The sequence below is a fragment of the Methylobacterium ajmalii genome, from assembly GCF_036448855.1.
GTDB lineage: Bacteria > Pseudomonadota > Alphaproteobacteria > Rhizobiales > Beijerinckiaceae > Methylobacterium > Methylobacterium ajmalii.
This window is the reverse complement of the sequence record NZ_JAZFXT010000033.1, coordinates 1-56,685: the sequence shown is the minus strand read 5'-3', so window position 1 is coordinate 56,685 and position 56,685 is coordinate 1. Positions and strand designations below refer to the sequence as shown.

The window sequence follows — 56,685 nt, the reverse complement described above, 5'->3', positions numbered from 1 at the left end:
CGTACTCGGCCGAGACCTCGATGCCCTGGCGCTGGGTCGCCGGCACGTTGACGAAGTAGCCGCGCGCCGCGTTGCCCGGCACTGCCACCTGCAGGATGTCGTTGGTCAGGTCGGTGCGGAAGGCGCCGAGCTTGTAGTTGAGGAGGCCGTCCTCGTAGAAGTTCGGCACCGAGCCGCGGATGCCGACCTCGTAGGTGCGGGCCTCGACTTGGCGCAGCGGCGGATCGGCGACGAGCGAGTTCGGCAGCAGGCACGGCCGGTCGGGGTTGGCGCAGGCGAGCTCGAGCGGCGTCGGCGCCCGGTTCGACTCCGAGTAGCCGCCGTAGAGGCTCATCCAGGGCGCGATCCGGTAGGTCAGGCCGGCGACCGGATTGATGCGGCTGAAGTAGTGGGTCCCTGTGACGTCGGGCGAGAAGCCGGTCTGGTCCTGGGTGCTGATCCGGGCGAAGTTCAGCCGCGCGCCGGCGGTGAGCGAGAGCCGGTCGGTGACGTCGAACGTGTCGAGGGCGTAGAGGCCCATGTAGAGGTTCGAGCCGATGACCTGGCTCGGCGCGATGCCGAGGGCCGCCGCGGTGCGGATCGGGCCGGTGCCGAGCCCCGGGATGTTGCCGTAGGTCGGGTTGTTCGGGTCGGTGGTGACGCTGAGGTCGGGGTTGATGACGCCGAGCGCGCTCGCCGACTTGAAGCTGTAGGTCGCCGCATCGATGCTGCCGCCGACGATGAAGGTGTTCGGGCGGTCGAAGACGCGGTCGCGGTTGGTGGCCTGCAGCGTGCCGCCGTAGCCGGTCGCCTCGGTCCGCACGGTGTCCAGGGTGCCGTAGGGCACGTCCCGATACGGGATCCGCTGGTTCTGCGGCCCGAGGATCAGGAACTGGTTGCGGAACTGCGCCTGGGTCTGGCCGGGAGCGGCGGAGAAGCCGTCATCCTCGAAGCACAGGAAGCCGCGGAAGTTCGAGCGCGTGCTGCAATTCTCGAAGTTGCCGTCGTTGCCGTCGATCACGAACTGGCTCAGGCGGCGGACATAGGCGTTGCCCGACAGGTCCCAGGTCGGCGAGACGTTGACCTTGCCGGTGATCTGGACCTGGCCGACCGTGGTGTCGATCGATTGCGGATAGGTGAAGATCGCCCGCTCGTTGTTGCGGGTGAAGTCGACCGGCGAGGCGGCGGCGGCGCCGAAATAGGTCTTGGCGCCGGACGCGATGATGTGGAACTCGGAATCGAGCGTGCGGTGGCCGATATCGGCGTAGACCCGGCCGATCTCGGACGGCGACTTGTAGCGCCAGCCGGCATCGCGCAGGCCCTCTCCGGCGAAGTAGAAGCTCCAGGGGCCGATCACCTCGCCGTATTGCAGGGTGCCCAGGATGCGGCCGTCGGAGCCGCCGATCACCGAGACTTCCTTGCCCTGCCAAGTGAAGCCGTTCTTCATCTCGATGTTGACCGCGCCGCCGAGCGCGTTGAGGCCGAAGACCGGGTTGCCGGTGACGATGTCGATGCGGTTGATCGCGACCTGGGGGATCAGGTCCCAGTTCACCACGTCGCCGAAGGCCTCGTTGATGCGGGTGCCGTTCTGGTAGACGGCGAGGCCCTGCGGCGCGCCGAGGAGCGGCGAGGCGTCGAAGCCGCGATAGGTCAGGGTCTGGCGGAAGCTGTTGCCCTGGCCGTCCGACAGGTTCACGCCGGGCGTGGTGCGGGCGAGCGTGAAGGTGGGATCGAGGGTGGCGCGGTCCTGCTCGAGCTTCCGGGCCGTCACGGTCTCGACGGTGAACGGCACCTTGGCGAGCGACAGGTTGCCGCCGCCCTCGATCCGCTCGCCCGTGGCCGAGCGGGCGGTGCCGCCCGCGCCGGCGACCGGGGTGACCGGCACGACATCGATGGTCTCGAGGGCGATGGTGCCCTGCGCCGCGGCCGGCGCGGCGAGCGCGGCCGAGACAAGGGCGGTCGTGACCAGAAGTCCCCAGCGCGACGCAACCATGCCCGACATACTCCCCCCGCCGGTATCCGACTCGTGCGGTGCCGCACGGCGCCGCGAATTGGAGGAGAGATAACGAGCTTCACCGTTTCGCCGCAATCCCGGCAAAGGTCATACGGCATTCTTAGGAAGTACCGGGCCAGGATCGGCGCGCGAACCCCGGACACAGTGACGGTCCTGCAACAATCCGTCGGGCCGAAAACGTCGCGTCAGGGAAAGACCGGCAGTGAAAATTGCCGAATCTTCCTGTTCGATCGTCTACGGTCGAGCGGATCCAGATCGGGCGAATCATGTCACGGATGGCCGAGGGCCGCCACCGCCTCGGGCCCGGTGAGCGGCGCGCCGTCCCATTGCGCCGGCCGCTCGATGGCGGCGCGCAGCATCGCCTTGTAGGCTTGGCGCGGCACCTCCTCGGCGCCGAACTGGGCGAGGTGGCTGGTGACGAACTGCGCGTCGAGCAGGGTGTAGCCGCCGCGCTTCAGCCGCGCGGCGAGGTGGACGAGGGCCACCTTCGAGGCGTCCCGGACGGTGTGGAACATGCTCTCGCCGAAGAACGCCGAGCCCAGCGAGACGCCGTAGAGGCCGCCCACCAGAGTCCGGGGCTCGCCGGCATAGACCTCGACGGTGTGGCAATGGCCGAGATCGAACAGCTCGCCGTAGAGGGCGCGGATGCGGGCGTTGATCCAGGTGCGGTCGCTGTCGCGCCGCGGGGCGGCGCAGCCCTCGATCACCGCGTCGAAGTCGCGGTCGGTCACCACCTCGAAGTCGCCGTTGCGCACCGTGCGGGCGAGGCGAGCCCCGAGATGGAAGCGGTCGAGGGGCAGGATGCCCCGCTCCTTCGGCTCGACCCAGTACAACGTCGGGTCGTCGGCATCCTCCGCCATCGGGAAGATGCCGGCGGCGTAGGCCTTGAGCAGGATCTCCGCGGTGATCTCGACGTTCAGGCTGCCGTGCATCGACGGGGGTTCCGGGCACAGGGTGCGGGGGCGGCATTCTCACCCCGGACCGGCTCCCGGAAAAGGGGCGGCGGGGAGACCCGGTCGAACGGGAGCATTTTCCGACGAAGGGGGCACCGGGTCGTCGATGGAAAATGCGGCAAAACCGACGACCTCGAGAAGCGCCGGATTGCAAAGCGATCGGGCGCTGCTCAAGGCGGGGAGATGCCCAAACGAGGAAAGACCCGCGGCGGCTGGCCGCGGACCTTTCCTCGCGTATCGGCGTGCTCGTCGCGGCTCAGTTCGACGGGCCGCCCGAGGTGTTGCCGAGGTTCGGGTTCAGGCGGCTCGGCATCGCGGCGTTGCCGCCCTTGGCCGAATCGATCTCGGTCTCGATGGTGTTGCGGCCGACGCCGCCGACGGGAGCCGGACGATCGGGGTTCACCACGGTGCCGGTCGAGAGCGGATCGACCACCGGGGCGGCCGGGCCCGCGTAGACGGGAGCCTGGGCGAGGGCGGGGGTGGCCAACAGGGCGGCCAGGGTGGCAAGCGTGATCATGCGCATGGGGACAGTCTCTCTCGGTTCTCGACTGCGACCGTTACAGTCCGGAACGCCCTGTTCACCATCTGACGCAGAGGTGATCCAAGTGTTCCGGCCATTGTCGCCGGGAGAACCGTCGAGGCGCCGTCCCGTTCCGGCGCGCGCGCAAAAATCTCGCGCACCATCGATTGCTGCGATGCCGCATCCGGGCCGGGTCCGCACGGCCCGAAACGCGAAGGGGCGCCCGCGAGGACGCCCCTTGCCGAAGATTCGCCGTGCCGGCTCGCCTACTCGACCTCGAGCCCGCCGGTCTTGAGGAATTCCTCGAGCCAGTGGATGTCGTAGAGGCCGTTCTGGATGTCGGCGTTGCGCACCAGGGTGCGGAACAGCGGCAGGGTCGTGTCGATGCCCGCGACCACGAACTCGTCCAGCGCCCGGCGCAGCCGCATCAGGCACTCGTTGCGGGTGCGGCCGTGGACGATGAGCTTGCCCATCAGCGAGTCGTAGTGCGGCGGGATGCGGTAGCCCTGGTAGGCTGCCGAATCGACCCTTACCCCGAGGCCGCCGGGGGGGTGGAAGTAGGTGATCGTGCCCGGCGAGGGCCGGAAGGTCGCCGCGTGCTCGGCGTTGATCCGGCACTCGATGGCGTGGCCCTCGACCCGCACGTCCTCCTGGCGCACCGAGAGCGGCGCGCCGGCCGCCACCCGGATCTGCTCGTTGACGAGGTCGATCCCGGTGATCATCTCCGTGACGGGATGCTCGACCTGGATCCGGGTGTTCATCTCGATGAAATAGAACTGCCCGTCCTCGTAGAGGAACTCGATCGTGCCGGCGCCGGTATAGCCCAGCTCCTGCATCGCCCGGGCGACCGTGCCGCCGATCTGCTCGCGCATCTCGGCGTTGAGCGCCGGGGAGGGGCCTTCCTCCCAGACCTTCTGGTGCCGGCGCTGGAGCGAGCAGTCGCGCTCGGCGAGGTGGATGGCGTTGCCGCGGCCGTCGCCGAGCACCTGCACCTCGATGTGGCGCGGCTTCTCGAGGTACTTCTCGATGTAGACCGCGTCGTCGCCGAAGGCGGCTTTCGCCTCGGTGCGGGCGGTCATCAGGGCGTTCTCGAGGTCGGCCTCGCTGCGGGCGACCTTCATGCCGCGGCCGCCGCCGCCCGAGGCCGCCTTGATCAGCACCGGGTAGCCGATGTCGGCGGCGACGCGCTTGGCCTCGTCGGTATCGGTGACGCCGCCCTCGGAGCCGGGGACGCACGGGATGCCGAGGCGCTTGGCGGTGCGCTTGGCCTCGATCTTGTCGCCCATCACCCGGATGTGCTCGGCCTTCGGGCCGATGAAGCCGATGCCGTGGTGGTTGAGCACCTCGGCGAAACGGGCGTTCTCGGACAGGAAGCCGTAGCCCGGATGCACCGCGTCGGCGCCGGTGATCTCGCAGGCGGCGATGATCGACGGGATGTTGAGGTAGCTGTCGCGGGCCGGCGGCGGTCCGATGCACACGCTCTCGTCGGCGAGCCGGACGTGCATGGCGTCGGCGTCGGCGGTGGAGTGCACCGCCACGGTCGCGATGCCGAGCTCCTTGGCAGCCCGCAGGATGCGGAGCGCGATCTCGCCCCGGTTCGCGATCAGGATCTTGTCGAACATGGGTTCCTTGAGATCACTCGATCAGCAGCAGGGGCTCGCCGAACTCGACCGGCTGCCCGTCCTCGATGAAGATCGCCGTCACGGTGCCGGAGCGCGGCGCCACGATGTCGTTGAAGGTCTTCATCGCCTCGACGAGCAGGACCCGGGCGCCGCTCTCGATCCGCGAGCCGACCTCGACGAAGTTCTTCGCCTCGGGCGAGGGCTTGCGGTAGGCGGTGCCGACCATCGGCGAGAGCACCGCGCCCGGATGGGCGGCGAGCGCCTTCGGGTCGGACTCGGCGGTGAGGACCGGCGCGGCGGCGGGGATCGCGGCGGCGGGAAGGGGCGGGGCGACGGCGGCCACCGGGACCTGCACCTGCTGCACGGCGCGCTCGCGGGCGACGCGGATGCGCAGGTCGCCCTTCTCGACCTCGATCTCGCTCAGATCGGTCTCGGCGATCAGGGTCGCGAGCTCGCGCACGAGCTCGGGGTCGAAGGGATCATGCTTGCTGTTGGAGGGCACGGCGGTCTTCGGCACTCGTGAAGGAGGGGCGGGGGTTGGCCCGCCGGGACCCGGTGTCGGACGACGCGGGGGGCGTCGGGCGTCCGTCGGGCGATCGGCGGGCCTCATAGACCATGCGACCGGCGCGCGATAGTGGCGCCGGCGCGACGGGCAAGCGGGAACCTCAGCAGGTGGCGTGGCCGCACTGGCGCACGCCCGCCACCGTCTTGCGGATCGGCTCGACACCGACGGCGCCCGGGATGATCTCGTCGCCGATGATGAAGGCCGGAGTGCCCGACAGGCCGAGCTTGTCGCCCAGGCCCACGTTCTCCTGCAGCGCCGCCTGGATGTCGGGGGCCTGCATGTCCTTCTGCAGCTTGGCGATGTCGAGGCCCATCTCCTTGGCGACCGCGATCGCCCGCTCGCCGTTCACCCGGCCGCGGCTCTCGAGCAGGCGGATGTGGTAGTCGAACAGCTTGTCGCCCTTGATCTGCTGCTTGGCGGCGAGCGCCACCTTGCTGGCCTCGAGCGAATCGGGTCCGAGCACGGGGAAGTCGCGCAGGACCACCTTCAGCTTCGGGTCGCCCTTGATCAGGGTCTGCAGGTCGGTGAGCGCCCGCTTGCAGTAGCCGCAATTGTAATCGAAGAACTCGACCAGGGTGACGTCGCCGTTCGGGTTGCCGGCGACGAAGCCGTGCGGCGAGTTGTGCAGGGTGTCGCGGGTCTCCTTCAGGGCGCTGGCCTGGGCGACCTTCTGGGCGTCCTGCTGGCGCTTCTCCAGCTCGGCCATCGCCTCCTGCAGCACCTCGGGGTTCTTCAGCAGGTAGTCGCGCACCACGCTCTCGATCGCCTGGCGCTGGGCGTCCGGCATCGCGGCCGGGGCGGGAGCTTGGGTGGTGGGCGCCGCCGGCGTGGTCGTCGGCGACTGGGCCTGCGTCGGGGCAACCGCGGCGACGAGGCCCGCGAGGGCGAGGGCGGGCAGAAGGCGGGGCAGGGGCAGCATCGTCGTCCTCATCGGGGTCGTCCACCGTCGGTGGCGCACAATCGTGGCGCGCTCCTTGACCCCCCGGTTAGGCGGTTTCGCGGCGGCCTTGTCAAATCACGCCTGGTCACATCGGGCTCGGCGCCGGCCGCGGGGCGCAATCGCCGGCAAATCCCGCTATGTGCGGGGACGCACCCGCGCCCTCCCATCAAGGCCCGTCATGTCCGAACCCGCCTCTCTCGTCTCCCGCCGCGCCGCCCGCGTCGCGCCCTTCCTGGCGATGGACGTGCTCGCCGCCGCGGCGCGGCGCGAGCGGGCGGGCGACAGCGTGGTGCACATGGAGGTCGGCCAGCCCTCCGCACCCGCGCCGAAACCCGCCATCGCGGCGGCGCAGGCGGCGCTGGCCTCGGGCCGCATCCCCTATACCGAGGCGCTCGGCCTCGCGCCGTTGCGCGAGCGGATCGCCCGCCACTACGCCGAGGCCTACGGCGTTGCCGTCGCGCCCGAGCGGGTCGTCGTCACCACCGGCTCCTCGGCCGGCTTCGTGCTGGCCTTCCTCAGCCTGTTCGATGCCGGCGGGCGCGTCGCGATCTCGGCGCCCGGCTATCCGGCCTACCGCTCGGTCCTCCAGGCGGTCGATCTCGAGCCGGTCGGCCTGCCGCTGCGGGCCGAGGACGGCTTCGTGCCGACCGCCGCGGGAGTGCGGGCCGCCCATGCCGCGAGCCCGCTCGCGGGCCTCCTGGTGATGAGCCCGGCCAACCCGTCCGGCACGATGATCGACGAGGCGGGCCTCGCCGCCCTCGCCGGGACCTGCCGCGACCTGGGGCTGCGGTTCATCTCCGACGAGATCTATCACGGCCTGACCTACGGCCGGCCCGCCGCCACCGCGCTCGCGGTCGATCCCGACGCGGTCGTGATCAACTCGTTCTCGAAGTACTATTGCATGACCGGCTGGCGCATCGGCTGGATGGTGGTGCCGGAATCCCTGGTGCGGCCGATCGAGCGGCTGGCGCAGAACCTCTACATCTCGGCGCCCTACCTGTCGCAGGTGGCCGCGCTCGCCGCCTTCGAGGCGACCGAGGAGCTGGAAGGCGTGAAGGCCGACTATGCCCGCGCCCGCGCGCTGCTGCTGAACGAATTGCCGTCGATCGGCCTCGGCGAGGTGCACCCGGCCGACGGCGCCTTCTACCTCTACGCCGACGTCGCGCGGCTCACCAACGACTCGATCGGCTTCTGCCGCCGCATGCTCGACGAGGCCGGGGTGGCGGCGACGCCCGGCCTCGACTTCGACCCGGAGGCCGGGGCCCACCACCTGCGCCTTTCGTTCGCCGGCGGCGAGGCCGAGGCGCACGAGGCGGTGCGGCGGCTGAAGGGCTGGCTGGCCTGACGCGCCCGCGGCAGGCCCCGGGGCCGGTGCTTAACCGGCCATCAGGCCGACGCCGAAGCTGACCAGCAGGCCGGAGAAGATCCAGCGTTGCGCCCGCTGGGCCGCGGGGCGCCGGTCGAGCCAGCGGCCGAGCTTCGTTCCCGCCTCGGCGTAGACGAGGTCGAAGGCGAGCCCGGCCGCGACGAGGACGGCGCCGAGCACGACGAAGCGGGCGGACGCGTTCGCCTGGTCCGAGCGCACGAATTGCGGCAGCAGCACGGAGCAGAACAGCAGCGCCTTCGGGTTGAGGATGTTGGTCACGAGGCCGCGCAGGAAGGCCGCCGCCGGCGAGAGGACGGGAGCGCCCCCCAGCTCGGGCAGTGCGACCCCGGCGCGCCACACCCGCCATCCGAGCCAGACGAGATAGGCGGCCCCGGCGAGGCGCAGCCACCCGAAGACGACGGGCGACGCCACCAGGAGCGCGGCGAGCCCGACGGCCGACAGGCTGACATGGACCGTGCGGGCCACGGCGAGGCCGAGGGCCACCGCCCGGGCCGCCCCCCGCCCGTGGGCCGCGCCGGTGCGCAGGATCAGCACCATGTCGGGGCCGGGCACCAGGAAGGCGACGGCCAGGAAGGCGAGGAAGACGACGAGATCGGTCATGGTGGGATCGGTCATGGCGGGCCCTTGGGCGAACGGCCGGACCCTAGCGCTCCCGGACTGGCCGATCCGGCCGAATGCGGCTTCGCGCGCGGCGATCTTTGGCATACCGTGCCAAGAAATCCGTTTCGGAAGCCGCACAGATGCCAAAAATGGTTCTCGATGCCATCGATCGGCGCATCCTGGCGGCGCTGCAGCGGGACGGGCGGCTGACCAACGTGCAACTCGCCGAGGAGGTCGGCCTGTCGCCCTCGCCCTGCCTGCGCCGCGTCCGCCTGCTGGAGGAGGCCGGGGTCATCGGCGGCTACCGGGCGACGCTCGACCGGGCCGAGCTCGGCCTCGGCCTCACCGTCTTCGTCGGGGTCAAGGTCGTCCGCCACGACGAGAGCGGGGCGGCGGCGTTCCGGGGCGCGGTGCGCCTCCTCCCGAGCGTGGTGGCCTGCCACCTCGTCTCCGGCGAATCCGATTTCCTGCTCCAGGTCGTCGTGCCGGACCTCGCCGCCTACGAGCGCCTGCTCCTCGACACGCTGATGCGCCTGCCGGGGGTCAGCGACATCCGCAGCAACTTCGCGATCCAGACGGTCAAGGCCGAGGGCCCGCTACCCCTCGACCATCTCTGATCGCGGCGTCGCCGACCGGGCTTGCCCCGGCCCCTCTCCACCCGGATACCGGGCGTGCCGGGCGTGCCGGGCGTGCGACGCCGAACCCGGCCGGCCTGTTCCGCCAGGGGAGGACACCGATGACCGATCTGCATCCCGCCGCCGCGACCGGTTTCGCCTCCGGCGCCGAGACCTATGCGCGGGGCCGGCCCGACTATCCGGCGGCGCTCGGCGCCTGGCTGCGCGACGCCCTGCGTCTCGGGCCCGGCCGCAGGGCCGCCGATCTCGGCGCCGGGACCGGCAAGTTCACCCGCCTCATCGCCGCGACCGGCGCCGACGTGACGGCGGTGGAGCCCGTCGCAGCCATGCGGGACGCGCTCGCCGGCTCCCTGCCGGGCGTGACCGCGCTCGCCGGCTCCGCCGAGGCGATGCCGCTCGCCGATGCCAGCCTCGACGCGCTCGTCTGCGCCCAGGCCTTCCACTGGTTCTCGACGAAGGCGGCGCTCGCCGAGATCCGCCGGGTGCTCAAGGTCGGCGGCCGCTTCGGCCTCGTCTGGAACGTCCGCGACGAGGGCACGCCCTGGGTGGCGAATCTGACCGCGATCATGAACGCCCACGAGGGCGACGCGCCGCGCTACCACACCGGCGCGTGGCGGGCGCCGTTTCCGGCCGAGGGATTCGGGCCCCTGCACGAGGAGGTTTTTCCTCACGGCCATGCCGGCGCTCCCGAGCGGGTGATCCTCGACCGTGCCCTGTCGGTGAGCTTCATCGCGGCCTTGCCGGAGGCGGAGCGGGCGAGGGTGGCGGCGAGCGTGCGGGCGCTGATCGATCGCACGCCGGAGCTCGCGGGGCGGCCGGAGGTGGCCTTCCCGTACCGGACGCACGCGTACTGGTGCGAGCGGTTTCACTGACCCGCCGCGTGTCCCGACGATCGGCGTCGTTCATCCCGGGGGCCGCGCGGCGGCCCCGCAATGCCGGGGAGCGGGTGCGCTCGCACGCCCGGACGTCATTTCCCCGCCGGCGCCGCCACCCCGAAATGGTCGGCGAGCTGCGCGCCTGTGTAGCTCTCGGTGAAGCTGTCCGACCGCTCCGGCAGCATGCCGGCGCTCCAGGCGGTCCAGGCCGTCTGAAGTCGCGAAAAGTCCTCTGGACGGCGGTTCTTCAGGTTCGCCCGTTCCAGCGGATCGGCGACCACGTCGAACAGGAACGTGTTGTCCCGGATCTTGAGGTACTTGAGGTCGCCGTCGCGCATCGCCGCCTGGGCGTTGGCGCGGTAGCGCCAGAAGAACGTGCGGAGCCGCTCCGAGGCCTGGCCGGTCAGGATCGGCAGGAGGTCGATGCCGTCGGACGGATAGGCCGGATCGGGAGCGGAGCCGGCGGCGGCGAGCAGCGTCGGCAGCCAGTCCATGGTGATCATCGGCTGGGTCGAGACCGCGCCCGCCTTCAGCCGCCGCGGCCACGACACGATCGCCGGGATGCGCAGGCCGCCCTCCAGCAGCTCGGTCTTGCGGCCGGTGAACGGCCAGGTGTCCGAGAAGCGCTCGCCCCCGTTGTCGCTCGTGAACACCACGATCGTGTCCTCGGCGATGCCGTTGGCCTCGAGGGCGTCGAGGACGCGGCCGATCTGGGCGTCCATCTCGCCGACGATCCGGCGGTAGGTGGCTTGGGTGCCGCCGTCGAAGTGGCGCAGGTTGCTGCCGGCGATCCGGCGCGATTCGGCCTCGTCGTCGGGCGTCTCCCACGGCCAGTGCGGCGCGTTGAAGTGCAGGCTGAGGAAGAGCGGCCGTCCGGCCTTCGCCGAGGCCGCGATCGTCTCGACGGCGCGCTGCCCCAGGAGGTGGGTGGCGTAGCCGGCCTCCTCGATCCGCACGTCGCCGTCCCACAGATCCGGCTTGTCGTCGGTGCCGCGGTGGCTGAAGTAATCGATCGTGCCGCCGCGAAAGCCCCAGAACGCGTCGTAGCCGCGCTGCAGCGGCCCGTATTCCTGCACGCTGCCGAGATGCCACTTGCCGATGAGCGCGGTGCGATACCCGGCCTGCCGCAGCAGGCCGGGCAGGGTCGGATGCCCCGCCGGGATGCCGCCCGCGAACCGGGTCGTCACCGGCTCCTCGAGCCCGACGGCCAGGCGGTACTGGTAGCGTCCGGTGATCAAGGCCGTGCGGGTGGCCGAGCACACCGCCGAGTTGGCGTAGGCCTGCGTGAACCGCACGCCGCGGGTGGCGATCCGGTCGATGTGCGGGGTGGCGAGGTCGGGCCGGCCGTAACAGGCGACGTGGGCGTAGCCGAGGTCGTCGGCCATGATGAACACGATGTTCGGGGCGTGCGCCGCCCGTGCCGCCCGTGGCCCGGCGAGCGCCGCCGCCCCGGCGGCCGCGCTGCCCAGCACGCGCCTGCGCGTCACTCCCGCCATGGTCGATCCTCCCGCGCCGTTGCAGGTACGCTACGGGGCGAGGCACCGACGGGCAACCGGTCCGGGCATCGGCCCGCGGTTCAGCCCGCGGCCGCCCGCTCCAGCGCCGCCCCGTCGATCCGCACCATGCCCTGCATCGCGGAAAACACCCGGGCGGCGACGGCGGGGTCCGGATGCGAGAGCAGGCGCGGCAGCACTTCCGGAAAGATCTGCCAGGGCACGCCCCAGCGGTCGCGCAGCCAGCCGCACTGGATCTCGGTGCCGCCCCCGGCGAGGAGCGCGTCCCATAGGCGGTCGACCTCCCTCTGGTTCGGGCAGGCGACGGCGATCGAGGCGGCGGTGCCGTAGTCGGCCCTCGTGCCGCCGTTGAGCGCCTGGAAGCTCTGCCCGCCGAGGGTGAAGCTCACCAGGATCGCGGCGCCGGGCTCGCCCCCGGGCCAGGGACCCGGCGCACGCAGGATCGGCCCGAGCTGCGAATCCGGGACGAGGGCGACGTAGGTGCGCACCGCCTCCTCGGCGTCGCGCGCGAACCACAAGCAGGTGCTGACGGAAGTCATCATGCGTCTCCTCGACGGTCAGAGGCGGGCGGCGAGATCGGCGAGCTGATCTGCGCAGCGGCCCCAGCCGTCGTGGAACCCCATCGCCTCGTGGGCGGCGCGATCCTCCGCCGTCCAGTGCCGGGCGAGCGCGGTGTAGCGGGTGCCGCCGTCCTCGGGCGTGAAGGTGATGATGCCGGTGAAGAACAGCTTCGCCGCCGGCTCCCAGGCGCATCCATAGGCGTCGGTGAAGACGATGCGGGCATTCTCGACCAGCTCGAGATAGACGCCGCGGCTGGTAAACTCGCTCCCGTCCGGCCCCCGCATGACGATGCGGGTCGCGCCGCCGGGGCGGGGATCGGTCTCGGCCTGCGCGACCGTGAAGGGATGCGGGGCGAACCACCGCTTGATCAGCTCCGGCTCGGTCCAGGCGCGGTAGAGCGCGGCGGCCGGGGCGGGGATCAGGCGGGTGAGGACGAGGTCGCGTCCGGTCGGATCGGTCATCGGAGGGCTCGACGGGTGGGCGTGGGAGATCGGCGGTGTCCGGTTCCGGCGGCGGCTTCAGCGCTTCGGCTGGTTCATCGCCCAGACCACTCCGAAGGGATCGCGCAACTGGCCGTAGCGGTCGCCCCAGAACATCTCGGCCGGCTGCATGATCGCGGTGGCGCCGGCCTCGACGGCGCGGGCATAGCGGGCGTCGATGTCCTCGACCATCAGCGTCAGGGCGAAGCTCTGGGGCGGCAGAAGCGGATGGCCGTGCTCCGGATAGGCGTCGCACAGCATCAGCGACGAGCCGTTGACGTGGAGATGGACGTGGCAGGTCCGTCCCTGCTCGTCCGCCGGCAGGGCGGCGACGGTCTCGGCCCCGAAGGCACGGGCGTAGAATTCCGCCGCCTTCAGGGCGCCGTCCACCGTCACGTAGGTGACGAGGCCGCCCTTCACCGGAGGGATCGTGTCGGACGGGGTTTCGGACGTTTCGTCTCTCATGGTCCTCTCCGGGGTCGGGCCGGTCGTCGGTGCGGCCTCGTTGCAAGGACGGGCGGCGGGGGCCGTCCCCGACAGCCCCGCTTCAGATTCTTTCGCGGTCCTTCGACCCGTCCCCGGCCAGCCGGTCGAGCTGGAGGCGGATATGCGCGGCCTCGGCCGGGGTGCCGGCGAGCGCGATCGCCCGGCCCATCGCCTCCCGGGCCTCGGCGGTGCGGCCGAGCTGCTGCAGCAGGGCGCCGCGCAGGCCATGGAAGTGGAAGTAGCCCTGCAGCGGCCCGGCCAGGGGCTCGACGAGGGCGAGCCCGGCCGCCGGGCCGGCGACCTTGGCGGCCGCGACGGCGCGGTTGAGCGTCACCACCGGCGAGGGCTGCATCCGTTCGAGCGTCGCGTAGAGCGCGTCGATGCCGGCCCAGTCGGTGTCCCGCGGCCGCGCGGCCCGGGCGTGCAGGCCGGCGATGGCCGCCTGGACCTGGTAGGGGCCGGGCGCGCGGTGGCGCATCGCCTTGTCGACGAGGGCCAGCCCCTCGGCGATCGGGGCCTTGCGCCAGAGCCCGCGATCCTGCTCCTCCAGCAAAACGATCCCGCCGTCGGCGTCGAAGCGCGCCGGGGAGCGGGCGTGCTGGAGCAGCATCAGGGCGAGGAGCCCCATCGTCTCCGGGTCGGTCGCGAACAGCCGCAGCAGCAGGCGGCCGAGGCGGATCGCCTCGTCGCACAGCTCCGCCCGCTCCGTGCCGGTCGCGGCCGAGTAGCCGGCGTTGAAGACGAGGTAGAGCATCGCCGAGACGGCGGCGCGCCGCTCCGCCCGCTCGGCCGGGCCCGGCGCGCCGTAGGGTACCGGGCTCTTGGCGATGCGGGCCTTGGCGCGGGTGATCCGCTGCTCCATCGCCGCCTCCGAGACCAGGAAGGCGCGGGCGATGCGCGGCACGGAGAGCCCCGAGACGATGCGGAGCGCCAGTGCGATCTGCTGCGTCGCCGGCAGGTCCGGATGGCAGCAGACGAACAGGAGCCGCAGGATGTCGTCGCGATAGGCCCCGGCATCGATCGTCTCGGCGAGCGGCGTCTCGGCGTCGCCGAGATCGGACAGCGCCTCGTCCGACGGCAGGGGAGCGAGGCGGGCGAGGTGGCGCCTGCCGTCGAGGGCGGCGTTGCGGCCGACGAGGATCAGCCAGGCCGCCACGTCCCGTGGCGGTCCGGTGCGGGGCCAGGTCCGCAGCGCCCGCAGGCTCGCCTCCTGGAAGGCCTCCTCGGCGGTGTCGAGGTCGCGAAACACCCGCGACAGCGCGGCGACCACCCGGGGCCTCGCCGCCGCCAGGGAGGCGGCGAGCCAGGCGGCATCGGGCGAGTCCCCGCTCACCGGGGCCCGCCCTCACGGTGCCCGTCCCGGGCCGGGCGCGGGTCGGGATTGTAGAGCAGGACCGGCCGCAGCTCGTAGGCGCCGCCCGGATTGGCCGCGGCGAGGTCGCGGGCGATCTCCAGGGCCTCGTCGAGGTCGGCGACCTCGACGACGTAGAAGCCCAGCAGCTGCTCCTTGGTCTCGGCGAACGGGCCGTCGATCACCAGTGGCGGCTCGCTCGCCTTGCGCAGGGTGGTGGCGGTGCTCGTCGGCAGGAGCCGCAGCGACGGGCCGAGCTTGCCGTCCCGCTCCAGCCGCGCGTGCACGTGCCCGAGCCGGTCCATCACGGCAGCGTCGTCCGCCGCGCTCCAGGCGGCGACGACGTCCTCGTCCTTGTAGCAGAGGATGGCGTAGAGCATGGCGGCGATCCCTCTCCGTCCCAGGACGCGCGAGGCGGCCCGGATCCGACGAGGATCGCCGAAATTTCGCCCGGTGGCGAACCCGCTCCGGGGCCCCGTGCTTCAGTGGCGCGTCGCGCCCTCGGCGGCGGTCACCAGCGTCTTGGCGGCGGCCTCGAAGGCCTGGAAGGCCGGGATCGCCTTGTCCCAGGCCCCGGCGCCCAGCGCCTCGACCATGGCGGCGGCGTGGCGGCGCGCCTCGGTGCAGGCCGCGACGATCTGGGGCGCGGCCGGGTGCGAGGCGTCCAGCCCGAGCTCGGCGGCGTCGCCCGTGGCGAAGGCCGGCACCGCCGCGGAGGCCTGGCCGAGCCCGACCAGGGCCGCCGCGAGGCGGCGCTTCCACATCCCCATGTCGGCGGGCAGGCGCAGCAGGCGGTAGCCCGGCAGGTCGCGCGTGGCGCCGGCGTCGAGGACCTCCTGGGCCTTGGTCTCGGCCCGCACCAGGATCGCCATCAGGCCCTTGATCTCGTCGCTCGTCTTCTGGGCCTTGCCGGCGACCTGCTGCACGCCCGACGAGATCTCGGCCGTGGCGGCCTCCTGCTGGCCCAGCACCTCGGCCAGCGCCCGGATCCCCTCGGCCGAGCGGGCGACCGCGTCGCCCTCCTGCACCACCCGGGCCTCGACCCGGGCCACCGCGGCGGTGCCGCTCGCCACGGCGTGGCGGCTCTCGGCCACCGCGGCCTGGATCGCCGCCAGTTCCTGCAGCAGCACCGCCAGGCGGCCGCGGATCTGCTCGGTCGCCCGGGCGGTCTGGCCGGAGAGCTGCTTGACCTCCGCCGCCACCACGGCGAAGCCGCGGCCCGCCTCGCCGGCCCGGGCCGCCTCGATCGTGGCATTGAGCGCCAGCAGGTTGGTCTGGCTCGAGATCGCCTCGATCGTGCCGGCCATCTCCTGGATCTGAAGCGCCGCGCTCTCGAACCCGGTCAGGCGCTGCTCGATCTGCCCGGCATGGGTCTCGATCGCCGCCATCGTGCTGCTGGCCTCGCGCATGTCCGCCGCGCAGGACGCGATGCCGCCGCTCGCCCGCTCGGCGACCTCCGCGCTCGCCTGCGAGCGGCCCGCGAGCTCTCGGGTGGAGGCCGCGACCTCCTCGACCGCCGCCGCCATCGCTCGGGTCTGGCCGGCGATCTCGCTGGCGTCGTGCGTCATCCAGCCCAGCACCGTCGCGGCCTCGGAGGCCTCGGCGGCGACGCGGGCGGTGCTGCCGAGATCCGCGGCGGCGGCCACTTGCAGGCGCCCGACGAGCTGACCGAGGGAGCGGGCGAGGCGGCCGGAGCCCAGGTCGGACCCGCTGGCGCCGGCCCGCTCGACGAGACCGGCGAGGCGCTCCTCCACCATCTCCGGGGTCTCGACGGGAACGGGCGCAGGGGCGTGACGGGAGCGGAACATGGCGAGGATCCAGGGTGAGATGGCTCGATTTCCCCCGATCCCCGTATCGTTTCCGTTAACAGCCGGCCCGAACCCTGGTCTAGCGTGTGAGATGACGCATCGTCGTCTTAGGTTCCCCTCACGGTTCTGGCCCGCGCCGAGCTCCGCGACATTACTCGTTCGCTCCGCGACAGAAGACCGGCAATCACTCCGTCATGTATAAAATGCCGCGCTGTTCGGTCATCCGTCCTAGGCCGTACGCCCTATGGTGCACCGCCGCAACGGAAAGGGCCGCGCTCCTCTCGGAGCGCGGCCCGCATGCCTCGTCGTCACGCCCCGGCGGGGGCGGGGCTCCGCGCCCGCCCCGCGGCGGTCACTCGCCGCCGATCGCCGCCTTGGTGCGGGACCACCAGCCGGCCCGCTTCGGGCGGTCCGGATCCGACGGGGGGGTGAGCACGACGGCCACCGGCTCGGGCTCCGGCTCGGGGGCGGGCGCCGGCTCGGCCGGTGCCGGCTCCGCCGCGCGGGCGGGCTCGGCCTCGCCGAGCGGGGCCTCGATCGCCTCGGCGGCCAGGGCCTCGCGCTCGACGGCCGGGAGGTCCGGCGTCGCGACCGGATGGCCGATCGCCTCGGGCGCCGAGCCGGAGATCTCGTCGAGGGCGACGATCTCCTCCGCCAGGGCGTCCTGCACCAGGCTGCCCCCGGCCTCGCCGGGCTCGGTGCCGGCGACGACCTCGTCGCCGATCGTGCCGCCGGTCTCCTCGAAGCGGTCGCGGCCGCGACCGCCGCGGCGCCCGCGCCGGCGCCGCCGGCTCAGGGCGTCCTCGCGGCTCTCGCGCTCGTCGCGGGGAGCCGCCGCACCGTCCTGGGTGATCGGGATCGACACCGCCTCGCCCTCGACGGCCTGCTCGCGCGGCGCCTCGCCGGACTCGTCGCCCTCGTCCTCGTGACCCTCGGCCTCGCCGTCCTCGGACCCGGAGCGCTCGCCCCGGCCCCGCCGGCGGCGACGGCGGCGACGGCGCTTGCCCCCGCCCTCGTCCTCGCCCCGCGGCGCGCCGTCGCCGGCCTCCTCGTCGGTCTCCGCCTCGGCGTCGCCCTCGGCCTCGGCGGTCTCCTCGACCTCCTCGGCCTCCTCGACGATCTCCTCGTCCTCGTCATCCTCCTCCAGCGGCGGCGGCAGCACCGCCTCGGCCCGGATGCTGGTCACGGTCCGGGGCTCGACCCGCTGGGCCGGGTCGCCGCGATCGAGGTGGAAGGCCGAGGTCGCGGCCAGCCGGTCGTCGGCCGCGATGATGATCGCGACGCCGAAGCGCATCTCGAGCTCGTGCAGGTGCGCGCGCTTCTGGTTGAGGATGTAGAGCGCCACCTCGCTGCGGGTGCGCAGCACGAGGTTGTGGGTGCTCGACTTGATCAGCGCCTCCTCGATCGCCCGCAGGATCAGGAGGGCCACCGAGGCGGTCGCCCGCACGAAGCCCGAGCCGCCGCAATGCGCGCAGGGCACCGACGAGGATTCGAGCACGCCGGTGCGGATGCGCTGGCGCGACATCTCGAGCAGGCCGAAGGGCGAGATCCGGCCGACCTGGATGCGGGCGCGGTCGTTCTTCAGGCACTCGTTCAGCTTCTTCTCGACGGCGCGGTTGTTCCGCTTCTCCTCCATGTCGATGAAGTCGATGACGATGAGGCCGGCGAGGTCGCGCAGGCGCAGCTGGCGCGCCACCTCCTCGGCGGCCTCCAGGTTCGTCTTGTAGGCGGTGTCCTCGATGTCGTGCTCGCGGGTGGCGCGCCCCGAGTTCACGTCGATCGAGACCAGGGCCTCGGTCGGGTTGATGACGAGGTAGCCGCCCGAGCGCAGGGAGACGTGGTTGGAGAACATCGCGTCGAGCTGCTGCTCGACCCCGAAGCGGGCGAAGACCGGCGTCGGGTCGCGGTAGGGCTTCACCACCTTCGACTGCGTCGGCATCAGCATCCGCATGAAGTCCTTGGCCTCGCGGTAGGCGTCCTCGCCCGCGACCAGAACCTCGTCGATGTCCTTGTTGTAGAGGTCGCGGATGGCGCGCTTGATCAGCGAGCCCTCCTCGTAGACCAGCGCCGGCGCGGCCGAGGACAGGGTGAGCTCGCGCACGCTCTCCCACAGCCGCATCAGGTACTCGAAGTCGCGCTTGATCTCCGGCTTGGTGCGCGAGGCGCCCGCCGTGCGCAGGATGACGCCCATCCCCTCGGGCACCTCGAGGTCGGTGGCGATCTCCTTCAGGCGCTTGCGGTCGGCCGCGCTGGTGATCTTGCGCGAGATGCCGCCGCCCCGGCCGGTGTTCGGCATCAGCACCGAGTAGCGGCCGGCCAGCGACAGGTAGGTGGTGAGCGCCGCGCCCTTGGTGCCGCGCTCCTCCTTGACGACCTGGACCAGGATGACCTGCCGGCGCTTGATCACCTCCTGGATCTTGTAGTGCCGGCGCGGGGTGCGGGGACGCTCCGGGATCTCGGCCAGCGCGTCGCCGCGGCCGCCGACCTGCTCGACGATCGCCTCCTCGTGGTCGTCGTCCTCGTCGTCCCCGTCCTGATCGTCGTCCTCGTCGTCCTCGGACTCGTCGTCGGACTCCTCGTCGTCCTCGTCGTCCTCTTCCTCGTCCTCGTCCTCGTCGGACTCCGTGGCGTCGACCGGCTGCGAGGCGGCGACGGGCTGGGGCAGGACGCCCGCGTCGTCGCTCTCGCCGGCGGTGTCGGCCTGAACCGTGGTCTCGACGGGCTCGGACGCGACGGCAGCGGCCTCGGTCGCGTCCGCGACGGGGGCGGGCTCCGCCGACACGGCGGCGGCGATCGCCGCCGGGGTCTCGGCGCCGGCCTCGCCCTGCAGCGGGGCGGCCTCGACGGGGTGATGCTCGGCAGAGGTCTCCTGAGCGTGGGTCTCCTGGGCCTGGATCTCCTGGGCAGAGTTCTCCTGGGCCGGGCTCTCGTGAGCCTGGGTCTCCGGGATCAGGTTGTCCTGCGCGACGGCGTCGCCGGCCTGGGCCTCGGCCGGAGCCTCGTGGGCGGCCTGCGCCGGATGCTCGCCGCTCTCGGGCTGGCCGGGCGTTCCTTCGCTGAACGTCCCTTCGCTAAAGGTCTCCTGGGCGAGCGTCTCGCGCGGGTGCGTGTCCTGCCAGCCGGTCGTCTCGACAGCGCTCGTCTCGACACCTGTCTCCTGACCGGTCTCCTGGCCGGCCTCGTGCAGATCCTCCGCCGGGGCGCTCACCACGGCGTCGGACGGGCGCGACGAGGCCTCGGCCCGGCGGCCGCGGCGGCGGCGGCGGCGGGGCTGGTCGCCGCGCTCCTGGCGCTCGCCACGCTCCGAGCGCTCGCTGCGCTCACCGCGCTCCTGGCGTTCGGGGCGCTCCTCGTGCTCGCGCTCGGCCCGCGCCTCCTCCTCGAGGAGCGCCATCCGGTCGGCGATCGGAATCTGGTAGTAGTCGGGGTGGATCTCGCTGAAGGCGAGGAAGCCGTGGCGGTTGCCCCCGTACTCGACGAAGGCGGCCTGCAGCGACGGCTCGACCCGCGTGACCTTGGCGAGATAGATGTTGCCGCGCAGCTGGCGGCGGCTAGCGGACTCGAAGTCGAATTCCTCGACCTTGGAACCCTTGACCGTCACCACCCGGGTCTCTTCCGGGTGGGCGGCATCGATGAGCATCTTGTTGGCCATGACGAACTTTCGGCATGGCGACCGACGGCAGCGCCGCTGGACGGGGGCATCCGGGAACGGACCCTGAGGCGGGTGACCTCAGGGATCCTGGCCGTGCGCGGGAGGACGAGCCTCCGTAGTCCGGTGCCGCCCCGGGCGCGGAAACCTGCGCCGGGAGGGCTCTCCCGTGCCGTGCCCTTCCGGGCCCGGCGGATGATGTCGTGCGGGGGATGCCGTCAATCGCCGCTGCGCGCATCCACGCGCGCGAGGGGTTGACGATGGCCGGGGGCAGGGGGCGCGGACGGGCGCGACGCGGAGCGCGTGCGCCGGGGACGGCAGCTTCGAAATCCGAGGCTGTGCGTCCACGCATACTCCCACCGACCTTTCGAATCAGGGCGCGCGGGCCTGGAAGGCCCCGCGGCCGTTGGAAAACGGGCGACGACGTTCGGGAACGCCGCCGCGGATCACGCGACTCCTGCCCGGCACGCTGATCGTCGGACGATCTGCCGGCGGCCGGCCAACGCCGAAGCCGCTGCGAGAGCGTCCGGGCGGGCCCGCGGGCCGCGGCGGAAGAGCCGGCGGCATCGGGCAAGGGTCCATACCATTACAGAGTGTCGCGGCGAATTTGCAAGCATGTTCGCTCGCTTGTCCTGCCCGCGCGTCGCCGGTCCCCCGCCGGCCTCTTGCTGATCCCCCGCCGGCCCGGGCGTCCCTCCCTGTACCCGCCCGGCCACAGGCGCCGGGCGGACGATCCGATCGGCTTTGCGAAGCGTTAACCATGGCTCGGTTATCGCGTAACCGGGATGCCGCCAGAAGTCGCCGCGAGACCATGCCGACACGCGCACGTCCGATCCGCCTGCCGCTCCGCGCCGCCCTCGTGGCGCTGGGCCTCCTCGCGCCGCTGCCCGGCCTCGCCGCGCCGGAGCGTCCGGCCGTCGAGCGCCAGATGCCCGAGCGTCAGGCCGCCGAGCGCGCCGCCGCCGACCGGCCCGCGGTGGCGATCGGCGCCGAGATCTCGGCGGTCCCGGAGGGCACCCGCCTGACCGTGGTTTTGTCCCGGCCGGTCGAGGCCCGGGCTTTCGTGATGGAACGGCCCGACCGGGCGATCGTCGACCTGCCGGAGGTCAACTTCCAGTTGCCCTCCGAGGCGGGCCGCAAGCGCGACGGCCTCGTCGCCTCCTACCGCTACGGCCTGTTCGCCCCCGGGCGCTCGCGCATCGTCATCGACCTCGCCCAGGCCGCGACCGTGGCGCGGGTCGCGACCACGACCCGGCCGAGGGACGGGGCGACGCTGCTCACCATCGATCTCGCCCGCAGCGACCGCGAGGCGTTCCGGCGCGCCGCCCAGCCGGCCGCGCCCGCCCGCGCCGAGGGCCCGCCGGCCCGCGATCCGGTCGATTCGCGGCCCCTCGTCATCGTCGACGCCGGCCATGGCGGCATCGATCCGGGCGCCATCGCGGGCAACGGCGTCTACGAGAAGGACATCGTGTTCGGGGTCGCCCAGGGGCTGGTCCAGCGCCTCGAGGCCACCGGCCGCATCCGGGTCCAGATGACCCGCGACCGCGACGTGTTCGTGCCGCTCGCCGAGCGGGTGCGCATCGCCCGCGACGCCCGCGCCGACCTGTTCGTGTCGATCCACGCCGATTCGATCTCGGCCGCCCCGCAGGTGCGCGGCGCCACGATCTACACCGGCTCCGAGAAGGCGACCGACGCCGAATCGGCGCGGCTGGCCGACCGCGAGAACAAGGCCGACGCGGCCGCCGGCGCCGACCAGGGCGAGGGACCGGGCGACGTCGCGACGATCCTGCAGGAGCTCACCCTGCGCGAGACCCGCGGGTTCTCGGCGCGGTTCGCGCAAGGGTTGCTCACCAACCTCTCCGGCGTGATGGAGATGAGCGTGAAGCCCCACCGCGAGGCGGGGTTCCGGGTGCTGCGTTCGCCCGACGTGCCCTCGGTGCTGGTCGAGCTCGGCTACCTGTCGAGCAAGCGCGACCTCGACCTGCTGCTCTCCGACGAGTGGCGCATCAAGGTCACGGCGCAGATGGCCGGGGCGATCGAGCGGTTCTTCGCCGGCCGCCTCCCGCCCGCCGGCCAGGCGATGACCGCGCTGAACGCCGACGGCTTGCGCCTCAGCCGGGCCGCCGAGCACGCACCCGCCCCAGTTTCACCATAGATCCCGTGTCGATAGGGCTCCGTCGGCCCCTCGCTGTCCTGGCTTTCGCGCCCGTCCTCCGCTAATCGCGGGAGCGGCTGCGCGTCGTCATGGCGGGTAGCGTTCCGGTGGGGAGCCGCGCCGAGGCGTGGCCGTCCGCTGCGGGCCTCGGGCTTTCGATCGGCCAGAGGGCCGCCGCGGCATCATCGACGGATCGGGTTTCGATGCGCTTCATCCTCCGCTTCTTCGGCTTCCTGTTCAGCATCGCGGCGATGCTCTTCGTCGTCGGCGCGGCCGCGGGCGGCTACTTCTACTGGAAGTACTCGCGCGACCTGCCCGACCACGCGGCGCTCGCCAATTACGAGCCGCCGGTGATGACCCGCGTCCACGCGGCCGATGGCAGCCTGCTCGCCGAGTATGCCCGCGAGCGCCGGCTCTACCTGCCGATCCAGGCGATGCCGAAGATCGTCGTCGCGGCCTTCCTGTCGGCCGAGGACAAGAACTTCTACAAGCACGGCGGCATCGACCCCGAGGGCATCGTCCGGGCGATAGTCACCAACGCGTCCAGCGGCAAGAAGCAGGGCGCCTCGACCATCACCCAGCAGGTCGCCAAGAACTTCCTGCTCTCCTCCGAGCAGACCCTCGACCGCAAGGTCCGCGAGGCGCTGATCGCGCTGCGCATCGAATCGACCTACTCGAAGGACAAGATCCTCGAGCTCTACCTCAACGAGATCTTCCTCGGCACGATCGTGCCGGGCCGCAACCTGCACGGCATCGCGGCCGCCGCCCTCGACTACTTCGGCAAGTCGGTGCACGAGCTGACGATCCACGAGGCGGCCTATCTCGCGGCGCTGCCCAAGGGCCCGAACAACTACCACCCCTACCGCCGCACCCAGCAGGCGCTGGCGCGCCGCAACGAGATCATCGGCCTGATGGCCCAGAACGGGTACATCACCAAGGAGGAGGCCGAGTCCGAGCGCAAGCAGCCGCTCGGCGTCAACCCGCGCACCATCTCGCCCAACACCGCCAACGCGAACTACTTCGCCGAGGAGGTCCGCCGCGAGATCTCCGAGCGCTACGGCGAGAAGAAGCTCTACGAGGGCGGCCTGTCGGTGCGCACCACCCTCGACCCGAAGATGCAGGCGATGGCCCGCAAGGCGCTGGTCGACGGCCTGGTGCGCTACGACCAGGCGCGCGGCTGGCGCGGCCCGAAGAGCCGCGTCGAGCTCGCCGGCCGCGACTGGGGCATGGCGGTGGCCGAGGTGCCGGCGCTCGGCGACGTGCAGCCCTGGCGCCTGGCCGTGGTGCTCGACACCTCCGGCGGCCGCGCCACGATCGGCCTGCAGCCCAAGCGCGAGAGCTCCGGCCAGGTCTCGAAGGACCGCGAGACCGGGATCATCTCGGCCGAGGGCGTGCGCTGGACCGGCCGCAGCGTCGCGGCGGCGCTCAATTCCGGCGACGTCGTCTACGTCGAGCGCATGGAGGGGGCCGGCAACACCTATCGCCTGCGCCAGATCCCGGAGGTCTCCGGCGCGATCGTGGCGATGGACCCCTACACGGGCCGCGTCCACGCGATGGTCGGCGGCTTCTCCTACGACGAGAGCGAGTTCAACCGCGCCACCCAGGCGATGCGCCAGCCCGGCTCGTCGTTCAAGCCGATCGTCTACTCGGCGGCCCTCGACAACGGCTACACCCCGTCCTCGATGGTCCTCGACACGCCGATCACCATCGAGGCGGGCCCCGGCCAGGAGGCGTGGACCCCGACCAACTACGGCGGCAAGGCCGGCGGCGGCCCCCACACCCTGCGCTACGGCATCGAGCACTCGAAGAACCTGATGACGGTGCGGCTCGCCAAGGATGTCGGCATGCCGCTGATCGCCGAGTACGCCCGCCGCTTCGGCGTCTACGACGACATGCTGCCCGTCCTGCCGATGTCGCTGGGTGCCGGCGAGACCACCGTGATGCGGATGGTCACCGCCTACTCGATGCTCGACAACGGCGGCCGGCGCATCCGCCCGACCCTGATCGACCGCATCCAGGACCGCAACGGCGAGACCATCTACCGCCACGACACCCGCAAGTGCATCGGCTGCGACGCCGACAAGTGGTCGGGCCAGGACGAGCCGAAGCTGGTCGACGAGTCCGAGCAGGTCCTCGACCCGCTCACCGCCTACCAGATCGTCTCGATCATGGAGGGCGTGGTCCAGCGCGGCACCGCCACGATCCTGAAGGAGATCGGCAAGCCGCTCGCCGGCAAGACCGGCACCACCAACGACTCCAAGGACGCCTGGTTCGTCGGCTTCTCACCGGATCTCGCGGTCGGCATCTACATCGGCTACGACAAGCCCCGCTCGCTCGGCGACAGCGCCACCGGCGGCGGGCTCGCCGCCCCGATCGCCCGCGACTTCCTGAAGGCCGCCCTCAAGGACAAGCCGCCGACGCCGTTCCGCGTGCCCCCGGGCATCAAGCTGATCCGCGTCAACGCCGCCAGCGGCACCCGTGCCGGCGGCTCGGAGGGCGGGCTGCTCGAGGCCTTCAAGCCCGGCACCGCCCCGCCCGACAGCTACTCGGCCCCGCCGAGCGCCCAGCCGGCGGCGCCGGCGGCGGTACCCCCGGACGCGGACCGGGCGGCCCAGGCGGGCGGGCTGTACTGACAGCGACAGGGAGGGCGGGGCGCCGGCGGGTGCCTCGCCCTTCGCGTAAGAGCGCTTCGGCATGTCGCGACGAGCCCTGTCCGGGAAAGAAGAGGCTCGGGTTTTCCTCGGACCGTCCAGCATCCCTCTGCGAGGCTCGCTGATGACCGAACAGATCTCGGACTTCGATCCCGCCGCCTCGCTGAGTTCGACCGAGGCCATCGCGGTGTTCCTGTCCGATGCCTTCGAGGCCGGAGCCGCATCCCACGTTGCGTCGGCTCTCCGCGTGGCGGTTCGTGCCGCACACCAGAACCGAACCGTCGAAGCGGCCAGCTTGCCGCTCTGCGACCTCGACGATCTGCCTCTCGCGACTGCGCTCTCGGTGCTGAAAGCTCTCGGCTTGCGTCTCACCGTCGATCTCGCCGACCCGGCTCCAGACAAGCCGCGCCGCATCCCGATCGCCGAGCTTCTCGTCGGTGCCGAGCACCTGCCCGAGATCTGCCCGGATATCGCCGGCACGCTCGACGGTCCTCCCGTCGGGCGCGAACTCGGCTGACCGAGGCGCTGCCCCGCCGTTTACACCCGCGCCCCCCGGCGCTATCACCCAGCACCCCAACCTCACGCGAGTGAACCCACACCAGATGCGCGCCGAGATCGAGCAACTCTCGGATGCCGCCAAGCAGTCGATCGGACTGCTGAGGAGGCATCTTTGACTGGGATACCGTTGACAAGCGCCTCGCGGAGCTGAACGCCCGCTCGGAGGACCCCTCGCTCTGGAACGATCCGGAGGAGGCCCAGAAGGTCATGCGCGAGCGCACGCAGCTCGACGACGCCGCGACCGCGATCCGCCGCCTCGAGCAGGGGCTGGAGGACGGCGCCACGCTGATCGAGCTCGGCGAGATGGAGGCGGACGCCGCCACCATCCGCGAGGGCGAGGAGCAGATCCGCGCCGTGCAGGTCGAGGCGGCCCGCCGCCAGATCGAGACCCTGCTCTCCGGCGAGGCCGACGGCAACGACACCTATGTCGAGGTCCATGCCGGCGCCGGCGGCACCGAGAGCCAGGACTGGGCCAACATGCTCCAGCGCATGTATTCCCGCTGGGCCGAGCGCCGGAAGTACAAGGTCGAGATCGTCGAGTGGTCCGACGGCGAGGAAGCCGGGATCAAGGGCGCCACGCTCCTGATCAAGGGCCACAACGCCTATGGCTGGCTGAAGACCGAATCGGGCGTCCACCGCCTGGTGCGGATCTCGCCCTACGATTCCAACGCCCGGCGGCACACCAGCTTCGCCAGCGTCTGGGTCTACCCGGTCATCGACGACCGGATCACGATCGAGATCAAGGAATCGGACTGCCGGATCGACACCTACCGGTCGTCGGGCGCGGGCGGCCAGCACGTCAACACCACCGACTCGGCGGTGCGCATCACCCACAACCCGACCGGGATCGTGGTGGCGTGCCAGCAGGAGCGCTCGCAGCACAAGAACCGGGCCACCGCCTGGAACATGCTGCGCGCCCGCCTCTACGAGCTCGAGCTGAAGAAGCGCGAGGAGAAGGCCAACGCCGAGGCCGCCTCGAAGACCGATATCGGCTGGGGCCACCAGATCCGCTCCTACGTGCTCCAGCCCTACCAGCTGGTGAAGGACCTGCGCACCGGCGCCCAGTCGACCAGCCCCGACGATGTCCTCGACGGCGACATCGACGACCTGATCGAGGCCTCGCTCGCCCACCGGGTCTACGGCGGCGCCGAGGCGGTCGCGGATATCGACTGAGGACCCGCACGTCTCTTCGGACTGAGATCAGGGCGCGGCGCTTCCCCCGGACCGGGGGAGGGGCCGCGCCCTTTTTATGGCCCGGTGCCGGGCCTGTTACGGCTTGACCCCGCCGCGCCGCCGGTTGTCAGATGCCCGCCGGGCAGGCGGGATGACGCGCATGGCGAAAGAGATCTTCGTGTCCTACGGCGTCGACGTCGACGCGGTGGCGGGCTGGCTCGGATCGTATGGCGGCGAGGACAGCCCCTGCGACATCTCCCGCGGGGTCTTTGCCGGCAGGGTCGGGTCGCCGCGGCTGCTGCGGATGTTCGCGCGCTGGGGCATCCAGACGACCTGGTTCATCCCCGGCCACTCGATCGAGACCTTTCCCGAGGAGATGAAGGCCGTGGCGGCGGCGGGCCACGAGATCGGGATGCACGGCTACAGCCACGAGAACCCGATCGCGATGACCCCCGAGCAGGAGGAGGCGATCTTCGACAAGTGCGTCGGGCTGATCAGCGATCTCGCCGGCAAGCCGCCCCGCGGCTACGTCGCTCCCTGGTGGGAGTTCGGCCCCAAGACCAACGAGCTCCTGCAGAAGAAGGGCATCCGCTACGACCACTCGCTGATGCACAACGACCACCATCCCTACTACGTGCGGGTGGACGAGAGCTGGACCAAGATCGATTACTCGCAGCATCCCTCGACCTGGATGCGCCCGTTCGAGCACGGCACCGAGACCAAGCTGATCGAGATCCCGGCCTCCTGGACCCTCGACGACCTGCCGCCGATGATGTTCGTCAAGGCGGCGCCCAACAGCCACGGCTTCGTCAACCCGCGCGACATCGAACAGATGTGGCGCGACCAGTTCGACTGGGTCTATGCCAACTACGACTATGCCGTCTTCCCGATCACCATCCACCCGGACGTCTCGGGCAAGCCGCACGTGCTGCAGATGCACGAGCGCCTGTTCCAGCACTTCAAGGCCCATGACGGCGTGCGGTTCGTGACGATGGAGACCATCGCCGAGGACTTCGCGAAGCGCTTCCCGTTCGAGGGCACGGCGCGGCCGGAATCCTGATTCGATGTGCGGCCTGTGCGGCGCCTTCGGGGCGCCCGACCACTGGAGCGACGGGGTGGCCCGCCCGGGCCCGGCCCAGGCCGGGCGGCGGGCCCGGGCGGAGGCCGCCAACCGGGTGCTCGGCCTCTACGGCCTGCGCCTCGCGGCCTGGGCCGATCGCTACACCCTGTCGGGCCGAACCGGGCGGACCGCGATGGTCGACCATCTCGGCACCCTGTGGCCGGCCGCCGAGCGCCTCGCCGGTCGTCCCTGCGATCCCCTCGATCTCGCGATCATCGTCGCCCTGGAGGCGCGGTGACCCGTCCTCCGGCGACGCCCGTCACCCTGCTCACCGGCTTCCTCGGCGCCGGCAAGACCGCCCTGCTCGCCCGCCTGCTGCGCTGGCCGGCGCTACGCGACACCGCGGTCCTGATCAACGAGTTCGGCGAGGTCGGCCTCGACCACTTGCTGGTCGAGCCGCTCGCGGGCGAGGTGGCGCTCCTGCGCGGCGGCTGCGTCTGCTGCAGCATCCGCGGCGACCTGAAGGCGGCGCTGATCGACCTGCACGACCGGCGCCGGCGCGGCCTGGTGCCGGATTTCCGCCGGGTGGTGGTCGAGACGACGGGCCTCGCCGATCCGGGCCCGGCCGTCGCCACCCTGGTGGCCGATCCGGTCCTGCGCCACGCCTTCACGACGGCTTCCATCGTCACGGTGGTGGACGCGGTGAACGGCACCCGCACCCTCGACACGCACGAGGAGGCGGTGCGGCAGGCGGCCTGCGCCGACCGCCTGATCCTGTCGAAGACCGACCTCGCCCCGCCCGCGGTCGCCGCCGCCCTGCGGGCGCGGCTCGCCGCCCTCAACCCCCTCGCGCCGGTCACCGACCTCACCCTCGACGACGCGCCGGAAGCGGCCCTCCTCACCGACGACCCGACCGGAACCGCGAGCGCCCGGCGCTGGCTCTGCGCCGAGATCCCGTCGCACCCCCACGGCGCAGCCGGGGCGGTGACGATCGAGAGCGGGCCGGTGGACTGGACCCGGTTCGGCCTCTGGCTCGGCATGCTGCTCAACCGTCACGGCGCCCGGATCCTGCGGCTCAAGGGGCTGGTGGCGGTCGAGGGCGTCGCGACGCCGGTGGTGATCCAGGGCGTGCAGCACCTCGTCCATCCCCCCCGGCACCTGGCCGAATGGCCCGAGGGCGGGGCCCGCACCCGCCTCGTGCTGATCGGGCACGACCTCGACGGTGCCCTGCTGCGCCGCTCCTACGCCGCCTTTACCGGCGCGCAGCCTCCCGCCGCCTCGCCGGGCGTCCCGGAGGCGCACGCCGCCGCCGCACCGGCGGCAGCCGATCGTTAACCCTGCGGGTCCTACACCTCCGCTCTGTCCGGCCGTCGGGAGGGTGAGGCGTGAACGCACTGGTGCCGAAGGAACTCGCCGCGAAGCTGAGCGCCCTGCCGCGCCGCCCCTGCGCGCTGGGCGAGGCCGGGCACGAGCCGCACAAGCCGGTCTTCGCCGAGATCCTCGACCGGTCCGGCCACGGCACCGGCCACTTCGTCCGCCTGCCCCAGAGCATGGTGGAGATGATCACCCGCGAGGCCAAGGCGCCCGAGGCGGTGCAGGGCCTGGAGAAGGAGCCGGCCAAGGAGCCGGCAAGCGAGCCGGAGCGCGAGCCGGAGGCCGCCGCACCGGCGGCAAGGCCCCGCCGCAAGCCCGCTGGCAAGCGCGCGCCCGCCAAGGCGGAGTGATCGGGAGCGGGCTCGCGCCGGTGCGTCCCCGCCCGCGGTCCCCCCGCATCGGTGCGGGGTTGCAAACTTGCCGGTCCTCAGCCCTGCTCCGGGACGGTATGACCCCTCTCAACGCGCGCCACGCGCGAGGGGAGGACGGCCGGTGCGGACCATCGAACGGGAGCCGGACATCGCTGCCGCGCGGCCGGGGAGGGCGGGGTTCCACCCGGTCCTGATCGGCCTCGGGCTGATGCTGGTGGCCTTCAACCTGCGGCCCGCCCTGTCGAGCGTCGGCCCGCTCCTGCCGGGCATCCGCGCCGAGACCGGCCTCTCGGGTGCGCTCGCCGGGGCCCTCGTCACCGTGCCGGTCCTGTGCCTGGGGGTGTTCGGCCGCCTCGCGCCCGTGCTGGTGCGGCGCGTCGGGCCGGATGCCGGCGTGCTGGCGGCGCTCCTCGTCCTGGCGCTCGGCCTCGGCGTGCGCGGCCTCGGCGGCCTGCCGTCTCTCTTCCTCGGTTCGGTGATCGCCGCGGCGGCGATCGGGATCGTCGGCGTCATCCTGCCGGGCATCGTCAAACGCGACTTTCCCGATCGGGCCGGCCTGATGACCGGGCTCTACACCGCGCTGCTCTGCCTCGGCGCCGCTGCCGGAGCGGGCTTCACCGTGCCGGCGCGCCATGCCCTCGGCCTCGGCTGGGAGGGGGCCCTGATGCTCTGGGCCGCCCCCGCCCTCGTCGCCGCGGCGGCCTGGCTGCCCTTCGCGCGCGGGCGCGACAAACCCGCCGGGGGCGCGGCGCGGCCGAGCGGGGCGCTGTGGCGCGATCCCCTGGCCTGGCAGGTCACCGCCTTCATGGGCCTGCAATCCTCGCTCGCCTACATCGTGTTCGGCTGGCTGCCCGCGGCCCTGGTCGACCGGGGCCTCGACATCGTGGCGGCCGGCCTCGTCGCCTCGGTCTCGGCGCTGGCGCAGGGCGTGCTCGCCCTCGTGGTGCCGACGCTGGCGGCGCGCCGGCCCGACCAGCGGCCCTGGGTGGTGCTGGTCGTCAGCCTGCCGCTCGTCGGCTTCATCGGGCTGCTCGTGGGTCCGCTCGCCTTCGCCTGGGGCTTCGCGCTGCTGCTCGGCCTCGGCCTCGGCGGCTGCTTCGGGCTCGCCCTCACGCTGATCGTGCTGCGGGCCGGCGACCCCCGGGCTGCCGCCGAGCTCTCCGCCATGGCGCAGGGCGTCGGCTATTGCGGGGCGGCGCTCGGCCCGTTCCTGGTCGGGATCGCGCATGACTGGAGCGGCGGCTGGGGCCTGCCGGCGGCGCTCTACGCCGCCGTGTGCCTCTCGGCCGGAAGCTTCGGCCTGCTCGCCGCCCGCAACCGGACGGTGCGGATCTGAAGGAAGCGGGCGGCCTCAGCCGCCCGCCAGCGCCCGCGTCAGCGCGCTCGCCGAATCGGCCAGGTCCTCGACGACGCCGAGGTGGTGACGCCCCGGGATCTCGAACGCCTCGGCCCGCGCCCCGAGCCCGTGCCAGATCGTCGGCAGCAGCAGGTTCTGGCGCAGGAATTCGGGCAGCTCGTCGGCGCCCGCGACCGCGATCAGGTGCGCGCCGGGGCGCGGCTCGCGCAGGGCCGGGCTCTCGGCCCGGGCCTCTCCGGGATCGAGGCGCAGGGTCGCGTTCATGGCCGTGCCGAGGAGCGGACGCAGATCGTGGACGCCGCTGATCGACACCACCCGGTCGATCCGCCCGGCGCAGGCGAGGGTGATGTCGGTGCAGAGCATCCGGCTGACGAGGTGCCCGCCCGCGGAATGGCCGGCGAGGCGGATCGGCCCCGCCACCTCGGCGCTCGCCCGGTCGAGGAAGGCGGCGATCTCGGCGGTGATGACGGCGATGCGGGCCTCGGGGCAGAGCGTGTAGCTCGGCACCGCGACGGCGTAGCCGTGGGCGAGCGGCCCGGCGGCGAGGTGCGACCAGACCGAGCGGTCGAACGCCTTCCAGTAGCCGCCATGGATGAACACCGCGAGGCCGGCGGGTGTGCCCTCGGGCAGGAAGAGGTCGTAGGCGTGGCGCGGGCCGGCCCCGTAGGGCAGGCCCAGGCGAGCGCGCCCTTGCGCGACGAGGCCTTCCCGGAACGCCGCAGCCGCCGCGATCCAGCGCGGCGGATAGGTCCTGGCGTCCGGGATGGCGCCGAGATTGTCGTAGGCGCGGTCGATGTCGCCGAGCGTCCCGCCGGTCGTCCAGGAGACGGGTTGCATCACGCGGCGTCCGGCACGATCGCGGTGGCCTCGATCTCGACGAGCGCGCCCGGCTCGACGAGGTCGGCGACGCCGACGAGCGCCATGGCGGGGAAGTGGCGGCCCATCACCCGGCGGTAGACCGGCCCGAGCTCGGGCAGGCAGGCGCGATAGGTGTCGACGCTGCGCACGTACCAGGTGAGCCGCGCGACGTGCTCCGGCCCGCCCCCGGCCTCGGCCAGGACGGCGAGGATGTTGCGCAGGATCTGCTCGACCTGGGGGAGGAAGCCCTCGGCCAGCACCTCGTTCTCGTCCCAGCCGATCAGGCCCCCGGTCATCACCACGGTGCCGCGGCCGGCCATGCCGTTGGCGTAGCCCTTCGGCTTCTTCCAGCCCGGCGGCTGCAGGGTGGTGAGCGCGGGCGCCTCCGTCGCGGGGCGGAGCGGGATCGGGCTGGCGGTCATGCGGTCTCTCCCTGGACGGTCGCCGCCTCCGCCTCGGCCTGCCGGCGCAGGGCGAAGCGTTGCAGCTTGCCGGATTCGGTCTTGGGCAGGGCGGGCACGTAGTGCACCGCCCGCGGATACTTGTAGGGCGCGAGGTCGGTCTTCACGTGCTCCTGCAGCGCCTTGGTCAGGGCCTCGGTCCCGTCGAAGCCGGGGTTGAGCACCACGTAGGCGGCGACGATGCGGCCGCGCTCGGGGCAGGGTGCGGCGACGACGCCGACCTCCGCCACCGCCGGATGGGCGAGCAGGCTCGCCTCCACCTCGGGGCCGGCGATGTTGTAGCCGGCCGAGACGATCATGTCGTCGTTGCGGGCCTGGAACCAGAAATAGCCGTCGGCGTCCTGCAGGTAGGTGTCGCCGGTGACGTTCCAGCCGTCCTGCACGTAGACGATCTGGCGCTCGTCGGCGAGGTAGCGGCAGCCGATCGGCCCGCGCACCGCGAGCCGCCCCGGCACCCCGGGCGGGCACGGCCTGCCGTCGAGATCGATCACCCTGGCCTCGTAGCCCGGCACCGGCCGTCCGGTCGCGCCGGGGCGGATCTCGTCCTCGGGCGAGGCGATGAAGATGTGCAGCATCTCGGTCGCGCCGATGCCGTCCATCAGCTTGAGGCCGGTCGCCTTCGCCCAGGCGTGCCAGGTCGGCGCCGGCAGGGTCTCGCCGGCCGAGACGCACTTGCGCAAGCTCGACAGGTCGTGCTGGCCGATCAGGCCGAGCATCGCCCGGTAGGCGGTGGGCGCGGTGAACAGCACGGTGGCGCGGTAGCGCGCGATCGCCGCCGCGAGGTCGGCCGGGCCCGCCCTCTCGAGCAGCACCGCCCGGGCGCCGACCCGGAACGGGAACAGCACCAGCCCGCCGAGGCCGAAGGTGAAGGCAAGCGGCGGCGAGCCGATGAACACGTCGTCTTCCGTCGCCCGCAGCACCTCGCGGCCATAGGCGTCGCAGATCACCAGGAGGTCGCGGTGGTAGTGGATCGTCGCCTTCGGCAGGCCGGTGGTGCCGGAGGTGAAGCCGAGCAGGCACGGATCGTCGGCCCGGGTGAGGGGCGGCTCGAACCGGTCGGAGGCGTCGCGGAGGAGGTCGCCGAGTTCGCCCCCGGCGGTGCCGCGCCAGGTGACGACCCGCACCGGTTCGGCGCGCCCGTCCACGGCCTTCGCCATCTCGTCGATCAGGCCGGCATCGCAGAGCGCGAGCGGGATCCGGGCCTTGTCGAGGATCTGGGTCAGTTCCCGCGCCCGCAGGAGCGGCATGGTCGCGACCACGATTCCGCCCGCCTTGATGATCGCGAGGTAGAGCGCGACCTTGGTCGGGTTGTTGGCCGAGCGCAGCAGCACCCGCCCGCCCGGGACGAGGCCGAGCCGGTCGACCAGCACGTTCGCCATCCGGTCGATCCGGCGCGCCAGCTCGGCATAGGTCCAGGTCACGTCCGGCCCGACGAGGGCCACCCGCTCGCCGCGCCCCTCTGCGACGTGCCGGTCCACCAGTTCGACCGTGGCGTTCAGGTGCTCGGGATAGCCGAGCCGGTCGAGGTTGACGAAGTCCGGCATCCGGTCCGGCGGGGGCAGGTTGTCCCGCACGAAGGTGTCCGGCCGCCGGGCCCACGGGCTGCCGCCCGGGCGGGGAGCGTCCCCGGCAACGGCTTCGGGATACGCGATGGGACGAGTTTCCGGCACGGCAGCCTCCATCGGACGAACCTCCTCTCAGGCGAGAATCTGGCGGGCGATGACGAGCTTCTGGACCTCGGTGGCGCCCTCGTAGATCCGCAGCGCCCGGATCTCGCGGTAGAGCGTCTCCGGCACCGAGCCCGAGCGGACGCCCTCGCCGCCATGGAGCTGCACCGCCCGGTCGATCACCTCTTGCGCGGCCTCCGTCGCCACCATCTTGGCCATCGCGGCCTCGCGGGTGATGCGGGGCGCCCCCGAATCCCGGGTCCAGGCGGCGCGGTAGACGTGGAGCGCCGCCGTATCGATCGCCGTCGCCATCTCGGCGAGGCTGGTCTGGGTCAGCTGCATCGCGGCGAGCGGCGCCCCGAACAGCGTGCGGTTCTGCGCGCGGGCGAGCGACGCATCGAGGGCGCGGCGGGCGAAGCCGAGCGCGGCGGCGCCGACGGTGGAGCGAAACACGTCGAGCGTCGCCATCGCGACCTTGAAGCCGGCGCCCGCCTCGCCGATGCGGTTCTGCGCCGGCACGCGGCAATTCTCGAAATGCAGCCGTGCGAGGGGATGGGGCGCGATGGTGTCGAGCCGTTCCGCGATTCTTAGGCCGGGCGTGTCCGCCGGCACGAGATAGGCCGAGAGGCCCCGCGCCCCCGGCGCCTCGCCGCTGCGGGCGAAGACGACGTACGTGTCGGCGATGCCGCCATTCGAGATCCAGGTCTTCTCGCCGTCGAGCCGGACCATCCCGTCGCCGGCCGGCTGCACCGCGAGCGCGATCTGGGCGACGTCGGAGCCGGCCTCGGGCTCGGTGAGCGCGAAGGCGGCGATGCGGCGGCCCGCCCGCACCCCGGGCAGCACCGCCTCGCGCTGGGCCGGCGTGCCGGACAGCGTCAGCGCCCCGGTGCCGAGGCCCTGCATGGCGAAGGCGAAATCGGCGAGGCCGTCGTGGCGGGCGAAGGTCTCGCGCAGGAGGCAGAGCGCCCGCACGTCGAACACCCCGTCCTCGGGGGCGGCGAAGCGCAGGAACCCCGCCTCGCCGAGCGCCGCGACGAGCCGCCGGCACGAGCCGTCGACGTCGTGGTGGTCGACGAGGGCCGGCACCGTGCTGGCGGCCCAGTCGTCGGCCTGCGCGGCGAGGTCGCGGTGGCGCGGCTCGAAGAACGGCCAGTCGAGGAAGGTCCGGTCGGGCATGGTCAGGGCCTACTTGATGGCGTCAGTCGAATGATGGGGCGCCCCCTTCGATCACCCTCCACGTCATCCTGGGGCTCGCTGCAGGCGAGAACCCGGGATCCATAAACGCTGAAGATGCCGGATGAGGCGGAATGCATGCCGACTTTTTCTGAAATGATGGCGGTTATGGATCCCGGGTTCCGCTTTCGCGGCCCCGGGATGACGATGGAGGATTTGATTTTTTTTTCAATGAAACCGAAAAATACTCAATTCCCCTCGAAGACCGGCTTGGTCTTGCCCGCGAAGGCCTCGAAGGCGCGGCGGAAATCCTGGGTCTTCATGCAGAGCGCCTGGGCCATCGCCTCGGCGTCGATGGCGGCATCCACCCCCATCGCCCATTCCATGTGCAGCATCCGCTTGGTCAGGCCGTTGGCGTAGGCCGGGCCCTGCGTGAGCGCGCGGGCGGTCTCGCGGGCCGTGTTCAGGGCCTCGCCCGCCGGGACCAGGCGGTTGAAGAAGCCCCAGCGCTCGCCCTCCTCGGCGCTCATGAAGCGGCCGGTATAGAGAAGCTCGGAGGCCCGGCCCTGGCCGATGATCCGGGGCAGGATCGCGCAGGCCCCCATGTCGCAGCCGGCCAGCCCCACCTTGTTGAACAGGAACGCCACCTTGGCTCCGATGGCCGCCACCCGCAGGTCGGAGGCCATGGCGACGATGGCGCCCGCGCCCGCGCAGACGCCCTCGACCGCCGCCACGATCGGCTGCGGGCAGGCCCGCATCTCCTTGACGAGGTCGCCGGTCATCGTGGTGAAGGCGTGGAGGTCGGCGGCGCCCATGGCGGTCAGCGGCTCGATGATCTCGAACACGTCGCCGCCGCTGGAGAAGTTGCCGCCGGCCCCCGTGATCACCACGGCCGTCACGCTCTCCTCGAAGCGCAGGGCCCGGAAGGTGTCGCGCAGTTCCGCGTAGCTCTCGAAGGTGAGCGGGTTCTTCTTCTCCGGCCGGTTCAAGGTCACGGTCGCGATGCCGCCTTCGATCGCGAAGCCGAAATGCTGCGGCGTGAACCCGGCGAGCGGGGCCGCGATGGCGTTCTGGCGCCTCATGGTGCCTCCCTGACGTTTCTGCTTGGGTTTTGCTGGCGCACCCGGCCGCACCGAGGCCTTGAGGGCGGAGAGCTGGGTGGACAGGGCTTCCTGCTCGGACGGATCGAGGGTGCCGACGAGCTCGGCGATCCAGTCGGCATGCGCCCGCGCCATCTCGGTGAAGACGGCGCGGCCCCTGGCCGTCAGGCGGACCTGCACCGCCCGGCGGTCGGTCTCCGAGACCTGCCGGTCGATCAGCTCTTCCTGCGCGAGCCGCTCGACGAGGCCGGTGACGTTGCCGTTCGACACCATCATCCGGCGCGACAATTCCCCGAGCTGGATCCCGTCGGGCGCCCGTTCGAGCTGCGCCAGCAGGTCGAAACGGGGGAGCGTGGTATCGAAGCGGTCGCGCAGGCGGCGACGGATCTCCGCCTCGATGGTGTTGGCGGTGGTGAGCAGGCGCAGCCACAGCCGCACCTCGCTGCGGTGGGCCGGGGGCTCGGCGGAGATCTCGGTGGGGGCGTTCACAGCTCGCCTCCCGCCACCGCGACGGCCTGGCCGGTGACGGCGCCGCCATTCCGCCCGGCGAGCCACAGCACCGCGTCGGCCACTTCCTCCGGACGGATCAGGCGGCCCATCGGGTTGTGGCGGGTGAACTCGGTGAGGAGGTCGTCGCGGCCGCGGCCGGTCTTCGCCTCCAGCCCGTCGATGGCACTGCCGACGAGGTCGGTGTCGGTGAAGCCGGGACAGACCGCGTTGACGGTGATGCCGGTGGCGGCGAGTTCGAGCGCCAGCGCCCGGGTGAGACCCACCACCGCGTGCTTGGCGGCGCAGTACGCGCCGACATAGGCGTAGCCCTTCAGCCCGGCCGTGGAGGCGACCGAGACGATCCGCCCCCCGCCTTGCGCTTTCATGCCGGGCACGACGGCACGGGCGGCGACCAGCACCGGCTCGAGGTTGAGCGCCATCATCCGCCGCAGGGTGTCGACGTCGCTGCGGGCGAGCGGCGCGGTCTCGGCCCCGCCGGCATTGTTGACCAGCACCGCGACCGGGCCGGCCCGCTCGGCGGCGTGCGCCAGGGCGCGCTCCAGGGCGGTCGCATCGGTGACGTCGGCCGCGACGGCGTGGGCGGCACCGAGTTCGGCCTTTGCCCGCTCGGCGCTCTCCTGTGTGCGGCCGAGCACGGTCACCCGCTCCCCCGCCGCCACGAACCCGGCCGCGATCGCCCGCCCGATGCCGCGGGTGGCACCGGTGACCAGGATGTGGCGGGGAGAGGTGTGGGTCATGGATATTTCAACCTTAAAGGATTTGGGCGCGGGTCGTTCGTGAGTTGGTCGCTTCCCCTCCCCCTTGTGGGGAGGGGTCATGGGGATCGAAGATCCCGCGTGGGGGTGGTGCCGGAGAAGTCTCGCGCTCTATCCTGCACCACCCCCACCCCTAGCCCCTCCCCACAAGGGGGAGGGGAAGGAGCTAAACCGCCACCCGCAGCGGGCTCACGTTCCCCGCCACCGCGAACCCGGCCTTGCCGGCATAGCCCCCGACGATCGCCTGGCGCTCGGCGTGGCTGAGCACCTCCTCGATGCGGGAAAACCCTGCCGGGGCCCGCTTCTCGACCTCGTCGATCACCCGCTCCGGCCCGCCCTTGCGGTTGAGCATCACGATCTCGGCGGTCTTCGGCCGGCGCTCGGCCTCATACCTGTGGAGCGCCTGCATCGGATGCTCGGCGCCCGCCAGCGCGTCGCCGAGCGCCCGCGCGTCGAGGATCGCCTGCGAGGCACCGTTCGACCCGACCGGGTACATCGGGTGGGCGGCATCCCCCAGCAGCGTCACCCGCCCGTGGGTCCAGCGCGGCAGCGGATCGCGGTCGCACATCGGGTATTCGAAGATCTGCGGCGTCGCCTCGACCAGCGCCGCGAGGTCGAAACCCGGCAGGGCGAAGCGGCGGGCGTAGGGCAGCACCTGCGAGCGATGGGCGGGGCGCGACCAGCTCTCCTTCGGGGGCGGCGAGATCGTGCCGTCCGCCATCTTCACGAACACCACCCAGTTCATCAGCTGGCGGCCGCCCTCGGCCTCGGCGATCGGGTAGAGGACGCATTTCGCCCCCATGCCGCCGCCGATCGCCATGGTGCGGCCGTCGCCCCAGGGCGCCCACTCGGTGGCGCCGCGCCACATCAGCACCCCGTCCCAGCGCGGCGGGCCCTCGTCGGGGAAGAATTTTTTACGCACCACCGAGTGGATACCGTCGCAGGCGATCAGCACGTCGGCCCGGATGGTCCGGCCGGCATCGCCCCGGAGCGCGTCGGTGAAGTGGGCCGTGACCCCGCCTTCGTCCTGCATGAAGCCGGAGAGCGCCAGCCCGGTCCGGACCGCGTCTGGGCCGAGCCGCTCGCGCACCGCATCGTACAGGACCGCTTGCAAGCGCCCGCGATGGATCGAGAATTGCGGCACCGGATGGCCGGCCTCCAGCCCCCGCGGCTCGCGCCAGACCTCCTGGCCCTGGCGGTTGAAGTAGGCGAGTTCCCTCGTGCGGATCGCCACCCGGTCGAGGGCCGGCAGCAGGTCGAGCTCGGCCAGTTCCCGGATCGCGTGTGGCAGGGTGTTGATGCCGACGCCGACTTCCCGCACCTCGGAGGCCTGCTCGACGATCGTGGCGCGGATGCCGCGCCGGTGGAGCATCAGGGCGGTGGCAAGGCCCCCGATCCCGGCGCCGACGATGAGGACGCGCATCGGCTCACTCCGCGTCCGGGGGCGGCAGGAAATCGACCTCGTGCTTGGCCGAGATCGCCACCACGTCGGCAGGGTTCGCCTGCGGCCCGAGATTGTGGAGGGCCCAGAACAGGTCGTAGAGGCGGCGCGCCGGCGAGACCCAGAACACGCACTTCACGTCGGCGTCCGAGCGGTTGAACAGCCCGTGCGGCTGGCCCCGCGGCAGCCGGATCGTGTCGCCGGGCTCGGCCACGCTCTCCTGCCCGTCGAGCACGGCGGTGAGCCGGCCTTGCAGGATGTACAGGAACTCGTCCTGCGTCGGGTGGATGTGCGGCGGCACGAAGGTGCCCGGCGGGAAGGTGGCGTGCCAGGACAGCGAACTCTCGGAATGCTGCTTGGGCACGTAGATCTGCCCGAGGATGTTCCAGCGGACGCCCTCGATGCCCTCACCGGCGCGGGTGATGCCTGCGGTCATGGGGGTCATGGGCCTACTCCTTCGACGGATGTTTCACACATGAAGGAACCGGTCCTTCACCTCCGGCGCCTCGCGGAGCGCCGTGCTGGTGCCGGTCCAGACCACGCGGCCCTTCTCGATCACCACGTGCCGGTCGGCGAAGCGAGCCAGCGCATCGACGTTCTTGTCGATCACCAGGATCGCCTCGCCCTCGTCCTTGATCGCCCGCAGGCAGGCCCAGATCTCCTCGCGGATCAGCGGGGCCAGCCCCTCGGTCGCCTCGTCGAGGACGACGAGGCGGGGATTGGTCATCAGGGCCCGGCCGATCGCCAGCATCTGCTGCTCGCCGCCCGAGAGCTGGTCGCCGCCGTTGCGCCGCCGCTCCTTCAGGCGAGGGAACAGGCGGTAGACCGCCTCGAGGCTCCACTTGGCGCCGCGCCCGCCGCGATGGGTGGCTACCAGGTTCTCCTCGACCGAGAGGGTCGGGAAGACCTGGCGGCCTTCCGGCACCAGCCCGAGGCCGCGCCGCGCGACGAGGTGGGACGGGCGCCCGGCCATGTCCTCGCCGTCGATCAGGATCCGGCCGGCCCGGGGCTTCAGGAGGCCGAAGATCGACTTCACGGTGGTGGTCTTGCCCATGCCGTTGCGGCCGAGCAGCGTCACCACCTCGCCCTTGGCGACCGAGAGGTCGATCCCGAACAGGATGCGGGAATCGCCGTAGGCGCTCTCCAGGCCCTCGACCGTGAGCATCAGGCCGCCTCCTCCTCGCCGAGATAGGCGGCGCGCACCGCCGGATCGGAGCGGACCACGGACGGCGCGCCGCTCGCGATGACGCGGCCGTAGACCAGCACGCTCATCCGGTCGGCGAGCGCGAACACCGCGTCCATGTCGTGCTCGATCAGCACGAGGGTGTGGGTGGATTTCAATTCGCGCATCAGCCCGACCAGGATCGCCGCTTCCTCCGGGCCGGTGCCGGCCAGCGGCTCGTCGAGGAGGAGCAGGCGGGCCTTCGTCGCGAGCGCCACCGCCAGTTCGAGCTGGCGCTTCTCGCCGTGCGACAGGCTGCCGGCCCGGCGCGCGGCGCGGTCGGCGAGGCCGACGCGGCCCAGCGCATCCATCGCCTCGGCGTCGAGCGCCGTCTCGCTCGCGGCGGGGCGGAAGAAGCGGAAGCTCGAACCGGATCGGGCCTGGACCGCCAGCGCCACGTTCTCCAGCACCGAGAACCCGTCGAGGATCGAGGTGATCTGGAACGAGCGGGCCAGCCCCCGGCGCACCCGCGCCACCATCGGCAGGGCCGTCACGTCCTCGCCGGCGAGATGGACCGTGCCGGAATCGCTCGGCAGGCTGCCCGACAGCTGATGGATCAGCGTGGTCTTGCCGGCGCCGTTCGGGCCGATGATCGCGTGCAGTTCGCCCGACGCCACGTCGAGGCTGACGTCGTCGGTGACCTTCAGGGCGCCGTAGGACTTGCGGAGGTTGCGAACGGAAAGGAGCGGAGTCACGCGCGCCTCCCGATCTTCGCCGCCAGCCCCGCGAGGCCGCCGCGGGAGAGGAGCACCACGGCGACCAGCATCAGCCCGAGGCCGAGGCGCCAGTGGTCGGAATAATGCGCCAGCACCTCTTCGAGGGCGATCAGCGCGGCGGCGCCGACGACCGGCCCGACCAGCGTGCCCATGCCGCCGAGCACCACCATGACGATCAGCTCGCCCGAGCGCTGCCAGCTCATGTAGGCCGGCGAGACGAACTCGGCCTGGTTGGCGAGCAGTACCCCGGCCAGCCCCGCGATGGCGCCGGCGATCACGTAGGCGGTGAGCCGGTAGGGCAGGGGCGAGAAGCCGACCGCCTGCATCCGCACCGCGTTGTCGCGGCTGCCGCGGAGCACCCGGCCGAAGCGCGAGGCGACGACGCGGCGGAGCACCAGCAACGCCGCCATCAGCACCGCCAGCACGCAGTAGAACAGGGCCGGGTCGCCCTCGATCAGCCGCATCCCGAACAGGGTCGAGCGGCCCGACAGCGGCAGCCCATCGTCGCCGCCGTAGGGCGCGAGCGAGACCATGAAGAAATACGCCATCTGCCCGAAGGCCAGCGTGATCATGATGAAGTAGACGCCGCGGGTGCGTAAGCTGATCGCCCCGGTGACGAGGGCGAAGAGCGCGCAAGCTCCGGCCGCCACCGGTGCCTGCACCGCAAGGTCGCGGATGCCGTGGGCGTCGAGGATGCCGACCGCGTAGGCCCCGAGCCCGATGAAGGCGGCGTGGCCGAACGACACCATCGCGCCGTAGCCGAGCACGAGATCGAGGGAGAGGGCGGCGAGCCCGAAGATCATCATCCGGGTCGCGGTGACGACCAGGAAGGGGAGGCCGGCGGCCTCGGCCGCGACCGGCAGGGCGGCGAGCGCGGCCAGGACCAGCCCGGCCAACGCCGCGCCGGGGAAGACGGCCCGGCGCCGGGGCGGCGCGGCGGCCATGCGGGCGACGAGGGTGCTCATCGCGCCCCCCGCGCCGGAAACAGGCCGGAGGGCCGGAAGAACAGGATCGCCGCCATCAGGATGTAGATCAGCATCGGGGCGAGCGTCCGTCCGGTCTGCGAGGCGGCAGAGGCATCCATCACGCTGCGCAGGAGGATCGGCCCGAAGGTGCGCCCGAGCTGGTCGGCGAGGCCGACGAGGAGACCGGCGACGAAGGCGCCCCGCACCGAGCCGACGCCGCCGATGACGATGACCACGAAGGTCAGGATCAGCACCGAATCGCCCATGCCGGGATCGACGGAGAGGATCGGCGCCACCATCGCGCCGGCGAAGCCCGCCAGCATCGCACCGAGGCCGAACACCACCAGAAAGAGCCGGCGGATGTCGATGCCGAGCGCCGCCACCATCGGGCCGTTGCTGGCGCCTGCCCGCAACCGCATGCCGAGCCGGGTGTGGTTGACGAGGAGGTGCAGGCCCAGAGCCGTGGCGAGGCCGGCGGCGATGATCGCGACCCGGTAGAGCGGGTAATGCAGGGTGCCGACGAGGCGGACCGAGCCCGACAAGGCGTCCGGCACCGGCACGCTCATGGGGGCTGCGCCCCAGACGATCCGCACGCCCTCGTTGAGGATCAGGATCAGCCCGAAGGTGGCGAGCACCTGGTCGAGGTGGTCGCGCCCGTAGAGGTGGCGCACCACCAGGACTTCGAGGGCAAGGCCGAAGAGGAGCGTCGCCGGCAAAGCCAGCAGGAGTCCGAGGCCGAAGCTGCCGGTGGCGGCGGTGAACGTCGCGGCCAGATAGGCGCCGATCATGTAGAGTGCGCCGTGGGCGAGGTTGATGAGGTCCATCACCCCGAAGATCAGCGTCAGCCCCGCCGCGACCAGGAAGAGCAGGATGCCGAGCTGGACGCCGTTCAGCGCCTGAATCAGGAACAGGTTGAGCATGACGCGACTTGCGGGTGAGAGGTCTGCCCTGCGGTCTCCAAGACCCTCCACGTCATCCCGGGGCCGCGAAGCAGAACCCGGGATCCATAACCGCTGACGCGGCAGGCAGAGGTGGAACGGTTCCGCTTCATCCGGCATCCTCGGCGGTTATGGATCCCGGGTTCTCGCCTGCGGCGAGCCCCGGGATGACGCAGCGAGACGAAATCTCCAGGGAAATTTTTTTACTTCATCTTGCACTCGGCGGCGTAGTTGTCCTGATAGTTCGAAAAAATCTTCTCGGCGATCTGGGTCTCGTACTTCCCGTCCGGGCGCTTGGCGGCCTTGACGAGGTAGAAGTCCTGGATCGGGTAGTGGTTGTTGCCGATCTTGAAGTTGCCGCGCAGGGACTGGAATTCGGCGGCCTTGAGGCCGGCGCGGATCGCATCCTTGTCCTTGAGGTCGCCCTTAGCGCGCTTGACCGCGGCGTCGATCATCAGGGCGGCGTCGTAGGCCTGCATGGCGTAGGTTCCGGGCACGCTGCCGTACTTCTTCTCGTAGGCGGCGACGAAGGCCTTGGATTGCGGATTGTCGAGGTCCGGCGCCCAGTTGGCGCCGCCGTAATACCCGACCGCCGCGTCCTTCTGGGCCGGCAGGGTGCTCTCGTCGACCGTGAAGGCTGAGAGGAACGGGATCGTGCTCAAGCCCGCCTGGCGGTACTGGCGCACCAGGTTGACGCCCATGCCGCCGGGCATGAAGGCGAACACCGCGTCGGGCTGGGCGGCCGAGATCTGGGCGAGCTCGCCCGAGAAGTCGAGCTGGCCGAGCGGGGTGAACATCTCGTTCACCACCTCGCCCTTGTAGGAGTGCTTGAAGCCGGCGAGCGAGTCCTTGCCGGCCTGGTAGTTCGGCGCGAGCAGGACTAGGCGCTTGTAGCCCTTGTTCTGGGCGTACTTGCCCAGCACCTCGTGGACCTGGTCGTTCTGGTAGGAGGAAACGAACAGGTTCGGGTTGCACTCCGTCCCGGCATAGTTCGAGGTGCCGGCGTTGGGCGAGATCAGGAAGGCGCCGCCGTCGGTCACCGGACGCACCACCGCGCGCAGCACGTTGGAGAAGGTCGGTCCGACCACGAAGTCGACCCGGTCGCGCTTCACCAGTTCCCGCGCCTTGTTGGTCGCGACATCGGGCTTCAGCTCGTCGTCGACGGTCACCACCTCGACCTCGAGGCCGCCGAGCTTCTTGCCCAAGCTGTCGAGGGCCAAGAGGAACCCGTCGCGGCCCTGCTCGCCGAGCACCGCCGAGGGGCCAGAGAGGGTGAACATCAGCCCGACCCGGACCTTCCCAGATCCTTCCCCCTGGCCCTGCGCGGCGGCGGGGCCTGCCAGCAGCGTGGCGCCCAAGAGAGCGGCCGCGAGGCGGCTGGCGTTCCGGATCGGCGTCATCCCGTGTGTCCCTTGTCTGTCGAGAGCATCGTCGGCACTTGTCCGGTGCGAAGCGGCCGAAGTCGAGTCGGCACGAGGCGCGAAGGCGACGCTCTTTCGTTGGATCCCGGCCTGTCCCGCCCGGAATACTTTACGCATGAAATATCGTCTGGCAACCGCCCTCGATGATTTTTCCGCCATGCCGCATTGGTGTGCAGTGCAACGAGCACTATGCTGAAAAACAAGACGTTTTGCTCGCTGCATCGCAGCATTCGGACGGCCGCTCACGATCGGCCGCCGGGCCGACGGCGGGCCGGTCGGTGCGCCTTCGCGAGGCCCCCTTGCGCCGCGATATTTCAAGTATAAAGTTTCTCTGCCGGCGGACCCGCCGCCCCACGAAGGAGCCCTTCATGCGCGTCACGGTGATCGGCGGCGGACCCGGCGGGCTCTATTGCGCGCTCCTGACCAAGAAGCGCCGGCCCGGCTGGCAGGTCGAGCTCTACGAGCAGAACCGGGCCGACGACACGTTCGGCTTCGGCGTGGTCTTCTCCGACGAGACCCTGCACGAGTTCCTGTCGCGCGATCCCCGCTCGTTCTCCCGCATCCGCGACGCCTTCTCGTACTGGGACGACGTGGCGATCCACAAGCAGGGCACGGTGATGCGCTGCGGCGGCAACGGCTTTGCCGGGGTGAGCCGGATGCGCCTGCTCCAGATCCTGCAGGAGCGCTGCCGCGAGGAGGGGGTGGCGCTGCATTTCGGCGAGAGCGTCCCGCCCGACCGGCTCAAGGAGCGCTTCCCCGATTCCGACGTCATCGTCGCCTGCGACGGCATCAACTCGCGCATCCGCGAGCATTTTCGCGATGCGTTCCGGCCGGAAGTGGAGATCAAGTCCAACCGCTTCTGCTGGATGGGTTCGACCCGGCCGATGGACGAGTTCAACTACTTCTTCCGCGAGACGCCGCACGGCATCGTCTGCGCCCATACCTACCAGTACGAGCCGGGCCGCTCGACCTGGGTGTTCGAGATGGACGAGGCCTGCTGGCAGGGCCACGGCTTCACCGAGGCCGACGAGGAGGGCGCGCGCCGGGTCCTCGAGGCGATGTACGCCGAGGAACTGCAGGGCCACGGCCTGCTCCTCAACCGCTCGACCTGGCGCCGCTTCCCGCGGATCTTCTGTCACAACTGGTCGCACGGCAACATCGTGCTGCTGGGCGACGCCAAGGCCTCGGCGCATTTCTCGATCGGCTCGGGCACCAAGCTTGCGATGGAATGCGCCATCGCGCTCTCGGACGCGCTGGTCGAGAAGGCGGAGGACGACGTCCAGGCGGCGTTTGCGGCCTACGACCGGGCGCGCCGCACCCCCTGCCAGGTGGTGCAGCACAATGCCGACGTGTCGCTCGCCTGGTTCGAGCACATGAACCGCTCCTGGGACATGGACCCCGCGCAGTTCTCCATGGTGGTGATGTGCCGGGCGAAATCCGTCACCTACGACAACCTGGTGGTGCGCGATCCCGCCTATGTCGCGGCCGTGGACGACGCGTTCTACGCCCGTCTCCAGGCCGAGACCGGCGAGGATTACAGGGAGAGCCGGCCGACGCCGATGTTCACGCCCCTGCACTTGCGCGAGATGCGGATCCCGAACCGCGTCGCGATGGCGCCGATGGCGCAGTACTCGGCGGATCGGGACGGCAACCTCACCGACTGGCACTTCGTGCACTACACCTCGCACGCGCTCGGCGGGCCGGGCTTGCTCTTCACCGAGATGACCTGCCCGTCGGCCGAGGCCCGCATCACCCCCGGCTGCCCGGGCCTGTGGACCGACGCGCACGAGGCGCAATGGGCCCGCATCGTCGATTTCGTCCACGCCCATACCGACACGAAGATCGTGATGCAGCTGGGGCACGCCGGTCGCAAGGGCTCGACGCAGGTCGGCTGGGAGCGGATGGACCATCCGCTACCCGACGGCAACTGGCCGGTCGTCTCGGCCTCCCCCGTCCCGTACATCGACGGCGTGAGCCAGGTGCCGCACGCCCTCGACCGGGCCGGGATGGACCGGGTGCGGAACGACTTCGTCCAGGCGACCGAGCGGGCGGCGCGGGCGGGCTTCGACATGCTGGAGCTGCACTGCGCCCACGGCTACCTGATGGCCTCGTTCCTCTCGCCGCTCACCAACACCCGCACCGACGAATACGGCGGGTCGATCGAGAACCGCCTGCGCTTCCCGCTCGAGGTTTTCTCCGCGATGCGGGCTGCCTGGCCGGCGGAGCGGCCGATGTCGGTGCGCATCTCCGCCACCGACTGGGCCGAGGGCGGCATGACCGAGGCCGACACGGTGGCGGTGGCCGAGGCCCTGCACGAGGCGGGCTGCGACCTCGTCGACGTCTCGGCCGGGCAGACCGTCGCCGACCAGCGCCCGGTCTACGGCCGGATGTTCCAGGTCCAGTTCGCCGACGCGATCCGCAACCGCGCCGGCAACCGCGCCCCGATGGCCGTGATGGCGGTCGGCGCGATCACGGAGGCGGGCCAGGTCAACACCATCCTGCACACCCGCCGGGCCGACATCGTCGCGCTCGGCCGGCCGCACCTGTGGAACCCGAATTTCTGCCGCCAGGCCTCGGCCTGGTACGACGCCCGCACCCAGGCCTGGCCGAAGCCCTATCGGCCCGGCCGCGACCAGGCCCACCGCGAATTGCCGAAGGCGCGCGAGCAGGAGATCGCCTTGCGCCGCAAGGCCCGGCCGCGGCCGCACCAGGCCGGGCAGCCGGCGGCGGAATAGGCTGCAGCGGCGACGGCGTGCCGCCCGCACCGGCGGCGCTGCCGATCTTTTCGACGCCGTGACGCTTTGTGCGCCAACTACAGTGTGATTCATCAAGATATAACAAGTCCGGACCTATGCATGTCGGCGCCTCGGATCGTGAGGCGCGACCATCGATGCCGGGCGGTTTCGTGATGAAGTTGTCGATCAAGCAGGTCCTGATCGGGACGATTCTGACGTTGATGCTTTTCGGCGTGGCGCAGGGCGGCAACGGCATCTTGCGCCTGATGACGCTGCGGGACGACATCGTCGCGATTGCGCAGACCCGGCTGCCGGCCTCGAACCTGATCAGCCAGATCTACGCCGAGACCCAGAGCTACCGGCTCAACCTGTACCGCTTCGTCGTGACCTCGACCGACGATGCCGCCTACGACCGCAACGAGCAGGCCCTGATCAAGGGCCGCCAGGCGCTGGTCGACCTCCAGGCGCGCTACGCGCCGCTGATCTCCGGCCCCGAGGAGCGGACGGCGTTCGACCGCTTCGTCGCGAAGTGGAGCGAGTATCTCGAGGGCCAGAAGTCGGTGACCGGCGCGATGGCGGCCGGCGACCAGGCCTCGGCACTCGCGACCCTGACCGGGCCCGAGATGACCGCCACCAACGCCCAGGCGACCGGCGCCCTGAAGTCCATCGTGGCGATGAACGCCGAGGCGGCGCTCGCCAGCGCGGAGCGCAGCAGCGCCAGCGCCGGCGGCGGCATCCTGGTCGCCGGGGTGATGACCGCGCTGGCCCTCGCCGCCGCCATCGGGGCGATCGTCTTTTCCCTGCTCGGCGTCGCCCGGCCGATCGCCCGCATGACCGCCGCCATGGAGCGGCTGGCGCGCCACGACCTCGCGGTACCGGTTCCCGGCATCGGCCGGCGCGACGAGATCGGCGCGATGGCGGGCGCCGTGCAGGTGTTCAAGGAGAGCATGCAGCGGGCTCGCGCCCTGGAGGAGGAGACCGCGCTCGCCCGCGCTTCCGCCGAGGAGCAGCGCCGGGTCGGGATGCGCCAGATGGCGGATGCCTTCGAGGCGGCGGTCGGCGGCATCGTCGGCCGGGTCTCGACCTCCGCGAACGAGCTGCAGGCGACCGCCGAGGTGATGACCGCGACGGCGCGGGAGACCGCCGCGCAATCGACCACCGTCGCGGCGGCGGCCGAGCAGGCCTCGTCCAACGTCGGCACGGTGGCGGCGGCGGCCGAGGAGCTCGGCGCCTCGGTCCAGGAGATCGGCCGCCAGGTCGACGGCTCGGCCCGGCTCGCCCGTGCCGCGGTGGCGGAGGCCGGACAGACCGCCGACCAGGTCCGTACCCTCACCGAGGCGACCGCCCGGATCGGCGACGTGGTCGGGCTGATCGCCTCGATCGCCAGCCAGACGAACCTCCTGGCGCTCAACGCCACCATCGAGGCCGCCCGCGCGGGTGCGGCCGGCCGCGGCTTCGCGGTGGTCGCCGCGGAAGTGAAGGAACTCGCCGGCCAGACCGCCCGGGCGACGCAGGAGATCACCTCGCAGATCGCCGCGATCCAGGCCTCGACGGGTCTGGCCGCCGGCGCGATCGGCGGCATCACCGCGCGGATCGAGGAGATCTCGACCGTGGCGACCTCGATCGCCGCGGCGGTCGAGGAGCAGGGGGCGGCGACCCAGGAGATCGTCCGCAACGTCTCCCAGGCGGCGGCCGGCACCGGCGAGGTCACCAGCACCATCGCGGGCGTGGCGGGCGCGGCCGAGGAGACCGGGGCGGCGGCGGGCCAAGTGCTCACCGCGGCCTCCGCCCTCACGCGCCAGTCCGAGCACCTCGCGGCCGAGGTCGCGCAGTTCCTCGCCACCGTCCGGGCGGCCTGACCGCCTGCTAGACGGAATCGATGCGTTCCATCCCATCCACGACCTCATCCCGAGGTGTCAGTCGAGTGCCAGTCGACCGACATCTCGAAGGAAGGCGCCATGGATGTTCGCGTCGACTGGAGGAATCGTTCGAGATCGGTCCCTCAAAGATGGACTCGCGCCTCGGGACGAGGGGCGGGTCGGATCAAAGGTTTTCTCGCGACATTCATGACCTGTCCCGAGAAGAGTCCGGTGATTGTTTGATCGAGGGCCCGCATCGTCCCGCCCGGGGGACGATGCGGGCGCTCGCCGTGTGACGAACCGGCAGGGTGGGGGCCGTCACTCGCCGGGAAGTCCGTCTCCAGGCCGCCGGGCCGATCGCGCCGCGGCTTGTCATCGCGCCCGCGGGCCGGTACACGACGAGTCTCGCACCGGGTCCCGCACCCTTTAGGAGACGCGAGCCGTGGCTCATGCCGGCTCCCTGCTGACGCCCCCGACGACCGCCTTCGCGGCGGCGCGGTCGCGCGCGCTCCTCCTCGCCGGCCTTCTCCTTACCAGCCCCTGAGGGCCGTCCGGGCGCGCGCCTGGGCCCTTGGGGGATCTGAGAGACCTGCCGACCAGCTGCGCCCGCGCGACCTTTGCGATCCCGGGCGAACCAGGATTTTCCGCACATGACCGACACGACCGCCCGCACCCCCGCCGCTTCCGAGCGCGTCCTGATCTTCGACACCACCCTGCGCGACGGCGAGCAATGCCCCGGCGCCACCATGACGCTGGAGGAGAAGCTGGCGGTGGCCGAGATGCTCGACGCGATGGGCGTCGACATCATCGAGGCCGGCTTCCCGATCGCCTCGAACGGCGACTTCGAGGCGGTCGCCGAGATCGCCCGCCGCGCGAAGTCCGCGGTGATCGCCGGCCTCGCGCGTGCGATTCCCGCCGACATCGCCCGGGCCGGCGAGGCGGTGAAGTTCGCCCGTCGCGGCCGCATCCACACCTTCGTCTCGACCTCGCCGATCCATCTGGCCCACCAGATGCGCAAGACCGAGGACGAGGTCCTGGAGATCATCCTGAAGACCGTGGCCCAGGCCCGCGACCTCGTCGAGGACGTCGAGTGGTCGGCGATGGACGCCACCCGCACGCCGATCGACTACCTGTGCCGCTGCGTCGAGGCGGCGATCCGGGTCGGTGCCACCACCATCAACCTGCCCGACACCGTGGGCTACGCCACGCCCGAGGAGTACCGGGCGATGTTCCGGGCCGTGCGCGAGCGGGTGCCGAATTCCGACAAGGCGGTGTTTTCCGTCCACTGCCACAACGATCTCGGCCTGGCGGTGGCGAACTCGCTGGCCGGCATCGAGGGCGGCGCGCGCCAGATCGAGTGCACCATCAACGGCATCGGCGAGCGGGCCGGCAACGCCGCGCTGGAGGAGATCGTGATGGCGATCAAGACCCGCGCCGACGTGCTGCCCTATGCCACCGGCATCGACACCACCCAGCTGGTGCGCGCCTCGAAGCTGGTGGCCGGCGCCACCCACTTCCCGGTGCAGTACAACAAGGCGATCGTCGGCCGGAACGCCTTCGCCCACGAGAGCGGCATTCACCAGGACGGGATGCTGAAGAACCAGACTACCTACGAGATCATGACGCCGGAATCGGTCGGCGTGCACAAGACCTCGCTGGTGATGGGCAAGCATTCGGGCCGCGCCGCCTTCCGCTCGAAGCTCGACGACATGGGCTACCAGCTGTCCGACAACCAGTTCCAGGACGCCTTCGAGCGGTTCAAGGCGCTGGCCGACCGCAAGAAGCACGTCTACGACGAGGACATCGAGGCCCTGGTCGACGAGAACCTGGCGACCGCGCACGACCGCATCAAGCTCGTCTCGCTGACGGTGATGGCCGGTACCCGCGGCCCGCAGCGGGCGACGATGAAGCTCGACATCGAGGGCCGGGTCGTCACCGAGGAGACCGACGGCAACGGGCCGGTCGACGCGGTGTTCAAGGCGATCCACGCCCTGGTGCCGCACGAGGCCGCCCTGGAGCTCTACGACGTCCACGCCGTCACCGAGGGCACCGACGCCCAGGCCGAGGTCTCTGTGCGCCTGCGCCAGGACGACCGCATCGTCACCGCCCGCGGCGCCGACCCGGACACCCTGGTCGCCTCGGCCAAGGCCTACCTCGCCGCGCTCAACAAGCTGATGGCCGGCGCCAGCCGCCTGCACGCCCAGCACGCCGCCGCCGAGTAACCCGAGCGCCGGCGCGAGCCGGCAAAAAATCGACCGGCCGGCGGGTTCGGGGCTGGACAGCCCTCCGCCGGCCGATTAAACGACCCTCACCGCCGGGGCGGTTTGGTGGCTTCCCCGGACGTTCTCTTGTGAGAGCGGGCGCATAGCTCAGTTGGTAGAGCAGCTGACTCTTAATCAGCGGGTCCTAGGTTCGAGCCCTAGTGCGCCCACCAATCCAAGTTACTTTCACGGTAACTGATCCCGGAAGCCTCGCGGTCTCCGGCACCAGAGGAACGGTTGGTGGCCGTTCCCCTTGTCGCCTCCCGGCGATGGGCGCATAGCTCAGTTGGTAGAGCAGCTGACTCTTAATCAGCGGGTCCTAGGTTCGAGCCCTAGTGCGCCCACCATTCGGGTTACTCTCGCAGTGACCCACCCCGGATGCCCTCGCGGTCTCCGGTATCGGCGGAACGGTTGGTGGCCGTTCCCCTCATCGCCTCGCGGCGACGGGCGCATAGCTCAGTTGGTAGAGCAGCTGACTCTTAATCAGCGGGTCCTAGGTTCGAGCCCTAGTGCGCCCACCATCCTCTCCCCGAGATCCCGATGACCGATGCAGCCGCAGGCGGCACACCCGCGACGGTGGTGCTCCTGCACGGCCTCGGCCGCACCCGGCGCAGCATGGCGCGCCTCGCCGCGCATCTCGACGCCGCCGGCCATCGCGCGGCGTGCCTCGGCTATCCCTCCCGCCGCCTCGACCTCGCGGCCTGCGCCGATCACCTCTACCCCGCCGTCGCGGCGCTGCGGCACCGGGCCGGCGTCAAGCTCGTCCTCGTCGGCCATTCCATGGGCGGCCTCGTCGCCCGCCACCTCGCCGCGGCACAGCCCGATCTCGCCGCCGGCCTCGTGACCATCGGGACGCCGCATCGCGGCAGCGAGGCCGCCGACCGCGTCTCCGCCTTCCGGCTCGGCCGCGCCCTGTTCGGCCCGGCCCTCCTGGACCTGCGCCCCGCCGCCGCGGCGACGATCCCCATGCCCGCCTGCCCGCTCGTGGCGGTGGCCGGCACCCGGGCCCTGATCCCGTTCTTCCACACCCGGCTCGCGACGCCCCATGACGGCCTGGTGAGCGTGGCGCGCGCCCGTCCCGGCCTCGGCGAGGCCTGGATCGCGGTTCCGGGCGACCACACGCGCCTGATGGACCACCCCGGGACCGTCGCGGCCGTGCTGGCCGCCCTGGCCGCCTGGACGCCGCCCCGGCCGGGCGATGCCGGCGGGGGAGGGGGCCGGCTCGCGCCGAGGGCGGTCAGCCCAGGCTGAAGGTCGCCCCGGACTGCTTCGTGCAAAAGTCCTCGAGGTTCTTCTTGTGGCCGAGGGCCTGCGGGCTCCGGATCCGGAACTGGGCGTCGTCGGTTCCCATGCACCACTTGTAGTAGGAGCCTTCGGCCCCGTTGAAGGGGGCCTTGAGGCGACACCCGGCGTTCTTGGCCCGGGTGTTCCATTGCACCGCGTACCGCGCGAAGGAGGCGCAGACCGGGTGCCGGCTCATGTCGCCGGGCGCCGCCCCGGCGGTCGCCGCGGGCAGGGTCACCGCCGATGCGGCCAGCAGGGGCAATGCGAGAACGAAGGTCTTCATCGAATCCGGCCTCTGCTCGGGACGCCCCCGACGTGACGGCATGCCGGCCTATCGACGCGCAAGCTTGGCCGTCAATGTCGGTTCCGCAGCGGCCTATGTTAGGCGATGTTAAAAGATGCGGCCGGATGCACGCCGCTCTCCTGACGAAGACCGGTCCTCCTCCCTCGAAGGCGGTTATCCGCTGCCGCCCGCACCATTCGAGGGGCCGGACGGGCCGCGGGCGATCACCGATTCCCCGCTCCGATGCGACCGGAACCGGCGGGCCCGCGGGTTCGGCGTGTCGTCGGCGCGGTCCCGGGCGGGAGGGAAGGGCGAAGCGGGTGGACCCGGCCCGCCGGACCGAGAACGCTGCTCCGGGTCTCCGATCCTGCCGCTTCGTCGAAAAATGCTCCCGCTCGGACGGCGGCGCCTCCTCGTCGAGTGGCAACTTTGGCACGCGAACCGGGATCGGCGCGCATGAGAGCTGCGAGACGCTCGCGTTCGGTTGCATCGAGCCCCAGTCCTCGCGATGCTGTCGCCAGGAACAAGCCTCCGGTTACAAGATTTGCCCGCAATGGCGTTCGCTGTAAAAGCGGATGTCGCCGTTCGATCGACTCAAAATGAAGGTCATCGTGCCCCGGGATATCGGGCACAAGTCGCAATCGAAATACACTGTCAGGATCATCGGAGGCCGCCGGTGGGATACGGCATCAAGCTTCACGTCTGGGGCGACCGGGCGTGCTTCACGCGACCCGAGATGAAGGTGGAGCGCGTCTCCTACGACGTCATGACGCCGTCGGCCGCCCGCGGCATCCTCGAGGCTGTTCTGTGGAAGCCGCAGATGCGCTGGGTCGTCGACCGGATCCACGTCCTCCGGCCGATCCGCTTCCAGTCGCTGCGGCGCAACGAGGTCGAGGACAAGGTGTCGTCGGCCCTCGCCGAGCGCGCCATGCAGGCGGGCTCGACGGCGGGGCTCGGCCTCGTCGTCGAGGAGAAGCGCCAGCAGCGGGCCGCGACCCTGCTCACGGACGTCGCCTACGTCATCGAGGCGCGTTTCGCCCTCACCGACAAGGCCGGCCGCGACGACACGCCGGCCAAGTACCTGAGCATGTTCAACCGCCGCGCGGCGGCGGGCCAGTGCTTCCACCGGCCCTGCCTCGGCACGCGCGAGTTCCCGGCCGACTTCGCCCTCCTCACCGAGGCCGATCCCCTGCCGGAGAGCACGCTGCCCGCCGACCAGCGCGAGCGCGACCTCGGCTGGATGCTGCACGACATCGTCGGGCCGGAGCGGGCGTCGCGGTTCTTCCGCGCCCGCCTCGCGGACGGCGTGCTCGACGTGCGGGCCTGCCTCGCCGAGGGGACGGCGACGTGACGATCCTGCAGGCCCTCGACCGCTACTACGACCGCATGGCGGCGCGGGGCGAGGCGGAGGCGCCGGGCTTCTCCCGCGAGAAGATCGGGTTCTGCCTCCGGCTCGCGCCGGACGGCGCCGTCGTCGAGGTGCGGGACCTGCACGAGCCGGTGGGCCGCAAGCGCCAGCCCCGCCTCGTCGACGTGCCGGCCGCGGTGAAGCGCACCGCCGGCATCCTGCCGAACCGGCTGTGGGACAAGACCGCCTACGTCCTCGGCCGCACCGCCGGCCCGGGCCGCCGCACGGCCGAGGAGCACGCCGCCTTCAAGGCGCTGCACGGCGACCTGCTGGCGGGAACCGACGATCCGGGCCTCCTGCCCTCGCCCGGTTCCTCGACTCCTGGGATCCGGCGGCGTTCGACGCCGCGCCGTTCAAGCCGGATATGCTCGACGTCAACGTGGTCTTCGAGCTGGCCGGCGTGGAGGGCTACCTCCACGACCGCCCCGCGGCCCGGCGCCTCGTGGCGGGCTCTCCCGCCGCGGAGGCGACGGGCCCGGCCTGCCTCGTCACCGGCCGGCCCGCCGCGCCGTTGCGGCTCCATCCGACCATCAAGGGCGTGGAGGGCGCGCAATCCTCCGGCGCATCGCTGGTTTCGTTTAACCAGAATGCCTTCACGTCCTACGGCAAGGTGCAGGGCGACAACGCACCGGTCTCGGCGGAGGCGGGCTTCCGCTACGGCGCGGCCCTCAACCGGATGCTCGACCGCGCCAGCCGCAACCGCCTGCGCCGGCCGCTCGGCGACGCCACGGTGGCGTTCTGGGCCGACACCTCGGCCACGGTCGGCGAGGACGCGGCCAAGGCGGCGGAGGACACCTTCGCGTCCTGGTTCGATCCCGCCCCGGGCCCGGCCCCCGACCGGGACGCCGCCGAGGCCGCGCTGATCCGCGACGCGCTCGCGGCGCTCGCCGCGGGCCGCCCGGTCGAGGCGGTGGCGCCGCAGGTCGCGCCCGGCACCCGCTTCTACGTCCTGGGGCTCGCGCCCAACGCCGCGCGCCTCTCGGTGCGGTTCTGGCTGGAGGATTCCTTCGAGGCCTTCGCGCGGCGCCTGGCGCAGCACCACGCCGACCTCGCCCTCGCGCCTCGGCCCCGCGGCTGGGGCGGATCGCCCGCCGTCGGGCGCCTGCTCGTCAAGACGACGGCGCTGCAGGAGAAGTTCGACAACATCCCGCCCCTGCTCGCCGGCGAGGTCGCCCGGGCGGTGCTCGCCGGCACGCGCTACCCGCGCAGCTGGCTCGCCGCCGCCCTGGTGCGGCTGCGGGCGGGCGACGACCCGGCGACCGGCTGGCACGCCGCCGCCATCCGCGCCTGCCTGACGCGCGACCTGCGCCTCAACGGTGACCGAGGAGAGATTCCGGTGAGCCTCGACAAGGACGATCCCAGCCCCGCCTATCAGCTCGGGCGCCTGTTCGCGGCGCTCGAGGCCGCGCAGCGCCTCGCCCTCGGGCGGGGGATCAACGCCACCATCCGCGACCGCTACTTCGGGGCGGCCTCGGCAACGCCGGCGGGCGTCTTCCCGCTGCTCCTGCGCGGCGCGCAGAACCATGTCGGGCGCCTGCGCAAGGACGGCAAGGATTACTGGATCGAGCGCGAGATCGGCGAGATCGTCGAGCGGCTGCCTTCGGCGCTACCCCGCGTGCTGCGCCTTGAGGCCCAGGGGCGCTTCGCCATCGGCTACTACCACCAGCGCCAGGCGCAGTTCGCCGGCCGGCCGGCCCTCGCGGCCGCGGTCGAGGCCGAGACCACCCAGGACAGCCGGAGCGAGGACCGCCAGGATGACGTCTGAGGCCGCCGGCGTGACCCGCCGCCACGAATTCGTGCTGTCCTTCGACGTGCAGAACGGCAATCCGAACGGGGACCCGGATGCCGGCAACCTGCCCCGGCTCGATCCCGAGACCAACCAAGGCCTCGTCTCCGACGTCGCCCTCAAGCGCAAGATCCGCAACTACGTCGCGCTCGCCCGCCCCGAGGCGCCGGGCCACGAGATCTACATGCGCGACGGCGCCACCCTGAACGCCGAACACCGCCGGGCCTGGACCGCCGTGATGCCGGAGGCCAAGCCCGAGGACCAGAAGAAGCTGCCCAAGGAGGCCAAGGCGCGGGAGCTGACGCGCTGGATGTGCGCCAATTTCTGGGACATCCGCACCTTCGGGGCGGTGATGACCACCGGCGTCAATGCCGGCCAGGTGCGCGGCCCGGTCCAGCTCGCCTTCGCGCGCTCGGTCGAGCCGGTCCTGCCGCTCGAGATCGCCATCACCCGGCTCGCCGCCACCACGGAGGCCGATGCCGAGGCCAAGGGCGGGCGCACCATGGGCCGCAAGCACATCGTGCCCTACGGCCTCTACCGCGCCCACGGCTTCGTCTCGGCGCCGCTCGCCTCGCATCCGGTGAAGGGCACGGGCTTCTCGGACGATGACCTCGCGCTCCTGTTCGAGGCGCTCGGGCAGATGTTCGACCACGACCGTTCCGCCGCCCGCGGCGAGATGGCGACCCGCAAGCTCGTGATCTTCCGTCACGCCACCGCGCTCGGCAACGCGCCGGCCCACGTCCTGTTCGACCGGGTGCGGACCCTGCGGGTGCACAAGGGCGAGGCGCACGAGATCGGCGCCGACGCCACCGACAACTGGCCCCCGGCCCGCAGCTTCGCGGATTACCGCGTCACGGTGGACCGGGACGGGCTGCCGGAGGGGGTTGAGGTGATCGAGCGGTAGCGGGTGGCCCCGGGATCGCCCGGCGCGCGCCGAGCGTGGACGACGTCGAGGGGCTGCGCGGCCACGAGTGCCGGTCGGCCCTGGAGACGCACGGGCTCGACCCGCAGGTCGGCTTCCTGCACGCCGACCGCCCGGGCCGCGCTAAGCAGACTTGCGTCGGCAGGGCATACGATACACGACACGGGCGTGAAGCTTTTTGGCATTAAGGCTTTCCAACCCGCAACCTCATCCTGAGGTGCGAACGCAGTGAGCCTCGAAGGAGGGGTCCAGTGATCTCGGAGGCATCTGGAGCCCTCCTTCG

The 56,685-nt window shown here is 71.7% G+C and carries 49 protein-coding genes, 3 tRNA genes and 2 pseudogenes (1 of these 54 only partly in view); 24 read left to right on the top strand and 30 right to left on the bottom strand.

What is annotated here, in order from left to right; genetic code table 11:
• The 6 genes from V3T34_RS16360 to V3T34_RS16335 form a co-directional block, all read right to left on the bottom strand.
• Positions 1–1,972 carry the 5' portion of a TonB-dependent receptor gene (locus V3T34_RS16360; protein ID WP_060849375.1) on the bottom strand. The gene continues 491 nt to the left of window position 1, outside the view, so 1,972 of the gene's 2,463 nt are visible here — the first part of the coding sequence; its start codon is at positions 1,970–1,972; its stop codon lies off the left edge, out of view.
• Positions 1,973–2,262: 290 nt separating this feature from the next.
• A complete protein-coding gene (aat, locus tag V3T34_RS16355) occupies positions 2,263–2,925 on the bottom strand; it encodes a leucyl/phenylalanyl-tRNA--protein transferase (RefSeq protein ID WP_060847336.1) in 663 nt (220 codons plus the stop codon).
• Positions 2,926–3,202: 277 nt separating this feature from the next.
• Positions 3,203–3,469, bottom strand: a complete 267-nt coding sequence (locus V3T34_RS16350; protein WP_305079043.1) for a hypothetical protein — start codon at positions 3,467–3,469, stop codon at positions 3,203–3,205.
• Positions 3,470–3,732: 263 nt separating this feature from the next.
• Entirely contained in the window at positions 3,733–5,088 is a 1,356-nt protein-coding gene (gene accC, locus V3T34_RS16345; protein WP_305079044.1) for an acetyl-CoA carboxylase biotin carboxylase subunit, read from the bottom strand.
• Between the two features lie 13 nt (positions 5,089–5,101).
• A complete protein-coding gene (gene accB, locus V3T34_RS16340; protein WP_407942719.1) occupies positions 5,102–5,605 on the bottom strand; it encodes an acetyl-CoA carboxylase biotin carboxyl carrier protein in 504 nt (167 codons plus the stop codon).
• Positions 5,606–5,753: 148 nt separating this feature from the next.
• On the bottom strand, positions 5,754–6,572 hold the full coding sequence (locus tag V3T34_RS16335; RefSeq protein WP_305079063.1) for a DsbA family protein: 819 nt from the start codon (positions 6,570–6,572) through the stop codon (positions 5,754–5,756).
• A gap of 199 nt (positions 6,573–6,771) precedes the next feature.
• On the opposite strand from V3T34_RS16335, the gene V3T34_RS16330 reads away from it, so the two are divergent.
• Positions 6,772–7,938: an aminotransferase class I/II-fold pyridoxal phosphate-dependent enzyme gene (locus tag V3T34_RS16330; protein ID WP_305079046.1), complete on the top strand. Its 1,167-nt coding sequence runs from the start codon at positions 6,772–6,774 to the stop codon at positions 7,936–7,938.
• A gap of 30 nt (positions 7,939–7,968) precedes the next feature.
• On the opposite strand, the gene V3T34_RS16325 is transcribed toward V3T34_RS16330, so the two are convergent.
• A complete protein-coding gene (locus tag V3T34_RS16325; protein WP_305079047.1) occupies positions 7,969–8,595 on the bottom strand; it encodes a LysE family translocator in 627 nt (208 codons plus the stop codon).
• 125 nt (positions 8,596–8,720) lie between these two features.
• Here V3T34_RS16325 and V3T34_RS16320 point away from each other — a divergent pair, with 125 nt between their 5' ends.
• Together V3T34_RS16320 and V3T34_RS16315 are read left to right on the top strand one after the other, a co-directional pair.
• Positions 8,721–9,197, top strand: coding sequence for an Lrp/AsnC family transcriptional regulator (locus V3T34_RS16320; protein WP_060847342.1), 477 nt, complete (start codon positions 8,721–8,723; stop codon positions 9,195–9,197).
• Positions 9,198–9,316: 119 nt separating this feature from the next.
• The gene (locus V3T34_RS16315; protein ID WP_305079048.1) at positions 9,317–10,087 is read left to right on the top strand and encodes a class I SAM-dependent methyltransferase; all 771 of its coding nucleotides are present in this window, start codon (positions 9,317–9,319) and stop codon (positions 10,085–10,087) included.
• Positions 10,088–10,182: 95 nt separating this feature from the next.
• On the opposite strand, the gene V3T34_RS16310 is transcribed toward V3T34_RS16315, so the two are convergent.
• The 8 genes from V3T34_RS16310 to V3T34_RS16275 all read right to left on the bottom strand — a co-directional run bounded on the left by V3T34_RS16310 (position 10,183) and on the right by V3T34_RS16275 (position 19,941).
• Positions 10,183–11,586 carry a sulfatase family protein gene (locus V3T34_RS16310; RefSeq protein WP_305079049.1) on the bottom strand — a complete coding sequence of 468 codons (1,404 nt, stop codon included), beginning with the start codon at positions 11,584–11,586 and terminating at the stop codon, positions 10,183–10,185.
• An 80-nt stretch (positions 11,587–11,666) separates the two neighbouring features.
• Positions 11,667–12,143 (bottom strand): VOC family protein, encoded by a 477-nt coding sequence (locus tag V3T34_RS16305; protein ID WP_305079064.1) that lies wholly within the window; start codon positions 12,141–12,143, stop codon positions 11,667–11,669.
• Between the two features lie 18 nt (positions 12,144–12,161).
• Positions 12,162–12,626, bottom strand: coding sequence for an SRPBCC family protein (locus V3T34_RS16300; protein ID WP_305079050.1), 465 nt, complete (start codon positions 12,624–12,626; stop codon positions 12,162–12,164).
• A gap of 57 nt (positions 12,627–12,683) precedes the next feature.
• Positions 12,684–13,109, bottom strand: coding sequence for a VOC family protein (locus tag V3T34_RS16295; RefSeq protein ID WP_060847346.1), 426 nt, complete (start codon positions 13,107–13,109; stop codon positions 12,684–12,686).
• 82 nt (positions 13,110–13,191) lie between these two features.
• Positions 13,192–14,463 carry an RNA polymerase sigma factor gene (locus tag V3T34_RS16290; RefSeq protein WP_305079051.1) on the bottom strand — a complete coding sequence of 424 codons (1,272 nt, stop codon included), beginning with the start codon at positions 14,461–14,463 and terminating at the stop codon, positions 13,192–13,194.
• A complete protein-coding gene (locus V3T34_RS16285) occupies positions 14,460–14,861 on the bottom strand; it encodes a YciI family protein (RefSeq protein WP_060847348.1) in 402 nt (133 codons plus the stop codon). The genes V3T34_RS16290 and V3T34_RS16285 overlap by 4 nt, the downstream gene beginning before the upstream one ends.
• 102 nt (positions 14,862–14,963) lie before the next feature.
• On the bottom strand, positions 14,964–16,289 hold the full coding sequence (locus tag V3T34_RS16280) for a methyl-accepting chemotaxis protein (RefSeq protein WP_060847349.1): 1,326 nt from the start codon (positions 16,287–16,289) through the stop codon (positions 14,964–14,966).
• 352 nt (positions 16,290–16,641) lie between these two features.
• A complete protein-coding gene (locus tag V3T34_RS16275; RefSeq protein ID WP_331369233.1) occupies positions 16,642–19,941 on the bottom strand; it encodes an Rne/Rng family ribonuclease in 3,300 nt (1,099 codons plus the stop codon).
• 808 nt (positions 19,942–20,749) lie between these two features.
• Here V3T34_RS16275 and V3T34_RS16270 point away from each other — a divergent pair.
• The 9 genes from V3T34_RS16270 (at position 20,750) to V3T34_RS16230 (ending at position 30,616) form a co-directional block, all read left to right on the top strand.
• The gene (locus V3T34_RS16270) at positions 20,750–22,093 is read left to right on the top strand and encodes an N-acetylmuramoyl-L-alanine amidase (protein ID WP_407942718.1); all 1,344 of its coding nucleotides are present in this window, start codon (positions 20,750–20,752) and stop codon (positions 22,091–22,093) included.
• Between the two features lie 203 nt (positions 22,094–22,296).
• A complete protein-coding gene (locus tag V3T34_RS16265) occupies positions 22,297–24,726 on the top strand; it encodes a penicillin-binding protein 1A (protein ID WP_060847351.1) in 2,430 nt (809 codons plus the stop codon).
• 142 nt (positions 24,727–24,868) lie between these two features.
• Positions 24,869–25,261, top strand: coding sequence for a helix-turn-helix domain-containing transcriptional regulator (locus V3T34_RS16260; RefSeq protein ID WP_060847352.1), 393 nt, complete (start codon positions 24,869–24,871; stop codon positions 25,259–25,261).
• 85 nt (positions 25,262–25,346) lie between these two features.
• A protein-coding gene (gene prfB, locus V3T34_RS16255; protein ID WP_099053402.1) for a peptide chain release factor 2 occupies positions 25,347–26,475 on the top strand; the annotation gives its coding sequence in 2 pieces (ribosomal slippage) (positions 25,347–25,415 and positions 25,417–26,475; 1,128 coding nt in all).
• 160 nt (positions 26,476–26,635) lie between these two features.
• Complete coding sequence (locus V3T34_RS16250) at positions 26,636–27,535, top strand: polysaccharide deacetylase family protein (protein WP_305079054.1); 900 nt, start codon at positions 26,636–26,638, stop codon at positions 27,533–27,535.
• A gap of 4 nt (positions 27,536–27,539) precedes the next feature.
• Positions 27,540–27,833, top strand: coding sequence for a hypothetical protein (locus V3T34_RS16245; RefSeq protein ID WP_060847355.1), 294 nt, complete (start codon positions 27,540–27,542; stop codon positions 27,831–27,833).
• The gene (locus V3T34_RS16240; RefSeq protein ID WP_305079055.1) at positions 27,830–28,870 is read left to right on the top strand and encodes a CobW family GTP-binding protein; all 1,041 of its coding nucleotides are present in this window, start codon (positions 27,830–27,832) and stop codon (positions 28,868–28,870) included. Before V3T34_RS16245 ends, V3T34_RS16240 begins: the two co-directional genes overlap by 4 nt.
• 50 nt (positions 28,871–28,920) lie before the next feature.
• Positions 28,921–29,259 carry a hypothetical protein gene (locus tag V3T34_RS16235; RefSeq protein ID WP_063920027.1) on the top strand — a complete coding sequence of 113 codons (339 nt, stop codon included), beginning with the start codon at positions 28,921–28,923 and terminating at the stop codon, positions 29,257–29,259.
• Positions 29,260–29,401: 142 nt separating this feature from the next.
• On the top strand, positions 29,402–30,616 hold the full coding sequence (locus V3T34_RS16230) for an MFS transporter (RefSeq protein WP_305079056.1): 1,215 nt from the start codon (positions 29,402–29,404) through the stop codon (positions 30,614–30,616).
• 15 nt (positions 30,617–30,631) lie between these two features.
• Here the strand turns inward: V3T34_RS16230 and V3T34_RS16225 are convergent, their stop codons facing one another.
• The 14 genes and pseudogenes from V3T34_RS16225 to V3T34_RS16160 all read right to left on the bottom strand — a co-directional run bounded on the left by V3T34_RS16225 (position 30,632) and on the right by V3T34_RS16160 (position 43,843).
• Positions 30,632–31,474: an alpha/beta hydrolase gene (locus tag V3T34_RS16225; protein WP_305079066.1), complete on the bottom strand. Its 843-nt coding sequence runs from the start codon at positions 31,472–31,474 to the stop codon at positions 30,632–30,634.
• On the bottom strand, positions 31,474–31,917 hold the full coding sequence (locus V3T34_RS16220) for a RidA family protein (RefSeq protein WP_091888920.1): 444 nt from the start codon (positions 31,915–31,917) through the stop codon (positions 31,474–31,476). Before V3T34_RS16220 ends, V3T34_RS16225 begins: the two co-directional genes overlap by 1 nt.
• On the bottom strand, positions 31,914–33,500 hold the full coding sequence (locus V3T34_RS16215; protein ID WP_305079067.1) for an AMP-binding protein: 1,587 nt from the start codon (positions 33,498–33,500) through the stop codon (positions 31,914–31,916). Before V3T34_RS16215 ends, V3T34_RS16220 begins: the two co-directional genes overlap by 4 nt.
• A 153-nt stretch (positions 33,501–33,653) precedes the next feature.
• A complete protein-coding gene (locus V3T34_RS16210) occupies positions 33,654–34,799 on the bottom strand; it encodes an acyl-CoA dehydrogenase family protein (RefSeq protein WP_305079057.1) in 1,146 nt (381 codons plus the stop codon).
• Between the two features lie 245 nt (positions 34,800–35,044).
• Positions 35,045–35,878, bottom strand: coding sequence for an enoyl-CoA hydratase family protein (locus V3T34_RS16205; protein ID WP_305079068.1), 834 nt, complete (start codon positions 35,876–35,878; stop codon positions 35,045–35,047).
• Positions 35,879–36,085: 207 nt separating this feature from the next.
• Positions 36,086–36,334, bottom strand: a pseudogene (locus tag V3T34_RS16200) (MarR family winged helix-turn-helix transcriptional regulator); the annotation flags it as partial.
• Positions 36,335–36,381: 47 nt separating this feature from the next.
• On the bottom strand, positions 36,382–37,143 hold the full coding sequence (locus V3T34_RS16195) for an SDR family NAD(P)-dependent oxidoreductase (RefSeq protein ID WP_305079058.1): 762 nt from the start codon (positions 37,141–37,143) through the stop codon (positions 36,382–36,384).
• A 184-nt stretch (positions 37,144–37,327) separates the two neighbouring features.
• Positions 37,328–38,584: a flavin-dependent oxidoreductase gene (locus V3T34_RS16190; protein ID WP_060847361.1), complete on the bottom strand. Its 1,257-nt coding sequence runs from the start codon at positions 38,582–38,584 to the stop codon at positions 37,328–37,330.
• A 4-nt stretch (positions 38,585–38,588) separates the two neighbouring features.
• Positions 38,589–39,047, bottom strand: coding sequence for a cupin domain-containing protein (locus V3T34_RS16185; RefSeq protein ID WP_091888912.1), 459 nt, complete (start codon positions 39,045–39,047; stop codon positions 38,589–38,591).
• A 24-nt stretch (positions 39,048–39,071) separates the two neighbouring features.
• Entirely contained in the window at positions 39,072–39,767 is a 696-nt protein-coding gene (locus V3T34_RS16180; protein ID WP_091888910.1) for an ABC transporter ATP-binding protein, read from the bottom strand.
• Positions 39,767–40,519 carry an ABC transporter ATP-binding protein gene (locus V3T34_RS16175; protein WP_305079059.1) on the bottom strand — a complete coding sequence of 251 codons (753 nt, stop codon included), beginning with the start codon at positions 40,517–40,519 and terminating at the stop codon, positions 39,767–39,769. Before V3T34_RS16175 ends, V3T34_RS16180 begins: the two co-directional genes overlap by 1 nt.
• Complete coding sequence (locus V3T34_RS16170) at positions 40,516–41,484, bottom strand: branched-chain amino acid ABC transporter permease (protein ID WP_060849381.1); 969 nt, start codon at positions 41,482–41,484, stop codon at positions 40,516–40,518. Before V3T34_RS16170 ends, V3T34_RS16175 begins: the two co-directional genes overlap by 4 nt.
• Positions 41,485–41,501: 17 nt before the next feature.
• Positions 41,502–42,425, bottom strand: a complete 924-nt coding sequence (locus V3T34_RS16165) for a branched-chain amino acid ABC transporter permease (RefSeq protein ID WP_091888904.1) — start codon at positions 42,423–42,425, stop codon at positions 41,502–41,504.
• Positions 42,426–42,646: 221 nt separating this feature from the next.
• A complete protein-coding gene (locus V3T34_RS16160; protein WP_305079060.1) occupies positions 42,647–43,843 on the bottom strand; it encodes an ABC transporter substrate-binding protein in 1,197 nt (398 codons plus the stop codon).
• 389 nt (positions 43,844–44,232) lie between these two features.
• Between V3T34_RS16160 and V3T34_RS16155 the strand changes: the two genes are divergently transcribed.
• From V3T34_RS16155 to V3T34_RS16125, 7 genes are all read left to right on the top strand, one after another.
• Positions 44,233–46,599, top strand: a complete 2,367-nt coding sequence (locus V3T34_RS16155; RefSeq protein WP_305079061.1) for an oxidoreductase — start codon at positions 44,233–44,235, stop codon at positions 46,597–46,599.
• Positions 46,600–46,772: 173 nt separating this feature from the next.
• Positions 46,773–48,458, top strand: a complete 1,686-nt coding sequence (locus tag V3T34_RS16150; RefSeq protein ID WP_331369236.1) for a methyl-accepting chemotaxis protein — start codon at positions 46,773–46,775, stop codon at positions 48,456–48,458.
• 650 nt (positions 48,459–49,108) lie between these two features.
• Positions 49,109–50,680 carry a 2-isopropylmalate synthase gene (locus V3T34_RS16145; protein WP_060847368.1) on the top strand — a complete coding sequence of 524 codons (1,572 nt, stop codon included), beginning with the start codon at positions 49,109–49,111 and terminating at the stop codon, positions 50,678–50,680.
• A 136-nt stretch (positions 50,681–50,816) separates the two neighbouring features.
• A tRNA-Lys gene (locus V3T34_RS16140) sits at positions 50,817–50,892 on the top strand.
• A 98-nt stretch (positions 50,893–50,990) separates the two neighbouring features.
• A tRNA-Lys gene (locus V3T34_RS16135) sits at positions 50,991–51,066 on the top strand.
• A 98-nt stretch (positions 51,067–51,164) separates the two neighbouring features.
• A tRNA-Lys gene (locus V3T34_RS16130) sits at positions 51,165–51,240 on the top strand.
• A 19-nt stretch (positions 51,241–51,259) separates the two neighbouring features.
• Complete coding sequence (locus V3T34_RS16125; RefSeq protein ID WP_305079353.1) at positions 51,260–51,970, top strand: esterase/lipase family protein; 711 nt, start codon at positions 51,260–51,262, stop codon at positions 51,968–51,970.
• Here the strand turns inward: V3T34_RS16125 and V3T34_RS16120 are convergent.
• Positions 51,957–52,286, bottom strand: coding sequence for a hypothetical protein (locus tag V3T34_RS16120; protein WP_060847370.1), 330 nt, complete (start codon positions 52,284–52,286; stop codon positions 51,957–51,959). The genes V3T34_RS16125 and V3T34_RS16120 overlap by 14 nt on opposite strands.
• A gap of 676 nt (positions 52,287–52,962) precedes the next feature.
• On the opposite strand from V3T34_RS16120, the gene cas5c reads away from it, so the two are divergent.
• From cas5c to V3T34_RS16095, 5 genes and pseudogenes are all read left to right on the top strand, one after another.
• A complete protein-coding gene (gene cas5c / locus V3T34_RS16115) occupies positions 52,963–53,637 on the top strand; it encodes a type I-C CRISPR-associated protein Cas5c (protein WP_305079352.1) in 675 nt (224 codons plus the stop codon).
• 35 nt (positions 53,638–53,672) lie between these two features.
• Positions 53,673–53,927, top strand: a pseudogene (locus V3T34_RS16110) (type I-C CRISPR-associated protein Cas8c/Csd1); the annotation flags it as partial.
• On the top strand, positions 53,867–55,459 hold the full coding sequence (cas8c, locus tag V3T34_RS16105; protein ID WP_305079351.1) for a type I-C CRISPR-associated protein Cas8c/Csd1: 1,593 nt from the start codon (positions 53,867–53,869) through the stop codon (positions 55,457–55,459). The pseudogene V3T34_RS16110 and the gene cas8c, both read left to right, overlap by 61 nt.
• Positions 55,449–56,384: a type I-C CRISPR-associated protein Cas7/Csd2 gene (gene cas7c, locus V3T34_RS16100; RefSeq protein WP_305079350.1), complete on the top strand. Its 936-nt coding sequence runs from the start codon at positions 55,449–55,451 to the stop codon at positions 56,382–56,384. Before cas8c ends, cas7c begins: the two co-directional genes overlap by 11 nt.
• Before the next feature lie 35 nt (positions 56,385–56,419).
• Positions 56,420–56,590, top strand: coding sequence for a CRISPR-associated endonuclease Cas1 (locus V3T34_RS16095; RefSeq protein WP_305079349.1), 171 nt, complete (start codon positions 56,420–56,422; stop codon positions 56,588–56,590).
• Positions 56,591–56,685: the final 95 nt, after the last annotated feature.

Excerpts from the sequence above, each read along its gene's own strand:
- aat (WP_060847336.1), bottom strand. The coding sequence starts at position 2,925 with ATGCACGGCAGCCTGAACGTCGAGATCACCGCGGAGATCCTGCTCAAG.
- V3T34_RS16350 (WP_305079043.1), bottom strand. The coding sequence starts at position 3,469 with ATGCGCATGATCACGCTTGCCACCCTGGCCGCCCTGTTGGCCACCCCC.
- accC (WP_305079044.1), bottom strand. The coding sequence starts at position 5,088 with ATGTTCGACAAGATCCTGATCGCGAACCGGGGCGAGATCGCGCTCCGC.
- V3T34_RS16335 (WP_305079063.1), bottom strand. The coding sequence starts at position 6,572 with ATGCTGCCCCTGCCCCGCCTTCTGCCCGCCCTCGCCCTCGCGGGCCTC.
- V3T34_RS16330 (WP_305079046.1), top strand. The coding sequence starts at position 6,772 with ATGTCCGAACCCGCCTCTCTCGTCTCCCGCCGCGCCGCCCGCGTCGCG.
- V3T34_RS16325 (WP_305079047.1), bottom strand. The coding sequence starts at position 8,595 with ATGACCGATCCCACCATGACCGATCTCGTCGTCTTCCTCGCCTTCCTG.
- V3T34_RS16320 (WP_060847342.1), top strand. The coding sequence starts at position 8,721 with ATGCCAAAAATGGTTCTCGATGCCATCGATCGGCGCATCCTGGCGGCG.
- V3T34_RS16315 (WP_305079048.1), top strand. The coding sequence starts at position 9,317 with ATGACCGATCTGCATCCCGCCGCCGCGACCGGTTTCGCCTCCGGCGCC.
- V3T34_RS16310 (WP_305079049.1), bottom strand. The coding sequence starts at position 11,586 with ATGGCGGGAGTGACGCGCAGGCGCGTGCTGGGCAGCGCGGCCGCCGGG.
- V3T34_RS16305 (WP_305079064.1), bottom strand. The coding sequence starts at position 12,143 with ATGACTTCCGTCAGCACCTGCTTGTGGTTCGCGCGCGACGCCGAGGAG.
- V3T34_RS16300 (WP_305079050.1), bottom strand. The coding sequence starts at position 12,626 with ATGACCGATCCGACCGGACGCGACCTCGTCCTCACCCGCCTGATCCCC.
- V3T34_RS16295 (WP_060847346.1), bottom strand. The coding sequence starts at position 13,109 with ATGAGAGACGAAACGTCCGAAACCCCGTCCGACACGATCCCTCCGGTG.
- V3T34_RS16285 (WP_060847348.1), bottom strand. The coding sequence starts at position 14,861 with ATGCTCTACGCCATCCTCTGCTACAAGGACGAGGACGTCGTCGCCGCC.
- V3T34_RS16280 (WP_060847349.1), bottom strand. The coding sequence starts at position 16,289 with ATGTTCCGCTCCCGTCACGCCCCTGCGCCCGTTCCCGTCGAGACCCCG.
- V3T34_RS16275 (WP_331369233.1), bottom strand. The coding sequence starts at position 19,941 with ATGGCCAACAAGATGCTCATCGATGCCGCCCACCCGGAAGAGACCCGG.
- V3T34_RS16270 (WP_407942718.1), top strand. The coding sequence starts at position 20,750 with ATGCCGACACGCGCACGTCCGATCCGCCTGCCGCTCCGCGCCGCCCTC.
- V3T34_RS16265 (WP_060847351.1), top strand. The coding sequence starts at position 22,297 with ATGCGCTTCATCCTCCGCTTCTTCGGCTTCCTGTTCAGCATCGCGGCG.
- V3T34_RS16260 (WP_060847352.1), top strand. The coding sequence starts at position 24,869 with ATGACCGAACAGATCTCGGACTTCGATCCCGCCGCCTCGCTGAGTTCG.
- V3T34_RS16250 (WP_305079054.1), top strand. The coding sequence starts at position 26,636 with ATGGCGAAAGAGATCTTCGTGTCCTACGGCGTCGACGTCGACGCGGTG.
- V3T34_RS16245 (WP_060847355.1), top strand. The coding sequence starts at position 27,540 with ATGTGCGGCCTGTGCGGCGCCTTCGGGGCGCCCGACCACTGGAGCGAC.
- V3T34_RS16225 (WP_305079066.1), bottom strand. The coding sequence starts at position 31,474 with ATGCAACCCGTCTCCTGGACGACCGGCGGGACGCTCGGCGACATCGAC.
- V3T34_RS16220 (WP_091888920.1), bottom strand. The coding sequence starts at position 31,917 with ATGACCGCCAGCCCGATCCCGCTCCGCCCCGCGACGGAGGCGCCCGCG.
- V3T34_RS16215 (WP_305079067.1), bottom strand. The coding sequence starts at position 33,500 with ATGCCGGACTTCGTCAACCTCGACCGGCTCGGCTATCCCGAGCACCTG.
- V3T34_RS16210 (WP_305079057.1), bottom strand. The coding sequence starts at position 34,799 with ATGCCCGACCGGACCTTCCTCGACTGGCCGTTCTTCGAGCCGCGCCAC.
- V3T34_RS16205 (WP_305079068.1), bottom strand. The coding sequence starts at position 35,878 with ATGAGGCGCCAGAACGCCATCGCGGCCCCGCTCGCCGGGTTCACGCCG.
- V3T34_RS16195 (WP_305079058.1), bottom strand. The coding sequence starts at position 37,143 with ATGACCCACACCTCTCCCCGCCACATCCTGGTCACCGGTGCCACCCGC.
- V3T34_RS16190 (WP_060847361.1), bottom strand. The coding sequence starts at position 38,584 with ATGCGCGTCCTCATCGTCGGCGCCGGGATCGGGGGCCTTGCCACCGCC.
- V3T34_RS16185 (WP_091888912.1), bottom strand. The coding sequence starts at position 39,047 with ATGACCCCCATGACCGCAGGCATCACCCGCGCCGGTGAGGGCATCGAG.
- V3T34_RS16180 (WP_091888910.1), bottom strand. The coding sequence starts at position 39,767 with ATGCTCACGGTCGAGGGCCTGGAGAGCGCCTACGGCGATTCCCGCATC.
- V3T34_RS16170 (WP_060849381.1), bottom strand. The coding sequence starts at position 41,484 with ATGGCCGCCGCGCCGCCCCGGCGCCGGGCCGTCTTCCCCGGCGCGGCG.
- V3T34_RS16165 (WP_091888904.1), bottom strand. The coding sequence starts at position 42,425 with ATGCTCAACCTGTTCCTGATTCAGGCGCTGAACGGCGTCCAGCTCGGC.
- V3T34_RS16160 (WP_305079060.1), bottom strand. The coding sequence starts at position 43,843 with ATGACGCCGATCCGGAACGCCAGCCGCCTCGCGGCCGCTCTCTTGGGC.
- V3T34_RS16155 (WP_305079061.1), top strand. The coding sequence starts at position 44,233 with ATGCGCGTCACGGTGATCGGCGGCGGACCCGGCGGGCTCTATTGCGCG.
- V3T34_RS16150 (WP_331369236.1), top strand. The coding sequence starts at position 46,773 with ATGAAGTTGTCGATCAAGCAGGTCCTGATCGGGACGATTCTGACGTTG.
- V3T34_RS16145 (WP_060847368.1), top strand. The coding sequence starts at position 49,109 with ATGACCGACACGACCGCCCGCACCCCCGCCGCTTCCGAGCGCGTCCTG.
- V3T34_RS16125 (WP_305079353.1), top strand. The coding sequence starts at position 51,260 with ATGACCGATGCAGCCGCAGGCGGCACACCCGCGACGGTGGTGCTCCTG.
- V3T34_RS16120 (WP_060847370.1), bottom strand. The coding sequence starts at position 52,286 with ATGAAGACCTTCGTTCTCGCATTGCCCCTGCTGGCCGCATCGGCGGTG.
- cas7c (WP_305079350.1), top strand. The coding sequence starts at position 55,449 with ATGACGTCTGAGGCCGCCGGCGTGACCCGCCGCCACGAATTCGTGCTG.